The sequence below is a fragment of the Clostridium sp. DJ247 genome, from assembly GCF_014231265.1.
On the sequence record NZ_JABAIW010000046.1, the window covers coordinates 1 to 41,290 of the forward strand.

Below are 41,290 nucleotides of genomic sequence, written 5' to 3' on the forward strand. Positions count from 1 at the left end.
ACTATAGTAGAAGTGTACTTTGTTGCTATCTACAAAACCAATAGGACCAAAATCCATACTTTTAAAGGTATCCAATGTATGGGTATTTGTCTTAGTTACTTGAGAAGCAGAGTGAACTTCCCCATTCATTACTACCATAACACCTCTATTTTTCGCTTCATCAGATACTGCAGTGTGTACAGCATCTATTAGATTTGCAGGTCCATCCCATCCTAGTTCAGAGCTATTTTTCATTGAACCTACAAAAATTACAGGCCTTGTCCCATTATAAGTTAGATCTACAAGGTATGCCGTCTCCTCAAGTGAATCTGTACCATGAGTAACAACAACTCCATCATAACCTTCCATTTCAACTTTGTTACTTATGATTCTCGATAACTCCAGCATCTTCTCTGGAGTCATATGCGGACCTGGCATCATACCAAAATTTAAGAAGTGAATATCTGCAATATGATTAATACCCGGCGTTAGTCTTAGTATATCCTCTCCACTCATAGCTGGAATAGCTGCATTGTTTTTTTCATCAGTTTTCATAGATATGGTTCCACCAGTAAATATAATAATTATTTTTTTCATGACAGTGCTCCTTTTTTTATATATTATTCAATAAGTTATTTTTCAGTATAAATCGTCATATGCTAATCTATTTAAAAATATATTTTCTTAAAACTCATGAGTTCACTATTTAAATTATTTTTATCCGATGACTACACTGGAGTGGTGAGACAAATCCTATCTGATTCAAGTTTCACTTTATTTTAGCATAATAGGCTTATAGTGTACATGTATAAAATAATCCGGTATATTATATTTTAATTATTTAATTATCTGTTTTTCTAGAATAACTTAATTTTAGAAATAATTATTTAATAAATAGTTAATTTAATAAGTTACATAACTAATATAAATAAAGCAGCAGATCTTCATCATCAAGACCTAAATTTAAAAAAGTCATAAAAATTAAGAGAGTGAATATACTATATGTTTATAGTATATTCACTCTCATATTGTTTATCTACAAGACTATCTTATTTTATCCGATGACTACCCGTTCTAATAAAGGTTCTTGTTAATATGTGAAAAAAAATCATATGTTATTGAGCTTCCTCAATTATATACTTAAAATTAAATATAGAATCTATAAGCTTCACTTTAAAGCTAGCACTACCATTATTCCCCGATGTAAGTTTTTCATAAGCTTTTTCTCCTGCTAGCCCCATAGTTAAAATTCCTGCTACTGTTGCACTAAAATAATCCTTGGTAACTGCACAATATGTACCTATAAGCGATGTACACATACAACCAGTACCAGTTACTGTAGAAAGCATTTTATGTCCTTTATTTATAAAAATTGTCTTTCCTTCTTTAGAAATAGTATCGGTGGCACCGGTTATAGCAATAACACAATTTAATTTTGAAGCTAGTTGTTCTGCTATATTTTTCCCATATTCTAAATCCTCAGATTGAATAATATCTTGCTCAGAAGCATCTACTCCTTTAGTCTTTGAGCTGAGGCCACTTATAGATTTTATTTCTGACATATTGCCACGAATAACTGCTAACCTTACTTCATTTATAATCTTCTCAGCACTTTTATTTCTAAAAGCAGCTGCACCTACCCCTACTGGGTCTAATATTACTGGAATACCAAGCTCATTTGCTTTTTTTCCAGCAACTAGCATAGCTTCTACGTGCTCTTTACTCAAAGTTCCCATATTAAGTACCAGTGCTGAGGCTAAAGAAACAATATCCTCTACTTCTTCTATAGTATCCGCCATTATTGGAGAGGCTCCTATTGCCAGTACTATGTTTGCACAATCATTTACTGTTACATAATTTGTGATATGATGTATTAAAGGCTTTTTTTCCTTAATTATACTTAGTAGATATTGTATAGTACTATAGATATTTTGTTGCATATATATTCCTTCTTTTTCATAATATTTTAGCTTTTTGACTTTGCAAGTTCAATGCCTTTTAAAATTAAATAGGCAATTATGCTACCGCAAACTGTATTAATTAAAAATGGCACTACAAAGAAGAATGCAGCTACGTTTTTACCTAATATAAATTTTGCTATAGGGAATGCCAGAATAGAACCTATAATACCTGTACCAATAATTTCTCCTATAACTGCCAAAAGCTTTTGTTTTGTCTTCATGTAAAGCAATGCAGCTAAGAAAGCACCAATCATACTACCCGGAAAAGCTAATAGTGTTCCAGTACCAGTAATATTTCTTATAAGTGATATGCAGAATGCAGTTAATACAGCATATGCTGGGCCAAGTGTAACTGCTGCTATAACATTGATTATATGTTGAACTGGTGTACATTTAGATGCACCTATAGGAAAATATATTAGGTTTCCACCTACTGCTCCAATTGCAACCAGCATAGCTGCATATGTAATCTTTTTTGTTTTCAAAAAAATCCCCCCTCATTAGAAAAGAAAAATGCTCACCTATAAGGTAAGCATATGTTATCAAATACAGATATAAATTTAATTGCTTCCCTACAGTAGTGTTAACTACATCAGGTTCAAAGGGTCAGGTTTTAACCTTCTCAACCAAATGGTTCCCCCACAAAAGTAAATTTTAATAATTTATTAAATTATATATTAGAGTATACTCTTAAAATATATTTTTGTAAAGTTACTATAGTCTTTGTGAGAGATTAGCACGGTTTCTACGCCCGTAGGGCTATGAAGAAAGCAGTGGTCTAAATAACATTCTGTGAACATAGATAGATATGTTATTTTAAGTAATAATTTATGATTAAGCAATCTTCTTAAATAGTTCAATTAGTTTTTCTTTGTCGAAGAATACAGGATTAGCACCTGCACAGGCATCCATCATAGCAAACTCAGCAAGCTTGTTAAAGTCAGGGTTATCTACACCAACTTCTTTTAGAGATTTAGGAATACCGACCTCTTCAGAAAGAGCCTTAATCTTGCTGATTACAAAATCTACGCATTCTTCATCGGATTTGCCTGCTGTATCCATGCCGATAACCTCTGCAATTGGACGGAATTTAGCAGGAGCACCCTTAGCGTTTTCCTCTTCAACATAAGGAAGAAGCATAGCATTACATACGCCATGTGGCAAGTCGTATAGACCTCCTAGCTGATGAGCCATAGCATGAACATTACCTAAACCAGCATTGCTGAAAGCAATACCATTTAGGAAGCAGGCATAACACATCTGTTCTCTGGCCTCAATGTCACAGCCGTCCTTAACAGCTCTTGGCAGGAAGTTAAAAATCTGCTTAATTGCATATAGAGCGGTGGAGTCGGTAACATCATAAGCACCCTTTGCAACCACTGCCTCAATAGCATGTGTCAAAGCGTCCATACCTGTAGCAGCTGTTAACCCAGCTGGCTTGCCAAGCATTAGCTCAGGGTCATTTACAGTGATGGTAGCAAGAGAATTGGTATCAACCATAATCATCTTTACATGACGCTCTTCATCGGTAATAACATAGTTAATGGTAACTTCTGCAGAAGTACCAGCTGTAGTAGTGATAGCAACAATAGGAAGACATTTTTTAGTTGTCTTGTTTACGCCTTCATAATCCTTCGTAACACCGCCGTTTGTAGCAAGGATAGAAATAGCCTTACCACAGTCTTGAGGAGAGCCACCGCCAATAGTAATAACGAAATCGCAGCTTTCTTCTTTAAGAATCTCTAAACCTTTATTTACATTATTTACAGTTGGATTAGGCTTTACATCGTTATAAAGAACGTATGCAAGGCCGATCTCATCTAACATGTCGGTTACCTTTTTAACGGTTCCGTTAGAAGTAAGAAACTTATCACTAACAACAAATGCTTTTTTTGCTCCCAGTGATTTGATAGATTCTTTCGCTTCTGCAAGACATCCTCTGCCAATAAGGTTAATTGGTGGAACATAATAAACGCTCATAATAAATAATCTCCTTCTCATTATAATGATTAATTTTAAAATTCTTATATTTAGTTTATTGTTTGTTAATTATCTAACTAGCAATAACTATGCCAATGTTTTTAAACTAGTAATTCTCCAGCTTATTAATGATTTTATTTTTGTGCAAAACAAAAACGTTCAATAATTGAACAATTTCACCTATTATAATTGTTCAATTATTGAACGTTGTTCAGTTTTTAAACGTATTGTATTTTGTATTTCTTTATCTTTGAATATAAAGTTGTTCTTGATATTCCAAGAATTTTTGCAGCGGTGGTAAGATTATTATTACATTTCCTTAAACTTTGTTCTATTATTTCTTTTTCCCAATCTATCAAAGATTGAAGTTTTATCTCATCTTTTGATTTAATCTCTTTATGCAATTGCTTGTCTACGGTTTCATAATTAATATCAAAGGATATATCTCCATCAAAGTTAACTATATTTTCAATACAGTTTTCTAGTTCTCTAATATTTCCTGTCCAATGATATGATAATAGCTTACTGTATAAATTATTGTTTATTTTAGGAATTTCTTTTCTCAAAGAAATTGCCTTACTTGTTAAAAAATAGTTTATTAATAACTCAATATCACCATATCTTTCTCTTAAAGGGGGAAGATATATTGGTATTACGCTTAACCTGTAATATAAATCTTCTCTAAATCTACCTTTTCTTATTTCTTCTTTTAAATCCTTGTTAGTTGCTGCAATAATCCTAACATCCAAATCTACAGACTTGTTATCTCCAAGCCTTGTAATTTTACCTTCTTGAAGTACTCTTAATAGATGAATCTGCATATGCAAAGGCATTTCTCCAATTTCATCTAAAAATAACGTTCCCTTATCAGCTAAAGCAATTTTCCCTGTATATCCTCCTTTTTTTGCTCCAGTAAAAGCCCCCTCAACGTATCCAAAGAGCTCACTTTCTATAAGACTACTTGGTATGGCTCCACAATTTATGGCCACAAAACCATTTTTTCTCCTTTTACTGTTGTTATGAATTGCTTGAGCAAGTAATTCTTTTCCTGTGCCGCTTTCACCTTGAATCAGTATGGTGGAAGGACTATCTGATACTTTTTTTGCGTACTCTTTTACCTGTATCATCTTTCGGCTATTGCCAATTATCATATCAAAATCGTACTTAGCAGTCATTCCCACATATTGATTTACAAGCTTGACTACTTCTTTTATGTCCTTTAAAATAACGATGTTACCTGATATATTTTGCTTTTTATCAAATATTTGATGTACATTTAGAATAAACTTTCTTTCTACATTTTCTGTAATAATGTTAATTTCCTTATTCTCAATTTTTTTGCCTTCAATTAGAATTTTTCTTAATTCAAAGCCTTTTTCAATTATATTAAATATATTTTTTCCAATTGCTTCTTCCCTATGGAGATTTATCATCTTGCAGGCTTCATAATTAATGAGTTTAATTTCCCCATTAAAGTCAACTGCTAAGATTCCAATATCAATAGAATTCATTATTGTATTTGTATAATTATAAGCCTCAAAAAGCTCACTCTGCTGCCTGTTTACCATTACCTGATTTTCTATAGATCTTACAGCTGCTACCACTAAAGCAAGGGTATGTTTATGAACTCTCTCCACCCATCCTGTCAGATTTACACATCCAACTATCTTTCCTTCTTCATTATGAATCAAAGCACAAGAGCAGGTAAACTGCTGCAGAGGTTCAATATAATGTTCTTCACCAACCAATTGAATTGGACAGTTTTCTTGAAGTGCCAGGGAAATAGCACTTGTCCCGGCATTTTTCTCACTCAGATCTGTACCTATACGCCTATTCATGGCTATAGAGCTTTTTATTATATCTTCATCGCCAATAATACTTAATATAATTCCATTCTCGTCGAATACTTCTATAAAAAAACCTGTATCTTTAACATAATTATATAAATTTTCAATAAAAGGTTGTGATACTTGAAGCAAATCCTCATTTTTATCAAGTAATTCCTTTAACTCTATTCCACTTAATCCATCTGGAAATTTCTTTATATTTCTCTTTATACCGTATTGCTCTGATCGCCTATGAGAACTTTCAACTAGACTTTTATGTATTTCATATCTTTGTATAAATTTATGTTCGAACATCTTATTCATATTTCCTCCTAAAGCAGTTAACTACTTCCTCACCAGTTCTTTTCTTTCTCTTCCGTTCCTATCATTGCCCATTTTAACGTTTTCTTAGTATCTTCATATAAAATTTCCATTACTCCCTTAGTGATTTTATTTTAATTCTACCAATTAAATTATTTAACACTCTACTTATGCCAAGTGTCTTCTTTTGCCTTTAAATTTATTTCTAAATATATCATTTCAGAAAAGCAACATTTAATTATATCCTCTTCTACCCTATCCCTTTTATAATAATCATGGGTATACCTATTTCTTATCCTAACTATAAATGTTAAGAATTCACATAATGTATCATCTAAAAAGCCATAAATTCTTGAACGCTTAACTAATTCAATACCACTACATCCATCTGAACATGAACCTGTAAATGATGGAATATACCTTGTCTTTTTATCAACTTCTTTTGTATTCTCCATTTCTTCACTTAATTCCTGCAATTTCTCTGCTTCTTCAACAGAAAGCTCAAACTTCTCATAGAATTCTAAGGGTATTTTTATTTCTTCCATCCCAATTTAATTAATTTTTTTTATTCCCTCTAAAATTGTTCCATTCTGCCTTGTCCAGTGCATTTTATTCTTTTACCATCACAATATTGTGCTAAAAAGGCTGAAGTCTATATCTTTCTTCTGGATATTGAATATAAAAGGCAAAGAACAAGTATTACTAGATTTTTATATCAAAGTAAATTGTACAACTCAGAGAAACTTAAATACAAAAAGAAAAGAACAAGCCAAACGGATTGGAAATAGGTGAAAAATAAAATTGTATATTAAATTTTTATGTGTATAAAATAAGTATCGAAGGGCTGAAAGTCAAATATATTTTTGAGGTGAACCAGATGAGTAATAACAATTCAAATGAAGCAAAAACTAATGAAGTAAAATTAATTCCTTATGAAGTGTTAAAGGTTACTGCCGAGATTACTGAAATACCTTCTGGTGTGAAACTTGTTAACGCTCCAACAGCATGGGATAAAAGTGAAAAGGGTAAGGACATTGTAGTTGCTGTATTAGATACAGGATGCCAAACTGATCATGTAGATTTAAAAGATCGTATTATTGGCGGACGAAATTTTACTACAGATTATAATAGCGATCCAAATAATTTTTCTGATAATGTGGGGCATGGTACTCATGTAGCTGGTACAATTGCGGCAACAGAAAACAATAAAGGTGTTATAGGAGTAGCACCATTAGCCAAACTACTTATTGTAAAAGTTCTTGCTGGAAATGGATCAGGGGCTTATGAGTGGATTATAAATGGGATTAATTATGCGGTAAACTGGCGAGGTCCTAATGGAGAAAAAGCACGAGTAATCTCAATGTCTTTAGGAGGACCTCACGATATCCCAGAACTACACCAGGCCGTGAAAAATGCAGTGAATAACGATATATTAGTTGTTTGCGCAGCTGGGAATGGTGGAGATTGTAGCCATCAAACAGATGAGCTAGAATATCCAGGAGGATATCAAGAAGTTGTAGAAGTTGGTGCAGTTGATTTAAATAAAAAAATAACTTGTTTCAGTAATTCAAATAAGAATGTAGATTTGGTCGCACCAGGAGATGGAATTTTGTCAACTTATATAGGTGGAGGATATGCAACATTGAGAGGTACTTCTATGGCTACTCCACACATTTCAGGAGGATCTGCATTAATTATTAAGCAATGTGAGAAAGAATTCGAAAGAACATTATCGGAAGATGAAATTTATGCTCAGTTAATTAAAAGAACGGATGCTCTTGGAAATTCTAAGCGTTCGGAAGGTAATGGCTTATTAGATTTATCAAAAGTATAAAAAATCATATGTATTTATATTTTAACATATTTAGCTTTATTTACAATTAAGTTTATTACGTATTTAAATTTGATTCTACAACGTCAAAAAGACTGTACACTAAATTGTACAGTCTAAATTTGTTCTTAAGTTTTAAGGCTGCTTTCTTATATTCTGTTAAATCACCTAACTTATAACTCTCAAATATACAATTTCCTGGACTAATAGCAAGCAAGAAATGGACGTTCCTGCTATGGGATCAGACCACATAGCGATAGGTTTACCTTGAGCTTACTATCTCTAATGATGCACTAATTCCTTAGAATCAGGATTGTTAAATGATGGCGCTTGAGGCTGATCTAAATCAAAATACAGCTTAGAGTCTTTGGTAATTCCCCAATCCTTTAAGGAACCAGTATCTTGTAATTTATTAAAGGCTTCTCTAAAGAGAGTATTATGTGCTTCTTCTCTATTAAGAAGAAAATCAATAGTCTCTTTAACTTTTTTATCATTAATTTGTCTATGTAGATACTGATATACAACCTTTGCTCTTTGCTCTGCAGCAATATTAGATAATATGTCAGCAGCCAAATCACCTGTTTCCTCGTTAGTTTTACCTTTCAACCTCTTATTATGCTATAAATATGTATCTGACATCTAATGATTTATTATCCATTTTAGTTATAATGAATATCTTCATGTGTTAAATCTAGTTCCTGTAAACTCATAAATCTATATTTTTGACCTGTGGGATTTTCTTTTTTCTCTGGCACTTTTTCTAAAAACATATTTAATGGCCTAGCAAAGGTTCCTTTGTTTCCATATAAAGGTGTATATATTACAAGCTTTTCACCTGTTTCAGTATGTTCAGCTATGTCTATAATTTTGTACCAATGATTTTTAAAATGTCTATAGTATTCTCCTATTTGTAATTCTCTTTCCATGTCGTTTCTCCTATACTATTTAATTTCAAAAAGTAATAAAACTTCTCATATATTTATTATATACACATATTGTCGATAATCTCATCTAAATTATCTATACTAATAATCTCTCCATTTACCCTCTCTAAAATTAACTTATAATACAAGTACTTATAAAAAATATTTATTAAATAAAATGTCTGATTATGCTAACAATAATTAGTGAGATTATAAATTATTCATAGAAGGGTTCGGTACACGCTTATAAAAATTAGATTAGTTAGAGGTGACTATCATGGAGTTAAGAAACATTAAAAAAGTTGAAGATTTAACCATTATGAGTGATACAAATAAACGGTTAGAACAAGGCTGGGTACTTATGGGTACATATACCAATAATTATGACCATCATGCTTATCCAGGCGAAACTACTTTTCACTATGTAGTAGGTCTTCCCGAGGGTACTGAATACATAGATACCCCTCAAGATACAAACTACAATGACCCGGGTGATATAGAAAATGGTGATTTCTATGCATAAACCTTCATATTTAAATCTACTAGAAAATGGACATTTACAAACTAGAGTATCGAATTTAAAAGAAATGCTAAAAAATTGTGTTTTATGTCCTCATCAATGTAAAGTAAATAGACTAAAGGGTGAAAAAGGATACTGCAGAACTTTAGATAATGCCATTGTTTCTGGAGCTCAGCCACACTTTGGAGAGGAAGAAGAATTGGTTGGAAAATTCGGTTCAGGTACAATATTTTTTTCTCATTGCAATTTAAAATGTGTCTTTTGTCAAAACTATGATATTAGCCATTGTGGTGAAGGAAATGAAGTCAGTGCAGAAGGATTAGCAAAACTAATGCTATATTTACAAAGTAAAAAATGTCATAATATAAATCTTGTTTCTCCTGGCCATATTATACCTCAGATAGTTGAAGGTATATTTATTGCTGCTAAAAAGGGACTAAACATACCAATTATATATAACACCAATGGATATGACTTAACAGATACTCTAAAATTACTAAATGGAATTATAGATATTTATATGCCTGATTTGAAATTTTCTAATGATGATATTGCTTATAAATATCTAGGAGTTAAAAACTATTATAAAATTGCAACTGCGGCTATTAAGGAAATGCATAATCAAGTTGGAGATTTCAAAATTGACCACAATAATATTGCATATAGAGGACTTCTTATAAGACATCTAGTTATGCCTGAAAACCTTAGTGGCACAGAAGAAATAATGCACTTTATTGCAGATGAGATATCTATAAACACATATGTAAACATAATGGCACAGTATTTTCCTCAATACAAAGCCTATGACATTAAAGAATTAAGTAGAAGAATTACTAGAGAAGAATATCAAGCTGCTGTAAAGTCTGCTGAACTTGCTGGATTAAAAAACTATAAAAATAGCATTTGAAAGATAAAATACTACATAAATTAGATTACAATGAAAGAGAAATACGAGTGCAACCAGGTACCTTTGCCAAGGAGCAGGACGACTGAACTTGCTTATTTCGTGTGTTCAGGAAAAATTTCCAAAGATTAAAAATGCAAATGATTTCCACTAAATTTTAGAAATTGGGATAAAAATATCCTTCCTATGGATTTAATAAAACTAAAGTATTTTGTTCTATTAAATCCATAGGAAGGGTTTAAAAACTTTATATATTTTTATGATTAGTTATTATCAAAGTCATTTCCTTTAAAAATTACATTTTTAATAGTGATATTATCCTTTTCATTTGTTAAAGTTTTTGATAGATTGTTCTCAATAGTTGAATTACTAACGGATACCTTTGAGTAAATATCAAGGTTAAATAAGTTCTCAGAATAATCTGAGAGTATTTTGTTATTAATTATAGCACATTTTTCAAAATTTGCATCACTGTGCAGAACATTAATTAAATAATATTCCTTGTTATCCTTAAAGGTTGAGTTATCAAAATTAATGTTTGTTGAATTATTTATAGTCATAATTCCATAAGAACAATCCCTGATGGTTGAATTTGTAAACTGAAGCTTGTCAACAGTATCTAGAGTTAACCCCTCAGTTCCGCAACCAAATAAGTCAGAATTGTTTATTTGAACATCTTTGCAATTATCAAATTTGAAAACTCCACCTGTACAATGACCTTTATCAGGATAATGACCAGCAACTATACCGGAGATATTTATGTTCTTAGAATTTATAAAGTGCATAACATAGGCATATCTTGGGTCGATTAGTAGATTTACTTTTGCCCCTTGTTCAGCTTCTATAGTAAAATTATTTACATCCTTTATTACTATCTCATATCCGTCAAAAACCTGATTATATTGAATATATTTGTTATCTAATACTTTTGGTTCTAATAAATTATAATCACCAGATTTTAATATAATTTTGGTATTTGGAGCTATATTTTGTATCAGTTCTTTTGAATTACTTACAGTAACTACTTTTGAAGTGACAGTATCTGCATGATTTACAGCATTAACTAGGTCTTCTTTTACACTATTAAGAACTGCACCTTCTCCACCTAATATTACAATATTTTTAATATCCTTATCTTTAATAAGATTTTTTACTTTATCAATATTATAGTTGTTAACTAAAATTACAGGGGAATTAGTTTTTGAAGCTAAAGCACAACCGCTTAAACTATCTGGGAAGTCATTGCCGGATGCTATAAAAATAGTATTAAAATTTATTTGATCTTTAAATTTGTTGATTACATTAATATTTCTATCATATTTGTCAGTGTCATCTATTCTTTCTGCATTAAAATTAGCTACTGAATTAAAAATATTTTCTGATAGAGAACTTGTACCCCCAATAACATAGGATTTATATATGCTTTTACCATTAATAAAATCAGCAATATTTTTATTTAAGTTATCCCTAGGACTTAATAATACGGGTACATTTTTAATAGAAGCTATAGGTGCTGCTGATAGAGCATCTGCAAAATCTTCACCGCTGGCAATAAAAATTTCATCATTTGTACCTAGATTTTCAGCAATTTTAGAGGACGTTTCATATCTATCTATTCCAGCTATTCTATTAACCTTAATATTAATAGAATATAATTGACTATCTATATTATTAGATAGTACACCTAATCCCCCTAATACAAATACTTCTTTAACACTCAGTCTCTTAAGTTCAGATATTATATCATCACTTATAGAATACTTAGAGGTAAGAATAATAGGACAGTTATATTTTTTTGCTAAGGGTGCAGCGGATAATGCATCTGGATAATTTTCACCGCTAGTTAAAATAGCATAATCACAATGGGTCCATCCTTCTTTTGAAATAGCAATGGATGTGGAATACCTGTCGTTACCAAAAAGTCTCTTAACAGTTATATTGGATACTCCAATGTCATCAGATGCTTGTACAAGAGTAGTAGAAGTTATTAGTAAGGATATTATGAGAATACTGATTGACAATAGACTTTGAATACAAAGTCTTTTAAATTTACCACCTTTGTAATAAATGGTTAAGTTCTTCATATAATCATTCCTCTCACGGTTATTTGTGTATATTTTAACACATATTTGATATTAAATGAAGAATACCCCACATTAGCAGAAGATAATGATTAAGTGTAAAATATAAAACACCGTGTATAATCTTCAAATAGAATGAAATTATACACGGTTTTAGATAATAACTATTTACTTATTTCTTTATATTATCTAGTTTTACTTTGCCCTTTTCTTCAAGTTTTTCATTTAATGCAACTCTATAACCTAAGAAAATAAGAGCAACAGCTCTTCACTTTTTGCTATGCTTACATTTTAAATTAACTTCGAATATAATTGATAATTTTCTTCATCAAATATTCATATGATGAAGAACTTGTATAATAATTGCTTAAAATTCAATATTTAAGCCATCTTTAAAACATTTAATCAATTTATATTATTTAAAATATGTTTAGATATATAAAGTTTTTTTGACGAATTTTTGACGGCAAAACTAATATATTTTAGTGTATATAAAAAGCTCTGGTTTATTCTCCAGAGCTTTTTATTATTATTTAAGAAACTTGCTTAATTACAGTTAAAGTTCTTGGACAATCCTTTTGCCTTTCTATATATCCACTATCTATAAGCCTATTAATAGTCTATAGTTTCTTTTTATTGTCCAAACTTATACTGAGGTGACGTTTTTGAAAAGTTATATAAAAATAGGTGTATGTTTTAAAGTAGCTTTTATTTTTAAGTTGGGGTTATGTTAAGAGCTATATTCTAATAGGTGTTAATCAATTTTAGTGTCTATTATTTTTATCCGTGCAATTCAGTGGTTAAATGTTTCTATATAAAAGTTATCACGCTATAGTACAGGCTGAATATTATATACTACTAATATAGAAATGACCTAAAATTTAAATCTATACTACAAGATAAAGCAAAGATATTCTTGGCTATATATGGGATAAAAGTTTCTAAAACTTTAAGGGGGTAATTTATATGTCACACAACCTTTGTCAAGAATTTGCCGATATACTAGGAGCAGAAATAATCAGTAACCAGAATGGAGTTTGTGTAGTTGGTTTTAACAGAAATCTAAATGTAACCATTCTTGGAAGAAGAAGTCGCTCTAGCCTTACTTTAGGTGCATTATTCTCTTTCGAATCTATGGATATAAAGGGTAGAACACTTAATTTAGGTGAGACAGTTATTTTGCAAAGCGAATTAAATGAATTTATTGATGCGCTTAGAAGCCATGATATTATTGTTACAGCTTTTCACAATCACTGGTTATTTGAGGAACCAAGACTTATGTATATTCACTTTGAATCAATAGACAAACCTTTAGCTTTTGCTAGAAAAGTAGCAGATGCTCTAACAGTGTTAAGATCTTAATCTAATATAATTTGGGCTGGTATTATATCTACCAGCCTTTTTGAATTATAAGGTACATTGAAGTTATTAAATTTATTTCAATTCTTATGTTATTATATGAATTTTAAGTTAAGATTAAATAAAGATTAGACTTTCATTAAAATATTTTAGATGTAGTATATTCTTATAATGTAACATAACTAAAGCCTGCATCGATTTAGATACAGGCTTTAGTTATAATAAAATTCCAATGTAGAGTAGAGGGTTTGCTCTTTTATAGTATATGTAATTATAGAATAATTAGTATTAATTTATAAAAATAATCAACTTCACGTTTAATTTACTCAGTAGTGGTTATAATCTTAATTACATATATTATAATCTTCAATCATTAATTTTTGTTATTTCTCCTATACTTATAACAAAAGCTGGCATTATATTGCCAGCTTATTTTTTATGTCAGTTTAATATTAGAGATTTCTATAAATTATCTTTTAGATCTTCTATATCCTGCTGCTTGAGCTTCAGCTTCTGTGTTAAACCACTCTTCTGCATTGGTTCTATCATAGTAAGCTCCACCAGGTACATGATAGATTTTTTCTCCCTTAGAATTAATGTTTCCTTTTATCTGACCATGGACTGAAGAACTGCTTGATGATGCAGACGAAGCATTGCTACTTGAAGATGAATTGCCAGAGCTACTACTTGAACTAGTATTGGAACTATTTGATACAGAACTACTTTGAGAAGTATTATTTGATGAGGTATTAACCTTATCAGTATCTCCCTTTGTTGTTCCATTAGGGTCTATAGCCCATAATCCTTTACTTGAATTTCTAGCTTCAGCTGCATAATTTTTAAAATACTCAGCATATTTTACATCTGGAGCATATGTAGACTGTTCAGCATAACCGTTAAGTAATAAATTTGCATTATACATCTTTGCTCGTATTTCTGCATCAGTTATTTCTTTAGGTATATCAAGCCATATGTATCTTAGTAATCTGCCATATTTATCTGTTTCAGAAACGTCTTTTTCTACTTCTAGGCTTTGATCATTAGTTTTTAAAAAATTAATTACAAAACATCAAAAAGGATGAAACCATTCCAATTTCACTCTTTAAATTCTTTAAATTTTAATACCATTTTAAAAGTGACGGAATCCTGAGGAACCCAGCTTTAGTTAGATTCCGATACTTCACCCGACACTTGACCAGGTCAGTATTCTTTTTATCTTCTTTTTGGAACGTTCCGTTTAATTTATCTATCCATTTATCTTTGTTCTTCCATCCTCTAACTGTACCATCAGATACTCCTAGAGTTTTTGCAATCTCTATTAAATCTATATTACCATTATGTTCTTTATATATTTCAAATGCCTTATCTCTATTTGGACTTCTTTCTCTTGGTAAATCACCTCACCTGCCCTAGTCGGTATATTTGTTTGTTTTGGATATGAATAATTTACTACTGCTTGGTAATCCTAATTTTATATGAAAGGAGGCATATTTCTATGACTGGTTTAATAATGAAAATTATTATTTGCCCTCTTGCAGTATTAAGTTCTGATTACCTGTTCACTGATGTATATTTTCCGTATGCATATCAAGCAATTGTATTAGGTCTTATTCTTGCAGTTGCTGCTCATGTAATGGAATTATTATTTTTAAAAAAAGGTACATTTTGGATAAATAATGTACTGGACTTTATTGCAGCTGCAGTTATAGTATATGTAGGTCAGTTTTTCCTTACTGGAGCTAGAATAACTTTTATTGGTGCTTTACTTACATCTGCCTTATTAACTATTACTGAATACTTTCAACATTTACATCTCATTAGAAGTGGCAAAACTGAAAAGTCGGAATAGTTTTATACCTGCTCTGATTTTTTAGTCTTCCATATCACCACCTCATTGCTAGTTGCTTTTGTTTATTTTGTATATGAAAAAAGAGCCTAAGTTAGGCTCTTTAATGTTTACTTAATAAGTAAGCTTCATAAAATTTTTGTGCTTCAATCATATCATCACCTGTGAATTCAAATGATTTTATCAGATTGTCATTTGAATCTTTTATCACTAACTCAATTCTATTCTTTGTTCCTCCTATTGGTAGTGCTTGTGATAATTTATTACTACCAGAAGAAAGTTGTATTATTTCACCTATTTTATCTTTAAACATCTAATCACCTCCCACATAATAACTTCTATGTTAAAAGGAGGTTTCTTGCTAAAAGTCGAATATTTATTAAAATAAAATAGCGCTCAAGCTATATTAACTTAAACGCCATTTATATATGTTTGTACTGTAAACTGATTTATTTACATCTTTTTTTAAATCTACTATAGACTTATCAAATTTACCATATGCTTGAACTTTGACAGGCTTTGATTTTTCTTCATCTTAAATATCCTATAGTAAAAGTAATACAGTTAACGTCACTATTCTCTTTCTTATCTTTCTTTTCAGTTGCTACATAAGGGGAAACTTCGTTAACTGTACCTTGCCACAACACATACTTACCTACATAATCTGCTTTTTTAGCTTCAGTATCCTTAAAGTATTGATTAATAAAACCCTGCGCATCACTGTTAACAGGGGTTTTATCTACCTTTCTTTTGCCATTTTGTCTACATCTTCTGATAGTAATACAAATTCTAATTTACATGTTCTACATTTATAACTTGTATAGATACTTAGCATGTTCTCACTTTCTCGCTCAACATATTATTAATAACTATTTCCCAACGAGAATAAGCACTAGCTTTTACACCAGTGCATATAAGGGAGATTATGTAGTTTATTTTTCCTCTAAGTTTTATTACTTAGGACACTTATTATTTTACATGGTATTTATTAACAATATATGTCATTACTGTTAACTTATTATTACTTTCTTGATTCTTTGTAAACAAATAAGCACCTAGATTTCTCTAAGTGTTTTTAGCTGTTATTTATCCTTTATTTCTTTATTTATTATTTCTCATAGGGGTATCGCCAACATTTCCTACCTCTTTTACTTCTCTCAATATTTCCTCTTTTGATTCTTTCGTATAAGTTTTTCCTCTCATGGCTTACCTCCAATCACTTTCTACATTATAATAAATGTATAGGTAATTGTCCAAGTTAATTAGGGGCTTAAGAGATATCATCCATACTCCAAGGATAGGGTATAAACCTATATCGAATGGTATAGCAGATAATGGTTTGTAATGTCTTATGGCTGTTATTTACACGAATCGTTGCCATACCCCTTTAACACTTACTTTTCAGTACATGACACTGAAATGCAAAGTAGAATTTAAAATGCGACCTTTAAAAATGGCTGTTTTACTAGATTTTTAATTCTACTTTGCACTTGGTGTCACGGTTGCCCCTTCATGACCAAGTATAATTTATTTAGTTTAGCTCTTAACGTGGGTTTTGTCGGAAATGTTGGAGGTACCCCTATAATTACAATTTTTTATACATATAGTTTTTTGTTAAACAAAGTATAAAAAATAAGAGTAGAAGCTTCATAGTGTACTATTAGTTCTATCTCTTTTCCTAGTATAGTTAAGTGTAACCAGGGGTAAAGTAGATGTTAATTTATGGAACAAGACCATGCTAGTATAGGCTCTCTATTATAGAGTAGTGAGGAAATCTGTAGGATAAATAATATGGTGTAATACCAGCAAGCGTGTCATGTACTGAAAAGTAGATGGTATTAAATGGTGTGAATTGATATGGAAAGCTATAAGGCATTAAATACCTTATAGCTTTTAAAACGTAAAATTTTCAGCATATACGAACCTCTTGAAAAACTTGCTATTAACAGCATAACTTAATAAGTCTTACCATTTTTACTCCATTAATTTTCTTAATCTTTTCTAATACTTTTTCCGTTACTTCTTCTTCAATATCTATTATATTGTATCCAATTTTATCCTTATGTGTATTTAACATACTAGCAATATTAATATTATTTTCAGCTAATACTGTTGTTATCTGTCCAACCATATTAGGAACATTAATATTAGCAACTAGAAGTCTTGGAGTGCCTGAGTAGCTAAGCTCACAATCTGGAAAATTTACTGAATTTTTTATTGTACCTTTTTCAAGAAAATTTTTAAGTTCATCTATTGCCATTGCTGCACAGTTTTCTTCTGATTCAGGTGTTGAAGCTCCTAAGTGAGGAATTGTAAGGATATTATCATTATTTAATAATTCATCCTCTGGGAAATCTGTAACATAACAGCTTACAATACCATCTTCTATAGCTTCAAGTAAATCACTATTTACAACCAGTCCACCTCTTGCCATATTTATTATTTTTATACCTTTTTTCATAATAGCAAACTTTTCTTTGTTAAGCATGCCTTTTGTATTACTAGTTAGTGGAATATGAACGGTAATATAATCTGCTGTTGCAAGTAGGTGATCAAGATTTGTCTCTTTTTTCACATTTTGTGAAAGTTTCCAAGCCGCATCTACAGATATATAAGGGTCATATCCTATTACCTCCATACCAAGTGCTGCAGCATCATTTGCAACTAATACACCTATATGTCCAAGACCTATAATTCCAAGTTTTTTTCCCTTAATCTCTGCTCCTTCAAAATTAGATTTACCTTTTTCTACTAATTTCGGAACCTCCTCACCCTTTCCTCTAAGTGATTTAGCCCAGCTTATCCCCTTATATATCTTTCTTGAAGAAAGAAAAAGAGATGCTAAAACAAGTTCTTTAACAGCATTTGCATTAGCTCCTGGAGTATTAAAAACAACAATTCCCTTTTCAGAACATTTTTCTATTGGTATATTATTAACTCCAGCTCCAGCTCTTGCAATTGCCTTAAGCTTTTCAGGAAGCTCAACGTCAAGTAAATTAAAACTTCTAAGAAGTATTCCATCTGGATTATCTAGATTTTCCCCTATTTCGTATAAATCCTTTGGCATTGCATTAAGTTTTTCTTGTAGAATATTATTGTACTTTTTGATTTTAAACATTTAATCTCCTCCCTTATTCTTAGATTTTCATAATTGACAAGATAAAGCTCCTCATGAAAATCTGTATATTTTCCGTACAAACTTAGAAAGTAATAATTTATATTCTCTATTGCAGCTGTCAGTTCATCATAATCTTTTAAAGTTATCTTACCATTATTATACAATAAATATATAGATTTTAAAGTGTCTTCTATGATTATTTTTAATTCATTATATACATTAATCATTTTAATTTTCTCTTTTTAAAAAGTATTTAGGCAATTTAAGAAATAGTAAATTTTATGATATTAGTTTACTTTAAGTCTAGTTAACATAATTACTTAATTGTTAACTAAATACCAATAAGTATTAGCAGATTTATTATTAATTAAAACGCTTATAGTTAACAAAGGACTATAAGTACTGTTCTGTAAACAAACAGCTGCTTATAGTCCCTATAATATATTGATCTTATTTTCATCTAGTAAAATTTTGAGTTTTTTATATCTAGTATATAAGTATCTTTATAAACTTTACGCAATTCAACAATAGCTTGGTCTATTAATTCTTATATGACAAGCCCCAAACTTTTTAGGATGAAAATCCAAATCGTTAATGTAAAAGCTGATAGTAAAGTAGTTACTACAATGATACTGGAAGTCAAAACACCATCGTTATTCATATTTTTTGCCATAATATAGCAGCTTACTGTAGTTGGAGACCCCAGCATAATGACCAAAGCAATAAGCTTTTGATCTCGAAATCCCAAAAATACTGCCAGTGGTAGAAAGAAAGCCGCTTGAACTATTAATTTAATAAAACTCGCTATTAAAGTGGGTTTTATTTTTGCCAATGCTTTTTTTCCTTCAAAGCCAGCGCCAATTGTCACTAATGCTAATGGGGAAGCCATAACAGCAAAATTCTCCAATGTTTTATGAACTATTTTAGGAAAATTAATATTTAATATAGATGCCAACATTCCTAGTAAAATTCCAATTATAATAGGATTCTTTATAATATTAATGCATGCTTTTTTTATATTGTCCGTTCCTTTTTCATTGTTATCCCCTTCGAATGTAAGTACAATAACGGAATATATGTTATAAAGAGGAACTGCTCCTATAATCATTAATGGCGCCATTCCGGCATCACCATAAATATTTTGAACAAAGGCAATTCCCAAAATAGCCGCACTTCCACGAAAAGATGCCTGAACAAAAGCACCTATCATCGAAGGGTCTTTCATGAACTTTTTAGTAATAAACCAGATTGTCCAAAAACAAATGGTTGTAACTACCGCACAAAACAATACATATTTTCCATCAAAATTCTTAATGATATTGGTTGACGCTATATCAATAAATAATAATATGGGTAGAGTGACCTTAAAATTAAATCTATTGGCTACTTCTATAAAGTTATCATTTAACATTCCTGCCTGTTTTAGGATATAACCTATTACAATGACAGAGAATATTGGAATTGTAGCATTTAAGCTGTATACTAAACTTTCCATTTTCTACTCCTCATCTTTATGTTAGTATATGTTTTAAAAAGGAATTATCATAACTTGCCGCCACCTTTTCATTAGTTTAAGAGGTTTGCTTGTTTATAATACTACAAAACTAATAAAGACGTAAAGATATGAATTTTAGATTTATAATAGCAATAAAACTAAATATTATTAACAGCTGAACAGTTACTATTTTTTAACATTAAAAAAAGATGAAGTATAAAAACTCTTCATCCCAAATTACATTTCTTTTATTACTAAAAATACTGTTTTAACTCCTTATATAAACCTGCTAAATACATTGGAAAAATATAATCATTCATTGATGACTACCTTTTTAGTTATAATGAGCTTATTTATGTTCGTGATAATTAGATTAAAGGATAATTCAAATTGAAGAAATACCCATTAATTTATCGGAACAGCGTCAACTTCGCCATCCTGGTGTTGAAGGACTTATGGTACCCCGACCTATTATCGAAAACCCGAACTATAAATGAAGCGACAAATTAACTGGAAAAGTGGTGCTCATTACAGGCGGAGACAGCGGTATTGGAGCAGCTGTAGCTATAGTCTTTGCTAAAGAAGGAGCTGACGTGGCCATTTCTTATTTAGATGAGCACGAAGATGCAAATCGAACAAAGATGAGAATAGAACAGCTTGGATAAAGGTGTTTATTAATGCCTGGGGACTTGAGAGATAAGCAGCAATGTAAAGCAATTGTCGAAAATACTATTAGGATGTTCGGTCAACTTGATATTCTTTGTAACCACGTTGGTATCCAATTTTATCCTTATGTGTATTTAACATACTAGCAATATTAATATTATTTTCAGCTAATACTGTTGTTATCTGTCCAAGACCTATAATTCCAAGTTTTTTTCGCTTAATTTCTGCTCCTTCAAAATTAGATTTACCTTTTTCTATTAATTTTGGAACCTCCTCACCCTTTCCTCTAAGTGATTTAGCCCAGCTTATCCCCTTATATATCTTTCTTGAAGAAAGAAAAAGAGATGCTAAAACAAGTTCTTTAACAGCATTTGCATTAGCTCCTGGAGTATTAAAAACAACAATTCCCTTTTCAGAACATTTTTCTATTGGTATATTATTAACTCCAGCTCCAGCTCTTGCAATTGCCTTAAGCTTTTCAGGAAGCTCAACGTCAAGTAAATTAAAACTTCTAAGAAGTATTCCATCTGGATTATCTAGATTTTCCCCTATTTCGTATAAATCCTTTGGCAAGCATTAAGCTTTTCTTGTAGAATATTATTGTACTTTTTAATTTTAAACATTTAATCTCTCTCCTTATTCTTAGATTTTCATAATTGACAAGATAAGGCTCCTCATTAAAATCTGTATATTTTCAGTGTATAAATTGAGTTTCATTTTATTCCATACTTTTCTAACTTCCTGTAAAAGGATATCCTTGGTATTTTAAGTTTTTTTGCTGCTTCACTTTTGTTGTTTTTACACTCTGTAAGTGTATTTATAATAATTTCTTTTTCTATAGAGTCTAAAAAGCTGCTTAATCCTAAATCTTTAACTTCATATCTATTTTTTGATGAAGTTTTTAGTATATAATCAGGTAAATCAGTTTCTTTAATATTTGTTTCTTCTGCATTTACGCAAATCTTATCTACAACATTCCTCAGCTCCCTTACATTACCTGGCCATCCGTAATTCGTTAAAATAACCATTACTTCTTTGGCTATCTTTCTAAACAATCCAGAATATTTATAAAAGGAACTTAAAAATTTGTCTACTAGAACATCTATATCCTCTTTTCTTTCTCTTAAAGGTGGTATTTCTATTGATAATACATTAAGCCTATAGTATAGATCTTCTCTAAATTTTCCTTCTTTAATTAAGAGTTCTAGATTTCTATTTGTAGCACAGCATACTCTAACATCTATGGGAATGGTATTTTTGCCTCCTACTCTTACTATTTCCTTCTCTTGAAGAACCCTTAAAATTTTAGCCTGCATGTAATAAGGCATATCTCCTATTTCGTCTAAAAATATTGTGCCGCCTTTTGCAAGTTCAAATTTTCCTATACTTCCTCCCTTTTTAGCTCCAGTAAAAGCTCCTTCTTCATAACCAAAAAGTTCTGATTCCAAAAGATTTATGGGTATTGCAGAGCAGTTTATACTAATAAAAGGATTATTTTTTCTTGTACTCTCATTATGTATTGCATGAGCGAAGAGTTCTTTACCCACACCACTTTCCCCGGTAATAAGTACATCCAGATCTATTTGTGCAAATTTAACAACCTTTTTCTTACATTCCTTCATGCTTTTACTTTTTCCTATAATATCATCTAATTTATATTTCGCAGTACTAAATTTAGCAATATGATTTTTGTATAACTTGAGTTCCTTATCAAGGGCATCACATTTTTCTATTATAGCTTTCATTTGGCTTATTTCTTCAAAAAGAATCATGCCAAATCCACCTACTACATTTCCTTCGTTGTCGAGAATTGGTATTCTATGCACTATTGCTTCCTTACCATTGGGGAATCTATGTTTTCTAGCAATATCGGCCTTTTTATTTTTAAGTGTTTCCATGAATTTGGAGGTTGGATTTATATCCGTAACAATTTTACCTATCATTTTTTCTTTTGGAATTTCAAGAAAATCAGCAAAAGCCTTATTTATATAAATCATTCTGCCATCTTTATCTAAAAAGTCTACCGTAATAGGTATATTGTCAAAAGCCTGATGGCAGAAATCTAGAAACTCTTTAGAATTAATGAAGTTTGACATAGCATCACCTTTAAAATTTTTTATAGAGTTCAAAGTCATATCTTGACTTACACTAAAAGAATTATTGGTAGTGTTTATACAATATAAATATTTACAATTAAGAATTTCCAGTTGACAGTAATGGTTGATTTTCTGCTTAAATTTAAAATTTTTCAGAAAAAATCCTCATTTACTGTCAACTAGTAATTAATCACCTTTAACTTTATTCCATCCATTAGTAATTTCTTTAATGCTATAAATCAACTTTTGAAATTGTAACTCTATAGATATATATATTTCTATTATTAATTCTTAAAACCTTTTTTAACATATTCTATACCGAAGTTGATGTGGATTTTTTTGCATTTATTAAACGGCCAAGTCCTATTGTTAACACAATTGCTAATATAAGTCCTATAATACCTGCATACCAGATTATATTGTAGCTTTTAATAATATCATATACATATCCACCGAGATAAACAGCAACTGCTGCCCCTAGTGAACCGAAGGTTGCCATAACCCCATTAACTGTTCCAAGCCCTTTTCTACCAAACAAATCTGCTGCTAGTGCGCTAAACAAACCGTAACATCCTGTGTATGAAAGTCCTGATACAAAGACAAACATATAGGTTATTCCAACACTTGTGGAATTTATTAATATAATACCTCCTACAATTTGAAGTACCAGTGCAATAATTAAAGCTTTTTTACGTTCTATATAGTCTGAAATTGCCGGCCAAGCTAGCATTGATATTACATTAAGGAACATATTAGCTGCTAATGCATTGGTAGCAGTGCCTTTACTAATTCCGTTGTTTACAAGATGAGGAACTTGATGAACTGCCTGTGCCCATCCGTTACCTGCCATAAAGAAATATGCTAAAAATAATGCCCAAGCTTTAGGTGATGTTAAGACCTTCGTTAGGGTCCAATCTTCCTCATCAACATAATTTAATGCTGATGCTGGATTTTGAGATGTTATCTCTGCTACTTCTCCATCTGGATGTAATCCTATATCCTCTGGTTTATTTTTCATTAATAATATTGCAGGTACTATAACGAGAACCCAGGACATGATTGCCATAATTCTAAAGGTACCTCTCCAACCAATGGTATTAAGCCAATTTTTTGATAAAACTGTAAATATGGCACTGCCTAGAGGTGATGCTGCTAATGCTATTGCTAGTGCGAGTCCTCTTTTTTTCACAAACCAACGACTTACAGCAGTAGGGCCAGGAACCATTCCCATACAAGTACCCGCAACACCTAAGAATACACCGTAGCATAAGTAAAATTGAACTGGTGTCTTTATTATAGTTAGAGAATAATAGGATAAACCCATTAAAAATCCTCCAAATACCAATGTGTTCCTTACTCCTACTTTATCCATTATTCGTCCTGCAAAGGAAACAACTATAGCATAGATGAACATATTAGCAGATAGGGCACCAGCTACTTCTGCTCTTGTCCAACCTAGATCTTTTAGCATTGAAAGCTGAATAACCCCAAAAGCTCCTTTTGTACCATAGGTTATTCCTATTGAAAGAAATGCTACTAATACAATCCACCATCCATAAAACAACCCTGACTTTTTCCCCATATTTTTCCCCTCCAATATATTTTTACCAAATCATATTTTTCTTTGCCTCGAATCTGAGCCATTCTCTAAAATCAGGATGTGCAATATCTACTAGAGCATTTACTCTATCTTTTACAGATAGTCCTCTAAGCCATGCTACTCCATTTTCAGTTACAACATAATCCACATCATTTCTTGAAAGGCTAACAATGGAGCCTAACTTTAAGAAAGGAACTATTTTTGAAATTTTTTCTTTTTTACCCTCTGTATTTATAATTGTGGCTGTTGAATGCATAGCAATAATTGATTTTCCACCTTTTGATTTCTGAGAACCTATTACTGTGTCTGCTTGACCGCCTGTACCAGTATACTGCATGCTTCCTATGGATTCTGAGGCACACTGTCCTACTAGATCTACCTCAAGAGTAGCATTTATGGATACAAATTTGTTGTTTTTACCTATAACATACGGATCATTAACCCAAGAACCGGATTTAAATAATACTGTTGGATTGTCATCTAAAAAGTCATATAGTTTTCTATTTCCAAAAGCAAATGCACAAACAGCTCTTCCATCATAGAATCCCTTTTTTGAGTTGTCTACCACTCCACTCTCTATAAGCTGTACCATGGATTCTGTAAACATTTCAGTATGAATTCCAAGATGTTTCTTGTTTTTTAATTCAGCAGCTACAGCATTAGGTATATTTCCAATGCCAAGTTGAATAGTGGAACCGTCCTCAACTAATTCCGCAATATATTCTCCTATCTTTTTATCCGTATCTGTGTATGGTACCAATTGCACTTCTGGAATAGCACGGTTTGTTTCGACTAGTGCCGCCACTTCACTAATGTGAACTATATTGTCTCCGAAAGTTCTCGGATAATTAGGATTAACCTCACAAATTAACATTGCTCCGTTTTCTATAAGCTCTCTTTCATATATGTTGCTGATAGAAAGTGACAAGTATCCATGTTTATCCATTGGAGAACAGGTTGTTAATAGTTTTTTTCTCCTTCCTTTTATTGAAGATAACTTTTTCCATACAGCTATATGAGCATGTTGCGGAGTAAAGGTTGCATTTCCTCTTTTTTGTGCTTCTCTTAAATCTGATGTAAAATACCACCCATGGATAAGTATGTTATGCTTATATTGAGAATTTTTTATAAATTCATAGTTTTTCATTGGCAAACAGTTCTGAAGTTCTACTCCTGTAACACCATTTTCACTTATGGTATGAAGCTCATCCAATATGGACACAGGTTCTGCGCCCGCCTGAGCAACAAAAATTACGTCATTTGACTGAATTAGTTTTAAAGCCTCAGGTATTGTTTTTACTTTACTTTTATAGATTTCTTCATTGCTTTTCATTTTAGATCCCCCTATTAACTTTTAGATTATATTGAACTCTTGATTGTATGAACTTAGGAAGCCAAGCACTAAGGTTGAGAATTCATATGGTTTTTCATACATGGAAGCATGACCAGCTCCTTTAATTACAACCATTGTTGAATTTTCTATTTTCTCGTGAATTTCCTCTTGATACCTAACAGGCAGCAGTGAATCGTATTCTGCTCCTACAACTAAAGTCGGAACTTTAATTTTGTTAAGCTCTTTCCTTGCGTCATAGGATAAAGAGCTGGCATTTAGCCTTCTAAAACCTTCGTACCATTGTGGTGTGAGAAGTTTTTGAAATAACTTTTCTCTGTCCTTCAACCATTTTATATTAGCTTCATAGAACTCTGAGGAATATATATACGGCATGGTAGCATTAAAAAATACTGAACCATCATAAGATGCGGCTGCTCTATCCCAAGCCTCTCCAATGTCTTTTAATGCACTAAAGGTGTAGCTTGTAGTGTTTGCTAAAATTAAACTATTAAGCATTTCTCCATATTTAATTGCAAATTGAATGGCAACTTCTCCTCCATAGGATACTCCCACCATGTTAACCTTTTCAAAACCTAGTTTATGAAAAATTCCTTTAAGCGTCTCTACATGAACATCTTGGTTGTAGTTATAATCTGCTTTATCCGATTGTCCCATATCAATAAAGTCTATTAAAAAAAGCTTATAGTTTTGAGAAAATGCCTTGATGAAAGAATTCCAACTTACAGTACTCATCATTATTCCATTTAAAAGTACCAGTGGTTCTCCTTCACCATGGGTTTCATAATAAATACTTTTACCGTTAATTAAAACTTTTGGCATCTAATTCCCTCCATATCCTATTCATCTTATTTTAGAGCAAATTTTATGCCAATATAACACTGTTATTAAATTCATAGTGCTTCAAGTTCTAAACTTTAATTTAACTTATACGTAGGAATATGCTGCCAAAACTGATGGTACTTTTAAAAACTTTTTTATTAGTCTTAGTGAAGTGATTTTGAAAATATTAGGAGCTTTTATATGGTTGAAAGCCTGAATGGCTTTCAACCAGCGACTTATCAATGGTAATTGATAAGTTGGTCCGGACTAAGGTACGAGTTTATCAAAGGTTCTTAGATTTTCATAAACACGAACTTTAGACTAATTAAAGTTTTTAACGTGCCGAAGTTTGGCAGTATATTCCAAAGTATAAGTTAAATTTCGGGCATGGTTATCTATATAGGCTAAGTTTTAACTTTAGAACTTTATACATTGTACCAGTGTGATACATAAGATCATAAGCATCTTCCACCACTAATTATCAAAACATTCATTAATCTTTGTTTCAGAGTGATACAGTTTGTATAAACTTGATGCAAGTTTACCAATTGAAAAAAACAGCCAAATGGCTGTTTTAGGACATCTTCTTATATTTCTACAAATTGCGGGTAGTACCGCATACCCTAGCGAAGGGAGTCCTTGTCCCCTGAACTTGCTTATTAACCTACTCTCACTCGATTATCATTTGTCTTGATCACTTCCAGCGGTTGTGTGTTACCATAAATAGTCTTGTAAAAGCCTAATGATTATTGTTAGCTTTTGATTTTACTATTTCTACGTTTTTTATTTTCCTGCAAGCTTCTTGAAATACTTATAAGTATTTCAAAAGTATAAAACTAAAACTATAACATCATCGTCCTATTATACAACATTCATACATAGCAGCAATTCCATCAAATAAGTACTAATAATTTAAATGTAAATTAGATATTACAGTGGAAAATTAATATGCTAATAAATTAAACCTTATAGTTTACTATCTATATAACAACAATATTATATATTAATAAAAAGAACGGATTCAAACTGTCTCTTTAATGGTTTTCTTGAAGTGTGGGATGAAAATCAACTTCCACTTCCAATTTTCCTGAAGGTCCAAAGAATTCGTAATGAATGGCTTCTTCGGGCACATTCCATTGTTTCGATTGTTGCCGTTGTTGCCAGTATAACCATCATTTTTTGGCACCCAAACACCTAAATAACCATGTACTAGAGGATTGCTAACACCATTGACAGGGACTGTTAAAATTCCATTGTTATCCGTTGTTAACTCATTAGAGTTGAATCCTGTGGCATCTACAAATGTTTGATTGGCATGTCCCTTGCCCATATTCACATTAATTGTAGTTTTTGTGTTAGGATTGTTACTGATGACGGTTGCTACACCTGTCTTCCTACATGTTCCGTATCGAACACTAGCAAGCAAATCGTATCCGGGCGTAGAGGATGTATTGGATGAATAATAAGTAATTTTCTGGTCACCTGAGACATATTGCTTTCGTGCTTCCAGCAGTTTGACGATAGTATCATGATAGATCGTCTTCGTTGACATATAGGAATCCTTTCTATATAATTATTTACCTTAATTTTACATGTATTCAAATTACACACAATAAAGTCTTTATATAATAAGCTTATACCTTGAAGCCTAGACTAGGTATGATAGGTTAAAAAATTTATATAAGGAAGTGTTTGATATGATGAAAATGCCTAGTATTAAACGTCTGACTAGTACTGTAATTATCGCAACACTATGCTTAAGTGTATTGGGAGCAGTAGTAAGTTTAGGAGTACCAAGATCGGATGTGCGTGCTGCACAAAAAGCTGATATTAAGTTAAAGTTTAACTCTGACAAAAAATTCAAGATTGTGCAATTTACTGATACTCAGGACACACAGAATATTGATCCAAGAACAGTTAGTCTTATGAAAGTGGTTCTTGAGCAGGAAAAGCCTGATTTAGTAGTATTTACAGGAGATAATATCAGGGGATGTGATACCAAAGATGACCTAAAGCAAGCAATTGATAAAATAGCTGCTCCGGTAGAGGAAAAGCAAATACCATGGCTGATTACCTTTGGTAACCACGATGAAGAAACAAAGGGAGTTAACGAAGATGAAATGTTAATAATATATATGGCATATGCCTATAACATCAATAAAACTTCTCCTAAGGATGTACAGGGTACTGGTAATATGAATGTTCTTATAAACAGCTCCAAAGGTAATAAACCAGTGTTTAACATTTGGGCTTTGGATTCCGGCAGATATGCTCCGCAAACAATTTCCGAACAAGGATTGGGCGGCTACGACTGGATAAAATTCAGCCAAATTAAATGGTATTATGATACTTCTGTTAAGCTTGAAGCAGAGAATAAGAAGAAAATACCTTCACTAATGTTCTTTCATATACCTTTAATAGAATTTGGTCAGATGTGGGCTGCAAAAGATACTCATAACGTAACAGGCGAAAAAAATGAAACTGAATGCCCTGGAGCCATTAACAGCGGCTTATTCTCAGCCATGCTGGAAAGAGGAGACGTAAAAGGTGTCTTTGTAGGACATGATCATGTTAATGACTATGTAGGTAACTATTATGGTATAACTTTAGGGTATTCTGCCAGCACTGGATTTGGAACATATGGTTTAGGCGGTGACCAAAATAACAGAATGAGAGGTGCACGTGTATTCAATCTTAATGAGGATAACCTAGATAACTTTGAAACACATATGATATTTGCCAAGGATTTAGGAATTCAATAATATTTATTAACTAAGCAAGTTCCCTATTATAGGATTCCTAGCTGGAAACTTAATTTATACGTAGGAATATGTTGCCAAAACTGATGGCACTTTTAAAAATTTTTTTATTAGTCTTAGTGAAGTGTTTTTGAAAATCTTAGGAGCTTTGATATGTTTGAGGTACGAGTTTATCGAAGGTTCTTAGATTTTCATAAACACGAACTTTAGACTAATTAAAAGTTTTTAACGTGCCGAAGTTTGGCAGCATATTCTGGAGTATAAGTTAAATTTCGGGCGTGGATATCTATATAAATATGAAAAATTAGAAACAAAAGTACCTCTGAACGAAGAATTTCAGATCAATGCAAAGTAAATAGACTAAAGGGTGAAAAAGGATACTGCTGAACTTGCTGGATTAAAAAACTATAAAAATAGCATTTGAAAGGTGAACTCCCCCCCACTTTAGAAGTGGGGGCTTCATAAGACTTAAGATGCCCTTTTATTTTTCTTCCACACTTTAAACCGCAATTATGGTTTTTCGTCCAAAACCTCCTGCGGCAATACCTCCAATACTTCATTTAGTATTTGTATGCCACTTTTCCCTTTTTTATATGGAGGTGTGATAAACTGCTTCCAAACTTTACTTCCTCTTTTTTCATAAAATAGACCTAATATATGCCTGAGCAGTGCATTTGTAGGAGTACCTTTTTTCTCTTCCTCCTCAACATATGGAATAAATCTTTCTATAATCTCTCTTCTTGTAATTCTATTTTCAGTTTTATTTAGAAAATATTTATCAACCTTTGTAAGAAAAAAAGGATTTTCATAGGCTGCACGTCCAATCATGACTCCATTTACATGCTCTAGATGCTTTTCTATATCTTCCTCTGTTTTAATTCCTCCATTAATTATAATATTTAGGTTAGGAAATTCCTTTTTTAGCTTATAAACCTCCTCATATCTTAATGGAGGTATCTCTCTGTTTTCCTTTGGGCTGAGTCCTTCTAATATAGCAATTCTTGCGTGAATTACAAAGGTATCAACTCCTGCTTTTGAAACTATTTTTATAAAGTTTTCCATATCCTCGTATTTATCTAGGAGAGTTCGACTAAAAGAACTGGGAAGCACATTTTTCCCTTCAATTCCTATTCTATTTTTCACAGTAACAGGCTTTTTAGTGGCTTTCTTCATTGCTCCAACCATTTCTGCAACAACCTCGGGATATGCCATTAACACTGCCCCCATCTCATTTCCGGACACTCTGTCAGAAGGACAGCCTACATTTAAATTTATCTCATCATAATCCCAATCTTCTGCTATTTTGACTGCCTCATAAACTTCATTTGGGTTGCAGCCAGCTATTTGAAGTGCCACTGGCTTTTCATAGGGATTAAAATCTAAAAGTTTTTTTCTATCACCATTGAGTATAGCATAAGTAGTTATCATCTCAGAATATAGTAGAGACTCTTTAGTAATAATTCTGCAAAAATACCTAAAATGTCTATCAGTTCTATCCACCATTGGAGCAATACTTACCTTTGAAGTATGTGTTTGTTTAGAGGCATCCATGTTTTCACTCCTTTACCCCTCAAGCTAAAGGTCATGTCTCCACGCCTTATTACTTAAAAATTCTTTTCTGAAGATGTTTCAGTTAAATATATTCTATCTAAAAATAAGTAAGGTTATTCAGTATTAAAGCCAACACTTAAGCTTTTAAGCATTGGCTTTAATAGCAGTAAAACATACATTATTTTTTTGTTCCAAATACTATGTCCCAAAAACGTGAAGCTATACCATAATTAGTATTATAGTTGTAATGATGTACTCTGTGGTGCTCTTTTAATTTTTTAAAAAATGTAAACTTATCTAGAATATTATTGTTAGTCCTGTGAAAGCAAAAATGTACGTATTCTCCCCATAAATTATAGACAAAGCTTGTTAACAAAAATAGCACTGCAAAGAGCTTATTTTGAATAAATATAATCAGAACAATAGGTAATGAAAAAGCAACAGTAATTAAGATATCTTTTTTACTTGAAATAATATCTTCAGGATTTGGTTCATTAAATTCATAAGATTTAATTCCATGAAAAATCCTATGATGATCTTTTATGTGACTTTGCTTATAAGAACGATGAAGAAGAAATCTATGAATACAATATTCAACTAAAGAAGAGTATAATAAAGAAAAAATTATTGTTAACAATAATAACATATAATTGCTCCTTTTATCATAATGATTTTACTAAAATAAAGTTTTCTAGTAAATATTATTTTTTTAAGGATATAAAAATAATAATATTTAAATAATAATTATTACTTTAATATTATTATATGCTAAAATTTTATTTTTGCGAAGTAGTATTTTTCCTTTTTAAGACTAATTTGTTAAATTAGTTTAATAATTTATATTCTCTATTTCGGCTATATCTATTAAAAGAGTGTGTAAATCTCCTAAAATTGGGTTGTATAATAAATACTCCAAGGTTAAAGATATAGTTAATACCGCTACTTGAAGGAGAAATTGACTATTAATAAACTTGATGAGTTTATGGAGAATGTGAAAAAGGCAAACATCATAAGAATCATTTAGTGCACAAGTCTAGTAATGTAAAATAAACTAGTAATGTAAAATAAAAATGTAGATTGATTTAACATAAGAATGGAGGTATGCAATATGAGTGGAGTATGGGGACAAAATATACAATATTCCATATTTGGAGAATCTCATGGTGATGCCATTGGAATTGTCATCAGCGGTCTTCCTTCTGGAATCAAGCTGGATCTGGAATTGATAAAGAAAGAAATGCAGAGAAGGGCTCCAGGCTCAAGCGATTTGGTTACACCAAGAAAAGAGGAAGATAACTTTGAAATATTGAGCGGTTATTTTGAAGAGCATACTACAGGGACACCGCTTTGTGCTATAATTCGAAACAAGAATATCAAATCCAGCGATTATACTAATTTAAAATATGCAATGAGACCGGGTCATGCAGATTATGGTGGAAGAATCAAATATAAGGGCTTTAATGACTATAGAGGAAGTGGACACTTTTCCGGAAGGATTACTGCTTCTCTAGTTTTTGGTGGTGCTATTGCAAAACAAATTTTAGCAGCAAAGGGTATAAAAATAATTAGTCATGTACTCAGTATACACAATGTAAAAGATGAAGCTTTCGACTTAACGGTGATAAGTGATGACATTTTAGAAAAATTATCAGCTTTAGCTTTTCCTGTGATAAATGAAGAGGCTTCCGAAGCTATGAAAAGATGTATTTTAGATGCTAAGGAGAGAAAAAATTCTGTTGGCGGCATTATTGAGTGTGCAGTATTAAATGTACCGCCAGGCATAGGAAATCCATTTTTTGATTCTGTTGAAAGTACTCTTGCCCATCTGCTCTTTTCGGTACCTGCTGTTAAAGCCATTGAATTCGGAAAAGGCTTTCCTATTACTGAAATGGAGGGTTCAGAATCTAATGATCCTTATACAATAGAGGATGGTAAAATCAAAACCCTTACAAACAATAATGGAGGCATTATTGGTGGAATAACTAATGGTATGCCAATCGTATTAAGATGTGCCATAAAACCCACAGCCTCTATAGGCTTAGAACAGCAAACAATTGATATTGTTGAAATAAAAAATACGAAACTTAAGGTTGAAGGCAGACATGATCCCTGTATTGTGCCAAGAGTTCTGCCGGTTATAGAGGCTGTTAGTGCTATTGGCGTTTTAGAGCAATTGATAACTGTAATTGATAAGATTTAACTCAATCATGTAGAATTCTTTCATCCTCTATAGTTGGGAGATGGATAACATTTTATTATTTAGATTCGATGCCTAAATAATAAAGGACTGAAAGATTTTAAAGTATATAAATTCATAGTTAATATTTGTAAAATATACATTAATTGCATTTAGATCTAGACAGTAAGGAAGGATTAATTTTTACAGTCAGCTTTTTGCTATTGAAAGAGACAAATTAATTATAAATTCAAATAAAGTGAGAATATTTATAAAATGTAAATTAGGGAAGCAAAAATGACTTCCCTAAAAATTTGAAAAATAGTTTCTTGATTTTGGATGTTAACTCCATAAGCTACTAATTAATTTTTACATCATCAAGTGCTATGTTCCCTGCACTTTTTGTATAAGTAAATCTAACTTGCGTAACACTATTTTCTAATGTATAACTCTTGGTAACTGCTGTAGTAGGTATAGGCTTTATATCTTCAACGGTTGACCAGCTTGTTCCATTATACTTTTCTACTAATAGATGGGAATTTGAATCCGTTGAATTACCTTTTAACCAAAATGAAAGAGTAGCGGAAGCTGATAATGAAAAACTAGGTGTAGTTATCTGATTACCAGTTGCCTGAAGCTTTATCGATGGTGAAGCTGCTCCATAGTTACCAGTGGTATTATAGATTGCCATACCTGATGAAAAGGTCCATCCAGTAGGTATTCCAGAGGTAATAGAACTGCTGCTTCCCATTACACTAGTAAAGCCCTCATTAATAGTTGTCACATTAATTGGTGTATCTGATGTACCACCTGGACCCTGTGGTGCATTGTAGGAACCATACGCAAAAGTATCTGTATTCCAAGGATTATAATTATAGCTAGGGGTTGACCAAGGTTCTGTTTGACTCTGAGTCTTTTCCACATCTGCCATAGGTGTAGGTGTATTAACGCCTTTAGTATGATTAATTCCATCAAAACCTACATAACTTTCTTGCTTACACAACCAATTTATTATGTTTAGAGAAAGCTTTGCTGCATTTCCAGTACTTTTATACCCTGGATGGGTACTTTTAGCATATCCATTTTCTTCTTTCATATATTTTGGAGTATCATCTTCTATAGGGGAGGAGTCTCCTATAAAGGCTGCTTTTCCTTGACTTGGTTTAGAAATTGCAACATAGGCACCTTCAGCTTCTCCACCAAAATAAAGGCCTTCATCAGCAGCACTTGACCATTTAACAGGACTATCTGTAGAGGATAAATAAATAATACCTTTAGCCTTATTTCCATCTACTATAGATAATGTTGACCCTGCAGCCATCAATACAGGTTGTACCCCACTGGTAATGCCTTCAGATTCTGTTGTTGATTTTATACCGCTAAAGCCACTTTTTAAGTCTATGGCATTAAATCTAAATCTTAATCCAAAGTTTTCTGCAAGCCAGCCTTTAGTTGCATCCTGAGGATTTCTCAAATCTCCATAGGCTCCACCTATATTATAAGAGTAATTCGTAGATCTATTGTAACCATCATAAACTTCTGTGGAATCCCAGGTATTTTTATTTCTATCAGCGTTATAATGATCAGCTATAAAATATATACCTTTTCCTGAATCCACAAATTGCTTTAGAGCGTTTTTTTCTCCTATAGTAAAGGGCCTATTTGGCTCTGCCATAACAAAAACATCTGCATTTTTAATAGCATCATAAGTAATTACTTCTTCATTTTTATCAACGTTTTCTGCTACTCTGTCATCATAATAGCGAATAACACCATCACCATTCTTATCAACGCCTCTGTATTCTCTAACAGTATATCCATTAGCTACTAAATCATCTGCAAAATCTGAAAAGCCTCCATCTAATACCCAGTCTGCTGCACCTGCAGTTTCATTATGGGAATTGTCAAAAAGTACAAGTTTTCCATTGCTTTTCTCTAATGCAGGAACTTTTTCAGGAATCTTATTATTCCATGAATAACTGCTTGTACTGGCATAACCGGTATTATTATAAGAAAAACCAGGTAATTGAAGTAGAACAGACATTACGATAAAAACCGCTGCTGACTTTTTAATTAATGAACCTTTAATCATAAAAAACACCCTTTCACATAAATTGATTTTTTTTACAATAATACCATAAACAAATTAAGTATACTTTAATTTATCTGAAAGAATGTTAAATTTTTATTATTCAGCTTATTAATTTATTTATAAATTTCAAATTTTATGTGCTAATTACTCATGTAACTATTAGTATTTAACCTAATTCCTTACTTGCAGTATCAATAACCATTTTTAATAATTCTTTCAAATGCTAGGTACTAAAAACTCTGCACCAAATCTATTTGCCTTTAAATATATTTTTTCCTACTGCCTCAAATAGGTAACTATTATGGTATAACTTTAGGGTATTCTGCCAACATCGGATTTGGAACATATGGTTTGGGCGGTGACCAAAACAACAGAATGAGAGGTGCACGTGTATTCAATCTTAATGAGGATAACCCGGATAACTTTGAAACACATATGATATTTGCCAGGGATTTAGGAATTCAATAATATTTGTTAACTTCAGGACTCTTGAATTTTATCTTTATCAGGCAGTTTTCACCTTTATTCATATCAAGCGTTTGTCCCATATCAGCAGTATTAATGCGATTTTTTGCTGTAAAGTCCAATTTGTTTATAAGGTAACCATGAACTGAAAAAGATTTCCCGAATCTCATTCCTTCAATCAGATCCTCGTAAGTATTACCGTTAACATAGGTATAGCTCTTAGCATATTCACCTGGCCAAAAATCTTCATCATTATTATGAAAATCAGAATTAACGAATGTCCAGAAGTGTCTTCCCTCTCCAAGCAGTGTATCCCAAAGACCACCAACCTTTGCAATCATAGCTGATCTATATAAGCAAAGGTGTGGTAAATTTCTTACCACACCTTTATATTACTGCCTTAGTAACAATTTTATTTTCAACTTATATCTGCTTCTTTTCTTGGCACAGTTCTAAAATATTTCACATCAGGATATCCTAGTATCATGCATGTTATAATTTTTTTACCTTCCTTTTACCTTTTCTTGTTCCTCTTGCAGCACTATATCAGATAAAGTGATATAAAAATCTTGTTCCTCTTTTGTTTTTGCTTTTTTAAATAATTCTTTTAAATCTTTATATGAATATTTTAATAACTGCTCATACAAACTACTAACATAAAGTGAAACTTGAATCAGATGGGGTTTTGACCCCAACTGATTCTTAGTTGAACGAATCCAGGGACGTAGCCGCTCTTTACTCCCACTTTTAAGAAGATGGGAGTATTAGAGCGGGTAGTCATCGGATAAACAATTTTTTATTAATTCCAATACACTGTGTTGGATCATCAAGAAGAACTTCTAACCTTTCCATACTGTGGAAGCAAATCGACCGAAGTTGCTAACAACAACAAACTCAAAAATCACGCGACAACTCTCTTGACAAACGCCGATTGCTGCACTTTTATATTAGCAAATGCATATACTAAATTAAAAATAAGAAAGAGAGTGTTTTTTATGTTAAGTGGAGATAGTTTGGCTGTCCGACAAGTCACCGGTACATTAATTGTATTTGCTTTTGTTGGAGATCAAGCAAGTCCTATTGCAGGAGCAAAAGTATCCGTTAGAGATATGAGCGGAAATCTAATTGCTACACGTCAAACCAATGAGTCAGGTCAAACCGAAGCAATTAGGTTAGAGTCTGTAGAGAAAAGACTTTCTTTAACTCCTGCTGACGTCGAACCGTATTCCAAATACAATGTAATGGTCGAAGCGGCTGGATATGTTACTGTAGAAATTAAAGGAGTTCAAATTTTTGCAGATACCGAATCAATTCAACAGATTGAACTTACTCGTGCAGAGCGAACATACAGTCGTCAAGTCGTACAAGAATTTAATATCTCTGAACACGAGTTGGTACGCGGAGAAGTCAAATTAAAAGAAGAAGAAATTGAGAAAGTAGTACCAACACAGTTCTTTTTTCTATTACAGGGAGATCCAGTAGTACCTAGTCATGTTATTGTTCATGATGGACATCCCAATAATGCTTCTAGACCTAAATATACTGTTGATTTTAAAACATATATCAAAAATGTAGCCTGCAGCGAAATTTATCCAACTTGGCCAATAGAAGCCATTAAAGCTAATGTTGTATGTATTATTTCTTTTACGTTAAACCGTGTATACACAGAATTTTATCGTTCTAAAGGAAAAGATTTTACCATTACTTCTTCCACTGCATTTGATCATAAATACATTCATAACAGAAATATCTATGCAAATATTAGCAATGTGGTTGACAGTATATTTACTGAATATATTAAAAATCCTAATCCTGAAATAGATGCACCTTTCTTGTCCCAATACTGTGATGGGAGAAGAGTGAAGTGCCCAGGTTGGTTGACACAATGGGGCAGTAAATCTCGCGCCGATTTGGGAGAAAACTATTTGCAAATTTTAAAATATTTTTATGGTTCGGAATTTGAGGTGAAGCGTGCCAAACAGGTGCAGGGAATCCCAGAATCTTTTCCAGGATCTAACCTGCAAATAGGATCGAGTGGAAAGGATGTAGAAACCATCCAAACCTATTTAAATCGAATATCTAAGAACTATCCAGCGATTCAAAAATTACCGGTTGACAGCTTGTTCGGAGCGAAAACTCAAGATCAAGTAAAAAGATTTCAACGTATTTTTAGATTACCTCAGACTGGTATTGTAGATTATGCTACTTGGTATAAAATCTCAGATATTTATGTAGCCGTAACAAAATTGGCTGAAGGACCTGCCGGCGGACAGCGAACTTCTATCTCTGCTTTTACAAATTCTCTATCTTTAAATGAAAGATATGCTTATGCTCCTCATGTAACTTGGGTTCCTATGTGGGTACCTGTAATACAATGTTGGAAGCGAAGATATTGGAAATAAAAAGACCTTATTGAAAACTGTGTACAAAGAGGTTAAGTAGAGAGGATGAGGTAATTTATTCTCTCTACTTCACTGTTATACATCATAGCGGCGGATGAGCTTCATGTCATGTCTGATGGTTGTACTAAAAAGTTACGTCTATGGTGGTCAACAAAACTATTTATCTTAGATCAGGAAGGAGCATGATCATGGGTTATTACTTTTCTTCCAATCCTTATTGGTTTATTCGCGTATCCCCGACCCCCACTAAAATCTATTTAAACCCTGACTATAACATAAAGTTTTATTACCCAGAACATTGGGTGAAAATTCCTGGTTATGAGGAACGCTACGGATCAAATGGAGCGTTTTTCCAAATTTCAGCCATTTCTGGCGGTAACTTGTCACTTGATCAAGTTGCTGGGCAGGAAGCATTTCACCAACTGGAGCCTTACGGTTCCCGACCTGTTACAGTTTCTCTTAGGATTCAGGGACAACCAGCTCGGATGATCTTACCCTCCACCGATCAACCAAGAGAAATGATGAAACAAGCAGCTTTAATTGTGACATACCCATGGCCCATCCAAATAGCGGGAAAAAGTTATGAGTATTTCATCTTATGGGCAGATGTATTTCATATCCGAATAATTGCCCAAAGCCTGCAGTTTTTGAGAAGATAATAGTAAGCAGGAACTGGACGTTCCTGCTATGGGATCAGACTCTATAGTTAGAGGTGCACTTCGAGCTTGCTAATAGCGCTCCAAGATTTCAATAGCAAATATAAATTTTAAATAGCAAACATGAAAATTAAGTTAGACCAAATGAAAAATCTATACTATCAGCACATTGAGGAAAGTCTATAAGAGGATTTCTATTTCCTTGAAGTTCATAGATAGCTTTGTTTCTATGTTTTTCATATAATGATACAGGGAACTCCTTATGCCATTTTAACAATAAGTCTATATTAATTCTATTTTTTCTATCTTCTTTAATTTTTCCTGGATATCTCAATAAGAAATATAATACTGCTCTTGCTGCTTCTCCCTTTCCCGATTCAGGTTCAAATTTTTCAACCTCACCTTTACCACAATTGCTTATTATTTTTTTCTACATTGCTTTCCGGATTATAATCTGGGAAATCATAGTATGCATCATCATCTCTAAACTGATTACATGCTTTTTCACAGGTAAAAAGATGATGTAAATCTCCCTTCATAGGATTATTATGGTTGAACCATGCTTGTGGTACAATATGTTCAACATTACAATTACATGTATTTTCAATTATTGCAACCATTTCTTCTTTAGATATATCTTCTAATGCACTATTCTCTACTTCTATAATCCCTAATACATCCATTGATAAATCAGTAACAATTTTTGCTACATCAGTAATCCTTTGCTGATTGACAGAATTATTAAAGTTTTCTATATTCCAAAAGCCAATATCAGCAAACCTTTTGTCCCCTTTAAATGAAGGTACTTCTACTTCTAAAAGATCTTTTTCATCTTGTATTAGACAATGGACATCAAAAAATCCTAAATAAGGAGAAGTGATAAATAACTTCTCAGGTCTTAACTTTACTTTGACTGTTTGTTTATCAGCTTCATAATAAAATTCGGCAAAGCTCTGTTCTGCTATTTCCTTAGTTTCTATAACATGATGATTTGTCATAATCATTCCTTTATCGATTAAAAATCACGTTCCAAACCCTGATGGAATTGAAACTCTACAAATCGCTCTTGCTTTTTCTACACCTTCTTTATAATTTTTTCATGGTCGTTTTGTACATTAATTAAAACAAGTCCTCCAATTATAAAAAGAACTATTATGCTGAAAACACCATAATTTGTTTTTCCAGTTATTTGTGTTACTATTCCTACTAAAAAAGGACCAATAATAGCAGCAAATCTTCCAAATATATTATAGAATCCGAAAAACTCATTTGAGTTATTTTTAGGTATTAGCTTTCCATAGTAAGATCTGCTTATAGCTTGTATACCACCTTGTGAGGTAGCTACTAGCATTGCTAAAACCCAAAAGTCAAAGGAAGTTTTTATAAAGAAGGCGTATATACATATTCCAGAATAAATCAACACCGCTATTAGCAGCATTCTTTTCCCAGTATATTTTTCAGCCAATTTACCAAATATTATAGAACATGGAAAAGCTACAAATTGTGTTACTAGTAATATAAGCAGTAAGCTGGTAGTGCTTATGCCTAAATCCGATCCATAGGAAGTTGCCATGGTTATTATGGTATTTACTCCATCGATATAAAAAAAATAAGCTAACAAAAATAAGAAGATTTGCTTATGCATTTTTATATTTTTAAAGGTTCTTCCAAGCCTACTAAAGCTGTTTTTTATAGGTGCTGCTTCAATTTCAATTCCATGTACCTGATTTACCTTACGTATAAGTGGCAAAGTGAATACTCCCCACCATACTGCTGTTATTACAAAGGTAATTATTGATGCTGTAGTTACTGATAAAGGTATAATATTGAATTGTGCTAGCATAACTATAGCCATGCATAATATAAAAGGAATGGTACTTCCTATATATCCTATAGCAAAACCCATGCTTGAAACATAGTCCATCCTATCTTCTGTAGTAACATCAACTAAGAAAGCATCATAGAAAATACAGCTCCCTGAAAAGCCTATGGAGCTCAATACGTAGACTATTAATAGCATCAGCCAAAATTTAGTTGGTACCAATGCCAGCATAGCGGTGGTGGTGATACCCATTATAAAGAATACATTAAAAAATCTCTTTTTATAACCTTTGTAATCAGCTAAGGTTCCTAAAATAGGCGCAAGTATAGCTACTATCAGAGTTCCTATAGAGTTGGAATAGCCCCAATAAGCTGTGGACAAAGCCGATGATCCTCCAGTATTTGCAAAAACGGATTTAAAATACAGTGGCAATATAGTTGAGGTAACTGTCATACTATAGGCCGAATTAGCTAAGTCATAAAGAACCCAGCTCTTTTCAGTGTTCTTAAGTTTTCTCACAATTATCTTCCTCCATTTCATATAGAGTTATAAAGTAGAAATTTAACTTATACGTAGGAATATGTTGACAAAACTGAAGCACATTTAAAAACTTTTTTATCAGTCTTAGTGAAGTGTTTTTTGAAAATCTTAGTAGTTTTGATATGTTTGAGGTACGAGTTTATCAAAG

Annotated in this window: 35 protein-coding genes, 4 pseudogenes and 1 riboswitch; of the genes and pseudogenes, 10 read left to right on the top strand and 29 right to left on the bottom strand. The window is 32.1% G+C overall.

Features of this window, described 5'->3' with window-relative positions; all coding sequences use genetic code 11:
• From HGI79_RS16720 to HGI79_RS16745, 6 genes are all read right to left on the bottom strand, one after another.
• A partial coding sequence (locus tag HGI79_RS16720; protein ID WP_185651826.1) for an asparaginase occupies positions 1-576 on the bottom strand: 576 nt, incomplete at its 3' end.
• Positions 577-1,094: 518 nt separating this feature from the next.
• Positions 1,095-1,919, bottom strand: a complete 825-nt coding sequence (gene thiM, locus HGI79_RS16725; protein ID WP_185651827.1) for a hydroxyethylthiazole kinase — start codon at positions 1,917-1,919, stop codon at positions 1,095-1,097.
• A gap of 26 nt (positions 1,920-1,945) precedes the next feature.
• Positions 1,946-2,425 carry an energy coupling factor transporter S component ThiW gene (thiW, locus tag HGI79_RS16730; protein WP_185651828.1) on the bottom strand — a complete coding sequence of 160 codons (480 nt, stop codon included), beginning with the start codon at positions 2,423-2,425 and terminating at the stop codon, positions 1,946-1,948.
• Between the two features lie 67 nt (positions 2,426-2,492).
• Positions 2,493-2,591, bottom strand: a riboswitch (TPP riboswitch).
• Positions 2,592-2,774: 183 nt separating this feature from the next.
• Positions 2,775-3,920 carry an iron-containing alcohol dehydrogenase gene (locus tag HGI79_RS16735; protein ID WP_185651829.1) on the bottom strand — a complete coding sequence of 382 codons (1,146 nt, stop codon included), beginning with the start codon at positions 3,918-3,920 and terminating at the stop codon, positions 2,775-2,777.
• 218 nt (positions 3,921-4,138) lie between these two features.
• A complete protein-coding gene (locus HGI79_RS16740; RefSeq protein ID WP_241428245.1) occupies positions 4,139-6,070 on the bottom strand; it encodes a sigma-54-dependent Fis family transcriptional regulator in 1,932 nt (643 codons plus the stop codon).
• A gap of 161 nt (positions 6,071-6,231) precedes the next feature.
• On the bottom strand, positions 6,232-6,612 hold the full coding sequence (locus tag HGI79_RS16745) for a hypothetical protein (RefSeq protein WP_185651830.1): 381 nt from the start codon (positions 6,610-6,612) through the stop codon (positions 6,232-6,234).
• A 332-nt stretch (positions 6,613-6,944) separates the two neighbouring features.
• Here HGI79_RS16745 and HGI79_RS16750 point away from each other — a divergent pair, with 332 nt between their 5' ends.
• On the top strand, positions 6,945-7,901 hold the full coding sequence (locus HGI79_RS16750) for a S8 family peptidase (RefSeq protein WP_185651831.1): 957 nt from the start codon (positions 6,945-6,947) through the stop codon (positions 7,899-7,901).
• A 279-nt stretch (positions 7,902-8,180) separates the two neighbouring features.
• Here HGI79_RS16750 and HGI79_RS16755 read toward each other — a convergent pair.
• Together HGI79_RS16755 and HGI79_RS16760 are read right to left on the bottom strand one after the other, a co-directional pair.
• A pseudogene (locus HGI79_RS16755) lies at positions 8,181-8,483 on the bottom strand (manganese catalase family protein); the annotation flags it as partial.
• Positions 8,484-8,557: 74 nt separating this feature from the next.
• A complete protein-coding gene (locus HGI79_RS16760) occupies positions 8,558-8,824 on the bottom strand; it encodes a DUF1653 domain-containing protein (protein WP_185651832.1) in 267 nt (88 codons plus the stop codon).
• A gap of 274 nt (positions 8,825-9,098) precedes the next feature.
• Here HGI79_RS16760 and HGI79_RS16765 point away from each other — a divergent pair, with 274 nt between their 5' ends.
• Both HGI79_RS16765 and HGI79_RS16770 read left to right on the top strand, forming a co-directional pair.
• Complete coding sequence (locus tag HGI79_RS16765) at positions 9,099-9,344, top strand: hypothetical protein (protein ID WP_185651833.1); 246 nt, start codon at positions 9,099-9,101, stop codon at positions 9,342-9,344.
• A complete protein-coding gene (locus tag HGI79_RS16770; RefSeq protein WP_241428246.1) occupies positions 9,325-10,248 on the top strand; it encodes a radical SAM protein in 924 nt (307 codons plus the stop codon). The genes HGI79_RS16765 and HGI79_RS16770 overlap by 20 nt, the downstream gene beginning before the upstream one ends.
• A gap of 260 nt (positions 10,249-10,508) precedes the next feature.
• Here HGI79_RS16770 and HGI79_RS16775 read toward each other — a convergent pair whose 3' ends face one another.
• Positions 10,509-12,329, bottom strand: a complete 1,821-nt coding sequence (locus tag HGI79_RS16775; RefSeq protein WP_185651834.1) for a cell wall-binding repeat-containing protein — start codon at positions 12,327-12,329, stop codon at positions 10,509-10,511.
• A gap of 963 nt (positions 12,330-13,292) precedes the next feature.
• On the opposite strand from HGI79_RS16775, the gene HGI79_RS16780 reads away from it, so the two are divergent.
• Positions 13,293-13,688 (top strand): DUF1259 domain-containing protein, encoded by a 396-nt coding sequence (locus HGI79_RS16780; RefSeq protein ID WP_185651835.1) that lies wholly within the window; start codon positions 13,293-13,295, stop codon positions 13,686-13,688.
• Between the two features lie 466 nt (positions 13,689-14,154).
• Here the strand turns inward: HGI79_RS16780 and HGI79_RS22925 are convergent, their stop codons facing one another.
• Both HGI79_RS22925 and HGI79_RS16790 read right to left on the bottom strand, forming a co-directional pair.
• Positions 14,155-14,745: a thermonuclease family protein gene (locus HGI79_RS22925; protein WP_185651853.1), complete on the bottom strand. Its 591-nt coding sequence runs from the start codon at positions 14,743-14,745 to the stop codon at positions 14,155-14,157.
• Positions 14,746-14,803: 58 nt separating this feature from the next.
• Positions 14,804-15,067: pseudogene (locus HGI79_RS16790) on the bottom strand (phage terminase small subunit-related protein); the annotation flags it as partial.
• A gap of 113 nt (positions 15,068-15,180) precedes the next feature.
• On the opposite strand from HGI79_RS16790, the gene HGI79_RS16795 reads away from it, so the two are divergent.
• On the top strand, positions 15,181-15,534 hold the full coding sequence (locus HGI79_RS16795; RefSeq protein WP_185651836.1) for a DUF2512 family protein: 354 nt from the start codon (positions 15,181-15,183) through the stop codon (positions 15,532-15,534).
• Positions 15,535-15,634: 100 nt separating this feature from the next.
• Here the strand turns inward: HGI79_RS16795 and HGI79_RS16800 are convergent, their stop codons facing one another.
• From HGI79_RS16800 to HGI79_RS16820, 4 genes are all read right to left on the bottom strand, one after another.
• Positions 15,635-15,844, bottom strand: a complete 210-nt coding sequence (locus HGI79_RS16800) for a hypothetical protein (RefSeq protein ID WP_185651837.1) — start codon at positions 15,842-15,844, stop codon at positions 15,635-15,637.
• A gap of 1,629 nt (positions 15,845-17,473) precedes the next feature.
• Complete coding sequence (locus HGI79_RS16810) at positions 17,474-18,649, bottom strand: phosphoglycerate dehydrogenase (RefSeq protein WP_185651838.1); 1,176 nt, start codon at positions 18,647-18,649, stop codon at positions 17,474-17,476.
• Positions 18,574-18,876: a hypothetical protein gene (locus HGI79_RS16815; protein WP_185651839.1), complete on the bottom strand. Its 303-nt coding sequence runs from the start codon at positions 18,874-18,876 to the stop codon at positions 18,574-18,576. The genes HGI79_RS16810 and HGI79_RS16815 overlap by 76 nt, the downstream gene beginning before the upstream one ends.
• 320 nt (positions 18,877-19,196) lie before the next feature.
• The gene (locus tag HGI79_RS16820) at positions 19,197-20,144 is read right to left on the bottom strand and encodes an AEC family transporter (RefSeq protein ID WP_185651840.1); all 948 of its coding nucleotides are present in this window, start codon (positions 20,142-20,144) and stop codon (positions 19,197-19,199) included.
• A 518-nt stretch (positions 20,145-20,662) separates the two neighbouring features.
• Between HGI79_RS16820 and HGI79_RS23515 the strand changes: the two genes are divergently transcribed.
• Positions 20,663-20,809 carry an SDR family NAD(P)-dependent oxidoreductase gene (locus tag HGI79_RS23515; RefSeq protein WP_313885223.1) on the top strand — a complete coding sequence of 49 codons (147 nt, stop codon included), beginning with the start codon at positions 20,663-20,665 and terminating at the stop codon, positions 20,807-20,809.
• Between the two features lie 166 nt (positions 20,810-20,975).
• On the opposite strand, the pseudogene HGI79_RS16830 reads toward HGI79_RS23515, so the two are convergent.
• The 6 genes and pseudogenes from HGI79_RS16830 to HGI79_RS16855 all read right to left on the bottom strand — a co-directional run.
• Positions 20,976-21,433, bottom strand: a pseudogene (locus tag HGI79_RS16830) (3-phosphoglycerate dehydrogenase); the annotation flags it as partial.
• Positions 21,434-21,523: 90 nt separating this feature from the next.
• Entirely contained in the window at positions 21,524-22,906 is a 1,383-nt protein-coding gene (locus HGI79_RS16835; RefSeq protein WP_185651841.1) for a sigma-54-dependent Fis family transcriptional regulator, read from the bottom strand.
• A gap of 313 nt (positions 22,907-23,219) precedes the next feature.
• Positions 23,220-24,488: an MFS transporter gene (locus tag HGI79_RS16840; RefSeq protein ID WP_185651842.1), complete on the bottom strand. Its 1,269-nt coding sequence runs from the start codon at positions 24,486-24,488 to the stop codon at positions 23,220-23,222.
• Between the two features lie 22 nt (positions 24,489-24,510).
• Positions 24,511-25,839, bottom strand: coding sequence for an acetyl-CoA hydrolase/transferase family protein (locus HGI79_RS16845; protein WP_185651843.1), 1,329 nt, complete (start codon positions 25,837-25,839; stop codon positions 24,511-24,513).
• Positions 25,840-25,860: 21 nt separating this feature from the next.
• Complete coding sequence (locus tag HGI79_RS16850) at positions 25,861-26,679, bottom strand: alpha/beta fold hydrolase (protein ID WP_185651844.1); 819 nt, start codon at positions 26,677-26,679, stop codon at positions 25,861-25,863.
• A gap of 1,021 nt (positions 26,680-27,700) precedes the next feature.
• Positions 27,701-28,231, bottom strand: coding sequence for a glycoside hydrolase family 70 protein (locus tag HGI79_RS16855; protein WP_207725804.1), 531 nt, complete (start codon positions 28,229-28,231; stop codon positions 27,701-27,703).
• Positions 28,232-28,376: 145 nt separating this feature from the next.
• Here HGI79_RS16855 and HGI79_RS16860 point away from each other — a divergent pair, with 145 nt between their 5' ends.
• Positions 28,377-29,441 (top strand): metallophosphoesterase family protein, encoded by a 1,065-nt coding sequence (locus HGI79_RS16860; RefSeq protein ID WP_241428247.1) that lies wholly within the window; start codon positions 28,377-28,379, stop codon positions 29,439-29,441.
• Positions 29,442-29,948: 507 nt separating this feature from the next.
• Here HGI79_RS16860 and dusA read toward each other — a convergent pair.
• A complete protein-coding gene (gene dusA, locus HGI79_RS16865; RefSeq protein WP_185651845.1) occupies positions 29,949-30,989 on the bottom strand; it encodes a tRNA dihydrouridine(20/20a) synthase DusA in 1,041 nt (346 codons plus the stop codon).
• A 178-nt stretch (positions 30,990-31,167) separates the two neighbouring features.
• Complete coding sequence (locus HGI79_RS16870; RefSeq protein WP_185651846.1) at positions 31,168-31,635, bottom strand: sterol desaturase family protein; 468 nt, start codon at positions 31,633-31,635, stop codon at positions 31,168-31,170.
• A gap of 462 nt (positions 31,636-32,097) precedes the next feature.
• Here HGI79_RS16870 and aroC point away from each other — a divergent pair, with 462 nt between their 5' ends.
• Positions 32,098-33,189 (top strand): chorismate synthase, encoded by a 1,092-nt coding sequence (gene aroC / locus HGI79_RS16875; RefSeq protein ID WP_185651847.1) that lies wholly within the window; start codon positions 32,098-32,100, stop codon positions 33,187-33,189.
• Between the two features lie 334 nt (positions 33,190-33,523).
• Here aroC and HGI79_RS16880 read toward each other — a convergent pair whose 3' ends face one another.
• The 3 genes and pseudogenes from HGI79_RS16880 to HGI79_RS22930 all read right to left on the bottom strand — a co-directional run.
• Positions 33,524-35,257, bottom strand: coding sequence for a hypothetical protein (locus tag HGI79_RS16880; protein ID WP_241428248.1), 1,734 nt, complete (start codon positions 35,255-35,257; stop codon positions 33,524-33,526).
• A gap of 461 nt (positions 35,258-35,718) precedes the next feature.
• A complete protein-coding gene (locus HGI79_RS16885; RefSeq protein ID WP_185651848.1) occupies positions 35,719-36,105 on the bottom strand; it encodes a hypothetical protein in 387 nt (128 codons plus the stop codon).
• 35 nt (positions 36,106-36,140) lie between these two features.
• A pseudogene (locus HGI79_RS22930) lies at positions 36,141-36,236 on the bottom strand (nitroreductase); the annotation flags it as partial.
• Between the two features lie 304 nt (positions 36,237-36,540).
• On the opposite strand from HGI79_RS22930, the gene HGI79_RS16890 reads away from it, so the two are divergent.
• Together HGI79_RS16890 and HGI79_RS16895 are read left to right on the top strand one after the other, a co-directional pair.
• Entirely contained in the window at positions 36,541-38,124 is a 1,584-nt protein-coding gene (locus HGI79_RS16890) for a peptidoglycan-binding protein (protein ID WP_207725805.1), read from the top strand.
• 188 nt (positions 38,125-38,312) lie between these two features.
• A complete protein-coding gene (locus HGI79_RS16895; RefSeq protein WP_185651849.1) occupies positions 38,313-38,783 on the top strand; it encodes a peptidase M56 in 471 nt (156 codons plus the stop codon).
• Between the two features lie 127 nt (positions 38,784-38,910).
• Here the strand turns inward: HGI79_RS16895 and HGI79_RS23345 are convergent, their stop codons facing one another.
• The 3 genes from HGI79_RS23345 to HGI79_RS16905 form a co-directional block, all read right to left on the bottom strand.
• Positions 38,911-39,204, bottom strand: coding sequence for an endonuclease (locus HGI79_RS23345; RefSeq protein ID WP_313885224.1), 294 nt, complete (start codon positions 39,202-39,204; stop codon positions 38,911-38,913).
• A complete protein-coding gene (locus HGI79_RS23350; protein WP_207725806.1) occupies positions 39,185-39,778 on the bottom strand; it encodes an endonuclease in 594 nt (197 codons plus the stop codon). Before HGI79_RS23350 ends, HGI79_RS23345 begins: the two co-directional genes overlap by 20 nt.
• Positions 39,779-39,855: 77 nt before the next feature.
• Positions 39,856-41,121 (bottom strand): MFS transporter, encoded by a 1,266-nt coding sequence (locus HGI79_RS16905; protein WP_185651850.1) that lies wholly within the window; start codon positions 41,119-41,121, stop codon positions 39,856-39,858.
• Positions 41,122-41,290 lie beyond the last annotated feature (169 nt).

Bases quoted from the DNA above. Each gene is read 5' to 3' on its own strand.
- HGI79_RS16780 (WP_185651835.1), top strand. From the start codon at position 13,293: ATGTCACACAACCTTTGTCAAGAATTTGCCGATATACTAGGAGCAGAA.
- HGI79_RS16740 (WP_241428245.1), bottom strand. From the start codon at position 6,070: ATGAATAAGATGTTCGAACATAAATTTATACAAAGATATGAAATACAT.
- HGI79_RS16840 (WP_185651842.1), bottom strand. From the start codon at position 24,488: ATGGGGAAAAAGTCAGGGTTGTTTTATGGATGGTGGATTGTATTAGTA.
- HGI79_RS16815 (WP_185651839.1), bottom strand. From the start codon at position 18,876: ATGATTAATGTATATAATGAATTAAAAATAATCATAGAAGACACTTTA.
- HGI79_RS16765 (WP_185651833.1), top strand. From the start codon at position 9,099: ATGGAGTTAAGAAACATTAAAAAAGTTGAAGATTTAACCATTATGAGT.
- HGI79_RS16770 (WP_241428246.1), top strand. From the start codon at position 9,325: ATGGTGATTTCTATGCATAAACCTTCATATTTAAATCTACTAGAAAAT.
- HGI79_RS16850 (WP_185651844.1), bottom strand. From the start codon at position 26,679: ATGCCAAAAGTTTTAATTAACGGTAAAAGTATTTATTATGAAACCCAT.
- HGI79_RS16775 (WP_185651834.1), bottom strand. From the start codon at position 12,329: ATGAAGAACTTAACCATTTATTACAAAGGTGGTAAATTTAAAAGACTT.
- dusA (WP_185651845.1), bottom strand. From the start codon at position 30,989: ATGGATGCCTCTAAACAAACACATACTTCAAAGGTAAGTATTGCTCCA.
- aroC (WP_185651847.1), top strand. From the start codon at position 32,098: ATGAGTGGAGTATGGGGACAAAATATACAATATTCCATATTTGGAGAA.
- HGI79_RS16860 (WP_241428247.1), top strand. From the start codon at position 28,377: ATGATGAAAATGCCTAGTATTAAACGTCTGACTAGTACTGTAATTATC.
- HGI79_RS16735 (WP_185651829.1), bottom strand. From the start codon at position 3,920: ATGAGCGTTTATTATGTTCCACCAATTAACCTTATTGGCAGAGGATGT.
- HGI79_RS16800 (WP_185651837.1), bottom strand. From the start codon at position 15,844: ATGTTTAAAGATAAAATAGGTGAAATAATACAACTTTCTTCTGGTAGT.
- HGI79_RS16750 (WP_185651831.1), top strand. From the start codon at position 6,945: ATGAGTAATAACAATTCAAATGAAGCAAAAACTAATGAAGTAAAATTA.
- HGI79_RS16845 (WP_185651843.1), bottom strand. From the start codon at position 25,839: ATGAAAAGCAATGAAGAAATCTATAAAAGTAAAGTAAAAACAATACCT.
- HGI79_RS16870 (WP_185651846.1), bottom strand. From the start codon at position 31,635: ATGTTATTATTGTTAACAATAATTTTTTCTTTATTATACTCTTCTTTA.
- HGI79_RS16760 (WP_185651832.1), bottom strand. From the start codon at position 8,824: ATGGAAAGAGAATTACAAATAGGAGAATACTATAGACATTTTAAAAAT.
- HGI79_RS23350 (WP_207725806.1), bottom strand. From the start codon at position 39,778: ATGACAAATCATCATGTTATAGAAACTAAGGAAATAGCAGAACAGAGC.
- HGI79_RS16835 (WP_185651841.1), bottom strand. From the start codon at position 22,906: ATGTCAAACTTCATTAATTCTAAAGAGTTTCTAGATTTCTGCCATCAG.
- HGI79_RS16855 (WP_207725804.1), bottom strand. From the start codon at position 28,231: ATGTCAACGAAGACGATCTATCATGATACTATCGTCAAACTGCTGGAA.
- HGI79_RS16810 (WP_185651838.1), bottom strand. From the start codon at position 18,649: ATGTTTAAAATCAAAAAGTACAATAATATTCTACAAGAAAAACTTAAT.
- thiM (WP_185651827.1), bottom strand. From the start codon at position 1,919: ATGCAACAAAATATCTATAGTACTATACAATATCTACTAAGTATAATT.
- HGI79_RS16745 (WP_185651830.1), bottom strand. From the start codon at position 6,612: ATGGAAGAAATAAAAATACCCTTAGAATTCTATGAGAAGTTTGAGCTT.
- HGI79_RS16895 (WP_185651849.1), top strand. From the start codon at position 38,313: ATGGGTTATTACTTTTCTTCCAATCCTTATTGGTTTATTCGCGTATCC.
- HGI79_RS16795 (WP_185651836.1), top strand. From the start codon at position 15,181: ATGACTGGTTTAATAATGAAAATTATTATTTGCCCTCTTGCAGTATTA.
- HGI79_RS16880 (WP_241428248.1), bottom strand. From the start codon at position 35,257: ATGATTAAAGGTTCATTAATTAAAAAGTCAGCAGCGGTTTTTATCGTA.
- HGI79_RS16820 (WP_185651840.1), bottom strand. From the start codon at position 20,144: ATGGAAAGTTTAGTATACAGCTTAAATGCTACAATTCCAATATTCTCT.